We start from the raw sequence: 57671 nt of genomic DNA on the forward strand, positions 1-57671 counted from the left end.
GCCGGCACCGCGTCACCAACGTCCGTTCCTCCTACAGCTAGGCGCGTTGCTCGTTGCGCTTGTCGTTGCAATTCTCATTGCGCTGGGTATCACCACTGGCGCATTCGTGCTGTCCTTCGCGGTGCAACGCGACCTCGCGCGGCAGGCGCTGATACCTGAGCATCTGACATGGATCTTCCCCGCGATCGTGGACAGCGCAATCTTCGGCGCAACGATCGCAATCGTCATCCTGAGCAAGCTCAAGGTGAACCGGTGGGACAAGCGGTTCTACATCGCGCTCGCTGTCGGCGTCGTCGCAATCAGCATCCTCGGCAACGCCTATCACGCATTTCACGCCGCCGTGGCGGCGCAAGCAACAGTCGACAGCGGGGGAGTGCTCGGTTTCGTTCCGCTGGCCCCGACCGTCGCAGCAACCATCGCGATCATCCCGCCCATCCTGGTCCTCGCCTTCACCCACGGCGTCGGGATACTCATCAAGGCAATCGGCGCAGCACACGCGCAATACTCCGAACTCGTTCAAACAGATGACTACACGCTCCCTGTGCACAAGCACCTCGATACTGCGGCGTACGTGAGTGCTGCCGCCGAGGCTGCGCCGATCGAGACCGCCGTCGACGTTGCTCCTACCGAAGGCGTTGCATCCGATCCCCTCGACATCGCCGAGAAACCCGCTGTTGCACCGGCCGTTGCTGCTGCGTCAACAGACGCAACGCCGACCGCGCCCGAACCCGCCGCTCCGGAATTCCTCAGCGAACTGGCGCAGGCAGAACCTCAGACAGTTGCGCAACTCCTTGCATTCATCGACCACTCCGACCTCGATCCGATGGTGAAAAAGACAGCGAAACTCAAGATCAACAAGCCCCACCTGACCTTCGCCGAACTAGCCGAAGCCACCAATGTTCGAGCTGCAAGCACCGCAATGCGCCGATACAACCGGGCACAAGACGCCGCAATCGCAGCCGGTTTCACCATCCCGCCGCTGCCGACTCTCGACGACATCGCCCGCGAGTCGTTGGAAACCGAGCGCAACGACAACGAACGTAAAGAGGGCGACCAACAAGACGAGCTCGAAGCCCAGTTCGTTTACAGCCGATGAGGCGGAAAGACGAGTCCCCAGCAGGAAGCGCGGAACAGACCGCGCTCTTCGACCTCGCCGCCAGCCGCTCTGGCGGGCGTCGATCATTGCGCATTGCCGCTTGCGTGGTCGCGGGGTCGCGATGGGCATTGCGCGTGAAACCAGTCGGTGGCCGGTGCGTACGGTGACGGACTCCTGGGTCTACCTGCTCGCCGACGGTGAAGACGTCGCAGATGACAGTGACGCGCTCGGCAAGATGTCCGTGGAGAAACGTACTGTCCTCACCGAAGCATTGATCGAGGCGTTCACCAGCGCTGACGACACACACGAGATGAATCTCGTCATCAAGGGCGCATTCGCACCAGGCGAGGAAGGGGAGTAGCGATGGCGTTGCATCTCCCGAAACCTCGATCGAAGAAGCCCGTGCAACAGGCAGTCGGCCTGGATGGGCTGAAAGTGTCCGTCTCCAACGCCGCGACCAGCGGAGTCGAGAAGTCCAAAACCGTGAAATCCGGGGGACTGGCGGGGCTCACGAGCAAAGTCTCCGTGCGGCAAGTGCGTAAAGAGATCGGCAACGAGGGTCTGCGTCAGGCAGCGATCGACGCCGGCCGTAAACCGCCCTCGGATCGCACGTTGCGCCGGTGGGCGCAACAGGGCCGCGTCCCTCACGCGGACGTTGCCGAGCGCGCGCAACGCCGCGCAGCGATCGAGCGTCTCGGCGGAATCGGGGAGGTGGCCAAGAAGATCGGCCGCTCACCGTCGGCTGTGTCCCGGTACCGGTCAGGGGAGACGAACGATCTGCGCGCTGATGCGAAGAAGAAACTCAAGAAGGTCAAAGCCGACGACGTCATGAAGCGCGCCGGCGTATTGCGCCCGGACGGCACCCCGAAGAAAGCGACGATCCGCGTCAAAGGTGGAGTCTCGGTGCGCAACGGGTCGGAAGAGGGCTACGACTACCGAGTCCGCACACTGGACTTCGCGAACTCAGATGTCCCGTTTACCGCGGAAGAGTCACGCGAACTCGCCGCGGCCCTCGCCAACGACGACCACGCACGGGTCGTCGCACTACTGGAGCGCCACGCAACATTGGACTACCCCGAGAACAAAGGATTCGACCAGTACAGCAACGATTTCGGATTCCACTTCGATTCCATCGAATCCGTCCACATCGACTGGACATGAACACCTGAGACTTGCTGGGGGAGTTATCATCGCTATGACACGATCGCACGAAAGGAACAGCACATGAGTGAATCTGCATACAGCACATTCCTGCAGTCTGTCGTGCGAGCAAAGCGCGCCGAAGTGGAAACCGTGTGTCGCCGCTACGGCGCCTCGGACGTGAAGATGTTCGGCTCGGTGGCACGCGGTGACGCAGGACCCGACAGCGACATCGATCTGATGGTCACCATCGAAGGCCCGGACTACGAACAACTGATGTCAATGCTCGGACTCGGCGAAGAGCTGACCAAACTACTCGGAACACATGTCGACGTCGTGGCCCGTGGAGTGGCAAAAGACGCAGTCACCGACACCGCCCGCGCCGATATGGTCGATGTGTGAGGCGGAGCGACCTCGATCGATGCCATGACATCGTAGGAGCAATCGCGAAGATTGAGCGGTACCAAGCCAAGTTGGCCGGGACAGACTCAGACATGGCATACGACGCGATCGTCCGGCAACTCGAAATCATCGGCGAAGCGGCAAACGGCATCGACACGGAATCGAAAGCGCTTGCTCCCGGCATCGAATGGCACAAAATCGTCGGTCTCCGAAACGTCGCTATTCACGAGTATTTTCGCTTGGACAGCTCGATCATTCGCGGCGTTATCGAAAACTACCTTCCGGATCTTCGGGGCGCTGTGGAACTCATTGCGAGCGCTATCGGGTAGCGCTCACTTGCTCGGGGAAGGCCCGGCCCCGACATACATGCTCATAGCCGGTCGGGGGGTTACTGAAAGGCGTTGCTTCCCAATAGGGTCCGACACCTGAGGCGATCACACCAGAATGACGAAACCAACCCGGACGATAGCCAACTCCGAATCCGGGAAGTGGAGATCCCCGCCCTCATCCCGGATCAAGCGCTCGAAGTGAGAGATCGGGGATAGCAGGAACCGGACGTGTGCCCAGGCCGGGGGTCATACGACAAGCACGCCCTTTCCACATATCATCACCACTCTCGAACAGACAGCGGTCAGTGAGTTTCGCAGCCTGCTCGAATTCACCGGACGGTGACTCGACGAACCAGCGTCCTGGAATCCATCCACTCGACAGCAGTGGCGGCATCTTCCTCCCTCGCTCACCGCTCTATCGACGCCGGACCGCCCGTGTAGAAGAACTGAACTCGTCTTAGCAACCACGGTGCACCGCCAACACGACGGCCACGACTGTGGACAGGAGGTTTTGTCAATCACTCCGCCTCTACTCAAGACTGACCACTGGCAGTGGGCCAGCGGCGCGGTAGGAGATTGCGGACATGACACACCCCCGAAACTGCGCGCGGTCGCGGTCCTGGCGCAACGACGTTGATCGCGGGTACTGCGTTCTCGGCAGCCCCCGCCCTCGCGTACGCGGACACAACCAGGTGCCTTCCACTTTCAGCATGTTCATCCCGGTACCTGGAAATCGACGAAACGCTGATCCCAACCAGCCGACAGCCATCCTCGCCTCCATGCCGAGGCAGTGGAGAAGCAAACGGTTCTAGTGTGCAGATATACGCGCTGCCGCACACGCCCCGCGCCCTCGACAACGGAAAGACCTACCCGAACAGCAAATCTGAGGGCTCGCAAACCACGGCAGGGCTCTCCGGAGATCGCCGCCAAATGCTCAAACACCAAATTCACCCTCACCGGGTACTCGCAAGGCGCTGAAATGCACGATCTCGCATCCTTGATCGGCAACGCCTCCGGACCCGTCACCCCGAACGAGTACTTGGTATCGCATTGCTCGCCGACCCCCGCCCACAAGGAACGGGAACCCTACGGCCGAGCTCGATCTGTGATCCCAAAGGCACGTGCTGCTCGATCAACCACGGCAACAACCCTCTTTGGCGCCATCGGGCGATCCTGAGCAAATACCCCAGCACCGACGGCAGAAGTAAGCGAGCGGAGATATTCGCGCCCGTCTTAAGCCACAAAAACTGACCCCGCGTCGCTCCACGGAACGAGGGACTCTTTGTGATGGGATATAGGGTGAATTCTATTAGAAAACAGTAAGGAGAACCTAAGTTACTAGCCGGTAACAAGGCCGCAATTACATATTCAGCACCAACTAAAGACAAACCCCCCTTCTAGATAAAGGGGGAATTTGTCGATCCGAAATTCGAAATCCACAGAACAAGCTGACCGGCTTCTTCTGTTCGCTTTTCGTTTTTTGGTGAAGCCGAAGTTGACGCTTCCGCTTCAGGTGCTGCTCTCCTCGAAGGGGCTTACCGTGGTAGGTACGTCTCAGGGTAACTCATACCCTGAAGTTGTTTCAAGCTATATCAGACCAAAAAACACCGATTTCACGTCAAAGTGCGTGATTTCGACAACAACTGACCCCGCAACGGTCACGTTCGACGCCGATCTGACCGCATCAACCGCCCGCGCCGAAGCACGCATCAACAAAATCACCAAACTCAACGCTGACAGCGCGCAACGCGGAAACTCTTGGCACCTGCCAGTCGATCACCAAGAACAAGCGCAAACACCCCTGTGGACCAGCCGAAACGAGTGGCAACACCAAGTCCGAGAACTTCTCAACAGCAGTACGGGCACCGGAATCTGCCGCACGCATCAAGTCGACCCCCAGCGCGTCTTCGCAGTCGCAGTCACTATGGCCGGCTTCGCTGAACAACGCACAGGACGACGTGTGACCGTATCCCGAACCGCACTCGCAGAAAAGACCGGCATCTCCGTATCAGTAGTCCAACGTGCCCGACGAGTTCTATCCGCACTCCACGTCGCCAAAGAAATGGTTCGAGGACGCTTTCTCCGCACAATCGAACTCTGGGCCGCCGAAGCACATCACGGAGGCCGACAAACTCGCGCAGCAAGCGTCTGGGCCCTTACCTCACCCAGATCCGTCCTTCGTTCCCTCACATCGACCAACTCTTCACCCGACGCCAAGCCGCACCCACAACAAAGCGCCGACAATGCCGCCAATACTTATCCACAATCAACCATCGCTGACCCCCTATCTGTTGCACTTGCTTTTAGCTCTTCTTCTTCCGTTAGGAAGAACTACACAAACGCGCGAGCGCGCACGTACCACCAAAAAGAATCCAAGAACCGCAAACCAAAATCCATCCGCCTCCAGCGAGCAGCAGCCGAACTTATTCAGCGCGCACCAGCGCTAATGCCACGGGGGCACATCGGAGCCATCAGCAACGCTCTCAGCCGCCATTCGATCGACACTGAACGTTGGTCGGGCAGAGACATCGCGCGAACACTCGACCAAGACACCAAATCACGAGGTTGGACATGGCCCAACGCCTCCGAACTCAATGACCCAGTGCGATTCCTCCATTGGCGCCTGGCTCGAATCGACTGGTCCGGTAACTCCCCTACGGAAGTCGCCATCGCTGCAAAGAAACAACGAGACGAAGAACGCCGAGCCGCGGCGCACAAAGCCGCCACGCAGAATCAGCACGTTGCCTCCGCCTCAGCCAGGGCAGCGGCCCGGACACTGTTTCAGGCGAGCGTCCTCGCGAAATCCAAGGCTTGAGAGATCTTCAGGTGCCTGCTAACGCGACGTGCAAGTGCGAAACATGTTCTTGGATAATAGAATACGATCTAGCTTTGTGGTCGTGTTCTGCACCGTAGAGGGCAATGTTGTTGGTAGTGGCCAGGATTCGAAAGAGATGGACGAAGTACCCGGAAGTCCATCACTCCGAAGATGGGTCATTGTCGTTGTCCCGTAAAGGTATTGGTGATTGGCTGACCGATCATGAAGGAAGGCCCCACAGCGAGATTTGGCATGTTAGCAACTAACTAAGGGGACGCAAGATTTCGATGCCCTGCGCGTAAGGCTCTTTCACGCAACGGCCGTAGCGGTGAATCTGGACGGTTTATGGCGCCTGTCATGATGACTATGGCAATCTGTGCGGGTGACTGGTGGTCGAGGTCTATATCCGCCCAAATGAACCGCAGGTAGCCCCGAGAATGAGATTTCGAGAGCAGGGCTGGATTTGAACCAGCCGGCTGGCATCAATTTCGCCCAAGTTTAATCTCGCAGCTCACCGCGAGTTTACCGCGGTAAACCCGGGGAGTTCACTTCTCCCACGGCAGTTGAGGACGTTTACCGTGGTAAACCAGACGTCGAGGCAACCAGGCTCCCGTTTCGAATGGCCACGCCGAGTGACCCACTCGCAGCTCGCCGCGAGTTTACCGCGGTAAACCCGGGGAGTTCACGTCTCCCACGGCAGTTGAGGACGTTTACCGTGGTAAACCAGACGTCGAGGCAACCAGGCTCCCGTTTCGAATGGCCAGTCGGCCGTCACGCCGAGTGACCCACTCGCAGCTCGCCGCGAGTTTACCGCGGTAAACCCGGGGAGTTCACGTCTCCCACGGCAGTTGAGGACGTTTACCGTGGTAAACCAGACGTCGAGGCAACCAGGCTCCAGTTTCGAATGGCCAGTCGGCCGTCACGCCGAGTGACCCACTCGCAGCTCGCCGCGAGTTTACCGCGGTAAACCCGGGGAGTTCACGTCTCCCACGGCAGTTGAGGACGTTTACCGTGGTAAACCAGACGTCGAGGCAACCAGGCTCCCGTTTCGAATGGCCAGTCGGCCGTCACGCCGAGTGACCCACTCGCAGCTCGCCGCGAGTTTACCGCGGTAAACCCGGGGAGTTCACGTCTCCCACGGCAGTTGAGGACGTTTACCGTGGTAAACCAGACGTCGAGGCAACCAGGCTCCCGTTTCGAATGGCCAGTCGGCCGTCACGCCGAGTGACCCACTCGCAGCTCGCCGCGAGTTTACCGCGGTAAACCCGGGGAGTTCACGTCTCCCACGGCAGTTGAGGACGTTTACCGTGGTAAACCAGACGTCGAGGCAACCAGGCTCCCGTTTCGAATGGCCAGTCGGCCGTCACGCCGAGTGACCCACTCGCAGCTCGCCGCGAGTTTACCGCGGTAAACCCGGGGAGTTCACGTCTCCCACGGCAGTTGAGGACGTTTACCGTGGTAAACCAGACGTCGAGGCAACCAGGCTCCCGTTTCGAATGGCCAGTCGGCCGTCACGCCGAGTGACCCACTCGCAGCTCGCCGCGAGTTTACCGCGGTAAACCCGGGGAGTTCACGTCTCCCACGGCAGTTGAGGACGTTTACCGTGGTAAACCAGACGTCGAGGCAACCAGGCTCCCGTTTCGAATGGCCAGTCGGCCGTCACGCCGAGTGACCCACTCGCAGCTCGCCGCGAGTTTACCGCGGTAAACCCGGGGAGTTCACGTCTCCCACGGCAGTTGAGGACGTTTACCGTGGTAAACCAGACGTCGAGGCAACCAGGCTCCCGTTTCGAATGGCCAGTCGGCCGTCACGCCGAGTGACCCACTCGCAGCTCGCCGCGAGTTTACCGCGGTAAACCCGGGGAGTTCACGTCTCCCACGGCAGTTGAGGACGTTTACCGTGGTAAACCAGACGTCGAGGCAACCAGGCTCCCGTTTCGAATGGCCAGTCGGCCGTCACGCCGAGTGACCCACTCGCAGCTCGCCGCGAGTTTACCGCGGTAAACCCGGGGAGTTCACGTCTCCCACGGCAGTTGAGGACGTTTACCGTGGTAAACCAGACGTCGAGGCAACCAGGCTCCCGTTTCGAATGGCCAGTCGGCCGTCACGCCGAGTGACCCACTCGCAGCTCGCCGCGAGTTTACCGCGGTAAACCCGGGGAGTTCACGTCTCCCACGGCAGTTGAGGACGTTTACCGTGGTAAACCAGACGTCGAGGCAACCAGGCTCCCGTTTCGAATGGCCAGTCGGCCGTCACGCCGAGTGACCCACTCGCAGCTCGCCGCGAGTTTACCGCGGTAAACCCGGGGAGTTCACGTCTCCCACGGCAGTTGAGGACGTTTACCGTGGTAAACCAGACGTCGAGGCAACCAGGCTCCCGTTTCGAATGGCCAGTCGGCCGTCACGCCGAGTGACCCACTCGCAGCTCGCCGCGAGTTTACCGCGGTAAACCCGGGGAGTTCACGTCTCCCACGGCAGTTGAGGACGTTTACCGTGGTAAACCAGACGTCGAGGCAACCAGGCTCCCGTTTCGAATGGCCAGTCGGCCGTCATTTCCGACTGCGCGTGACACGCGCAGTCGAGTATTGCTTCGCGAGCGTGAAGAGCCCGCCGATGATTGGTAGCAACTATTCGCCAGAGGAGGGTGTGACTGTATATGTCTGCGTTTCCAACACGCACCCGGGATGTACATAACGTCACAGTGACGAAAGACGTGCGACGTCGGGTGTGCGCCAATGGTCGAATCGGGGGCGCAAGGGTTATAGCGTAAAGCGTTTGGTTCATACCGAGCAGTCACGGGCTGAATGTCATTGTGGTACAAACGGTTTGATCTCATGTAGGTGCCGGAATGGCTGCGCAAGTGCAGGCTTCATCATGTCGCTCCCGCATCTCTACGTGGGCGCGCGCCTCGGAGTGGTCGTTGAACAGAGTCGAACATTGTCCTGAACGCGTTTCTCGGCGAGTTCCCTTGTAGCGGAGACGCTTTAGAGGGTTAGTACGAGCAATTCTGGTGGCGAGCTTTTGAATTGCCAGGCGGCGGATCTCGTTTCAGGACTGATGCGACATCTGTTGCGTCATGGGAACTTATGGGGCTAGTCTCATCCATACGTGTCGGTTGCTGGATTCCCGCCAGGACACCGTACAGTGAAATAGACACACGCTCGCCGCTTCGAAACGGTTGCGGCGGCATAAGTCCGAAGTAGCCCCCGCTGAGGGGGCGAAGTATACGGAGGTTGTATATGGCAGTGCACGTAGTTTTGAACCAGAAAGGCGGGGTGGGAAAGTCCACCCTGACAATGAATCTCGCGGCAGTGAAAGCTCATGCGCTCACCGGTGACGCAGACATTGAATCGCCCGTCGCAGCGATCTCCGTCGATCCTCAGGGTTCCGCAGTATGGTGGGCCGACCGCGTCGAAGGTTCCGGCAACGAACTTCCCTTCAAAATCGCTCAGGCACACGACAATCCCAAGATCCTAAGTCAACTCCACAAACTCCCCGGGATCAGCCACGTATACGTCGACACACCCGGCTGGATCGACTTCTCCGGCAACAGCGACGGTACCGACTCTCTTGGAAATGGCGCTTCTGGTGACGCTTTGCGCGCAGTCCTCTCAATCGCTGATCTGGTCATCGTTCCGATCGAACCTGAGCCGCTCTGCTTCGATCCCACGGCCCGCACGATCAAGAAGGTCATCGAGCCTCTCGGTAAGAAGTTCGTAGTCGTCATCAACAACTGGGACCCGCGCGACGGCAAGGTCGACCTCGAGCAAACTCGCGCTTTCGTCGACGCCCACGGCTGGCCACTCGCACGAACCGTAGTGCGCCACTACAAAGTCCATACCCGCGCAGCCGCCGACGGCCGCGTAGTGACCGAATACGATGCCAATCGCGTTTCCCTTCAGGCCCGCGAAGACTTCTACAAGCTGAGCCTCGAACTGGAAGCCGGTGCCCACTAATGGCACGCAGGGGCGGCCGAATCGACCTCGCATCACTCGCCGGTTCCGTCGGCGACAATTCGTCCGTCGACAGCACGCCGGCACCTCCCTCCGCGAATAGTCGCGCCAACGGTGACGGATACATCGACGGCCAACTCATCCCCGATGTCCCATTAGACGAGTTGATCGGAAACCCGCGCAACCCGCGCCGTCGGATCGGAGACTTATCCGATCTATTGACCATCGTCGAACGCCAACTCCAACCTGGCGTCGCCGTCACCAAGACAACGTGGCTGAAGATCTTTCCCGCCGACGAAAAGCTCATCGGCACAGCCCGTTACATCATCGTCAACGGAAACCGGCGGCTTGCAGCATCGAAAGAGTTCGGCCGCAAAGGCATGGATGTCGTCGTCCGCGACAGCATCGCAACAAGCTCGGAATCCATTCTCGAAGCAGCGATCATCGAGAACATCGGTCGCCGCGACTTCGACGTCCTTGAAGAAGCGGAAGCCGTCCAGGCGCTCGTCGCCGAGTGCGGAAGCGCCGATGCTGCAGCCGAACGACTCGGCCGCTCCAAGGGCTGGGTATCTCAACGGCGCGCCTTGCTCAAGCTCACCCCCGAACTTCAGGAGAAGCTCCGCGGGGGAGAACTCGCAATCCGGCTGGCGCGTTCTCTCGCTCAGGTTCCGTTCGAAGCTCAGGTCAAGGCGTGGCGGGCCGCCCAAGAACGGGCCGAAAAGCAGTCTGTCGACGAGAAACCCGAAAAATCGGATCCTGTCCCAAAACCGACAGACGACAACACAGCTGTCACAGTCAAGGCTGTTCGTTCATTGCGTTCACTCCGAAAGGGCGGCGTGAATCCGGAAGTTCTGGCGAGCGCACTGCGTCAGATCTACTCACCCGAGGAGCGGCGCTTCCTGCGTGACGCACTTGAGCAATAGCGTCTGCCGATCTCGGTAGGACGCGACCTACGATCAGGCATTCTCATCGAGTATGCCAAGAGCAGGTCCGCAGTCAATGGACTCGGCGACCGGCGATGACAGTTGCGAGTACTGACGGTGGCTGCGTGGGGGAGACCAGAACCAGGTCGCCCGCTGCGCCGACTTCTACTCGGCGCGGCGGGCCGCCGGGATCCTCGGGGCTGCCGAGATAGGCGTCCAGTGCGGTGTTGTAGTCGGTTGTCTCCGCGTCTCCCAGAACGGTGCCAGCGGGCGTAACACGCGTTTGCGCAGCTGCGATAACTTCCCATGGGTCGAGTGGGCCGTATGGTGAGTCACTGGAAAAGGCCACCGGCACAGACGCTTCTAATAATGATCGGCACCGGTACAGATCCCGGTGGTCGATCGCAGAAACATGTTCGAGGTAATCGTCGCCGCGATCCACAATAAATCCGGGCTGCGTTACGACAGCCAAACCGAGGCGATTGATATCGGAGATGGATTCGAGCGGTATCAATGCGCCGTGTTCGATTCGATCACCAGGGATAGTGCCGATTTCGCCGAGTACCGACAGTAGAATCAGCAACGCTTCGCGACTGACACTGTGTGCCGCAATCGCTCGTCCAATCGAGTGTGCGGACTCGATAACAGTCGCGAGCTGTTCGAGATCGGGAAGTCCGGAATCGGCAAGCACGATCTTGTAGGGACCGATAGTTGCTTCCGTCGACGGCACCGGGGCTCCTAATGGCGCACCAAGGAGATGGACGCGTTGTGGCAAAGCTCCTGAAGACATTGCCGTACAGATGGATTCGATGCTTTCCGGGGTGATGTCGGGCGTCGCGTCGGTTACTGCAGTGATGCCGAGCCGCGATAGTTCGGTACCGACATCACGCAACGACGGTGGGGCATTGCCCGGAATCTGTTCTCGGAGCCAGGAATCAGCGCGCCACACTCGACCGGTGGGTTTGCCTGCCGCATCACGTTCGATACCGGCGTGGGTAGCCGGTTCCAGTCCGGCCGCAACGACGCCGGCAGTATTGAGTATCCACATGGCGCCACTGCGATGTTGAATGCGAACAGGTCGCGATGCGTGCAGTTGATCGAGCGAGTTACGATCGATCTCGCCCGCCACCGACTCGAAGTATCCGACACCTCGCACCCAGCCGTCCGAACCTGGTGAATGCTGCAGGGCAGCAGCCAGTTCGCCGACCGTGTGCACGTTGGGCGGACCGCACTCCACAGAACTGCGCCTGGCAGCCAAGGCGTGCAGGTGGATATGGTGATCGCACAAACCGGAAATGACCTGATTTCCATCGGCGTCGAGGACGTCTTCGCCCCAGCGAATCAGTCCGCGGCCGACTTCGGTGATCACACCGTCCGAGATGCGAATGTCAAGGCCTTGTCGTTTACCGACAGAGCAATCGGTGATCAGCAGGTGATTCACGGGGCCACGATTCCAAGGCTGCGGAGTACAGCGTGTGTGTCAGAGCCCGAGGTGGGTGCCGTCCCGGCATGCCGACGTTTTTCCGGAACAACTACAGATGACTCACATGACTGGGGCAACGGGATATCGGTTCCGTCTGTAAGCGTCGACGCGACGAGATCGGCCATCGACAGGTCCCAGAGATATCCTGCGCCGGTGGGCGGTTCGGACATAGCCAGGGCCGACGCCATGAGTCCGGTCAGGGGATCGGCTATCGCATCGCCGACGAACACTGGGGCACCGAGTTCGTCGTGTGCGACCAGGCCGCTCGATGCTGCGATGTCGTCACCGAACCCTGTTCGAGTGGACCTCCGTCCGGCGGCCGTGATGGAAATCCACGTGGTACCGGATGCGGCCGCGGCTTCCGCATCGAGCCCGAAACCCGCGAGTGCGCGTGGCCTCGACGCTTCGATCACGATGTCTGCGCGCGCCACGAGCTGTGCAAGTGCCGATCTGCCGGGCACGGTACTCGGGTCAAGGACGACGGATTGGTGCCCGGCATGTAGTAGTGCGTAGAACTCACTGTTGCCGCGGCGTGCTCCGTCCGGCCTCGTGGGGGTCTCTACCTTTACGACTCGCGCGCCCGCGGCTCCGAGCAGGTGTGAGCACAACGGACCTGCCCATAGCGCGCTGAAGTCGACAACAAGTAGATCCTTGACCGATCGCCGGTTGGCAGGCATGGGAACCGACTCATTCGACTGTGCGACCGGGGCGGCCGCCAACCCGAGGAGGGCTGCCCGCTCGGCCAGCTCGGAACCGGGATGTGCGGCTAACCAGGCACTTACCTGGGGCCAGGGATCCGCGTCGATTTCCGCGGAGATCAGTGCACCGAGCAGAATCGGGTCGTCGGGTCGCGCACAGGACACAGCGGCCCAGCCATCCCGTGTCGGTAGGATGCGACAGCTGCCTCCGAGTGAGACGGATCCATTTCGGATGAACCCGGTGAATGCCGCGCGTTCGGAAAGGAAGCGGGCTCCGTCTTGGCGGCCGTTGATGAAGTCGCCGAGATGCCGCGCCAGGGTGGCAGCGTTTCCTGGGGGAATTCTGGGAGATTCGTTTGGGGAGCCGGTAAGTGGCACTATCCCGCTGCCGAGCCAGTCGAGGATGCGGCGGTCCTCGTCAGTGTCATCGGGCCAGGAAAACATTCTTCAATGTTACACTCCGAAAAGTATTACCGGAAAAGGTATCCCGCGTGCAAGGCTGCCATCGGGTGCCGGAATCCGAGCGTTGATTCCGCGCTCGTGAAGGGTGAAGATGGTCAACCGGATGCAGGCACTGTCGCCGCAAGACATTCTCGACGGCAGGATCGATCTGCCACTTCTTGCAGGCGGTGGCGCGCTGGATGTTCCAGTGGTCCTGGTCGACCTGGACGAAAAATTCTCAGATGACGAAGCCCGTGCGGTATCGGCGAAAGTCCTCGAATCCGACCGGGTCGTTCTCGGTCGATACACCGGCAGCACACCGGACACCGCAACAAGAAACTTGGCGCGGATCCTCGACTCGACGGTGTCGACGGCATTGCCCGAGAACATCCAAGAGTTCGTGTGCGTCGAGGATCCCGACGCTGAACTGGCGAATGTCTTTGACCGGTTTTACGAGAATCCGTACGCGTCGCTTGTCGCGTCGCAGGTGTTGAGGTTGGGTGAGAACCTGTCCATCCCAGCCGCTCTCGACGTAGAATCTCTAGCTTACTCGACACTGCTGGGCGCTCCGGACTTTCGGCGGTGGCTTACGGGACGAGGAGCGCGGCCGCTGCCACCCCCGTCGCCACAGGAACCGGTCCTGGTCGACCGGCGAGATACGTTGTTACACATCACCCTCAACCGCCCGGAACGTCGGAATGCCTACGGCGCGCAGGTCCGCGATGGTCTGGTGGCCGCACTACAGATCGCTGCGGCGGATCCCGGCATCGAGAAGATTCTGCTCGATGGCGCGGGTCCTTCGTTTTCCGCGGGCGGTGATCTCGATGAGTTCGGGACCACTCCGGATTTGGCTATCGCGCATCTGATTCGAACTCGATCAGGGGCCGCGCGGCTGATGGCGCGCCTGTCCGATCGAATCGAGGTACAGGTTCACGGAAGTTGTGTGGGCGCGGGAATCGAGGTTCCGGCCTTTGCTGCCCACGTGCGTGCGCATCCGGGAACGGCTTTCCGCCTCCCCGAGATTTCGATGGGCTTGATTCCCGGAGCGGGTGGCACTGTGTCTATCCCACGCCGAATCGGGCGTTGGCGCTCGTACCACCTGTTCCTGTCCGGTGCTGCAATCAATGCGGAGCGTGCGCTCGACTGGGGCCTTGTCGATTCAGTCTATGGGGCCTGACCTGTTCATCGGGATCCTCTCGCGGACGGGTGTTACGTAGCTCGTCTGTTGAGTTTGAACGCGGAAACAAGGGTTCCGCAGTAAACAATCGTGATTTTTTCGCGAAATGCGCGCCTATAAGATACACCCGCAAGATCTTTCGGGTCGGACTCACCGCGGCGCGGAGTGCACGCAGCATTGCGGATCATGTTGCTGCGCTCGAAACGAACGCGCCGCTAGATGGTTTTTGCCGAGGGACTCATGTCGTGAATCCATCCGTTGATCGTCCGTCTGGGGGCATCGCGCACGAGCTCGCCCGGACTTGCAATCGCGATATGGGACCTTTCTCTACGTCCGCAGTCGGGCAGGCTCGATCCAACCGCCGACTCGATGATCTCTGCTGGGGGGGTATCTGCGGAAGGTGCGCGGACAGCCGGTCGAGTGTTTTGCGTGATCGATGATCGTCGATGCCTCGACGCTGATCACGATCTGCGCGTTAGTTGTGCAACTGAAAGAGGCTTATGACAGCGGGTCTCGTGCTTTTTGCTTGAGGCGTTCGTAGGGCGTTTGGCCCGAGAGAGCGCCGTGTGGTCGATCGTAGTTGTAGTGGTCTTCCCATTGTTGGAGACGTTCGGCGAAGAGTTTCGCATCGTCGATGAACTTCACCTTCGAGCAGTCGGTAGAACTCGTCGGAATCGATGCGATGCGAGCGCTCGATGCTCCTATATTTGTCAAGTTGCCGTCTGGGGTAGGTGTGCGTAGATCTCTCGGGCGATGTAACGCTTTAGGCAGCGGATGATTTCGCGTTTGCTGAGTCCTTCGGCGGTGCGTCGTTCGACGTAAGCGTGTGTGGGTTCGTGACGACGCATTCGGACAATAGTGATGATGTAAAGCGCACTGTTCGCGGCACGGTCACCGTTCCGGGAGAGTCGGTGTCGCCCGGTGGTTCGTCCGCTGCTCGCCGGTTGCGGTGCGACTCCGCATAGCTTGGCGAATGCAGCCTCGTTGCGGATTCCGGCCAGTCGTGCGAACAGGCGGAGACGTGCAGCGCCCTCGACGACATCGACCCGGCCCGTGCCCCAGGCCCCCGCACCCCTGACCTGACCTCGGCCAGGTTGCTGATCCCGCATCGACCGCATGCCACCCGCGGTGACAAGGAATTGTGCGGCAACTTCGGTGCTGACGCCGTGGAGCTTGAGGAGGCCGGGGGCGGTGCTGGCGACCAGCGATTCGATATGTGCGCTGAGCTTTTTGATTTCGTCGTCCAGCGCTTTCCAGCGCCGAGCGAGGTCGCGCAGCGAGAGCATCGTGCCGGTAAGGTGCATTCGCTCGGGTGTAGACGCCAACGACAGGAGATCTTCCGTGGCGGGACTGAGCCGCAAGCATGTGTTCACGAGGGTGCGCTTGGTCAGGTCAACCAGTTCGTCCCGCAGCTGGGACGGAGCACTGATCATGATCCCGAACAAGGCATTGAATGCTTGCGTTCGTGCTTTGACCGCGCTGGATCGGGTCACGCGCAGGATTCGGATGACTTCGACCGTGCCTGACTTGCTTTTCGGGACGGCTGTGGATGTCTCCGCGAGGACTGCCCGTGCGATGTGCTCAGCGTCAAGGCGATCGGACTTTCCATCCATCCGACGGGCAGTCCGGCTGGGACGGTTCACCTCGACCACAATCTCGCCGCGGTGGGTCAGTTCACGGGCCAGCGTGGCGCCGTATGACCCCGTGCCCTCTACACCAATTGACAGGACGTTGCCGTGGCCGCGTATCCACGACCTCAGTGCTTCATATCCGGCGGAGGTGGCCGGAAACTGTTGGTGCCCAAGCAGACGGCCGCGGTCATCGATCGCAGCGGCATAGTGCGTGTGCTTGTGTGTTGCGTGCTGTCTTGGCTGAGAGCTTGGCACCACGTGCGTTAGCCAAGCTGTCAGATGAAAGGTGCGAGCTGCTGAACTCGTCGATTCTCTAGTGGATCGCGGTACCTTCGACGCAGTCACCGATCTTGCGCGAGTATTTCCACTCGGAGTGGTCGCCGACCTGATAGGGCTATCAGCCTCCGTCCGAAGTGAAGTTTTGTCGTTCGGGACTGCACCCGGTTTGGTTGACATCTGACCTGTGGGGATGAGTCTTCACGGTGAAAGGATGCTGCTATGCCGAAGCCGTTCCCCGAGGAGTTCCGCCGCGACGTGGTCGCGGTTGCCCGCAAACGTGAAGCCCCGCTGACCCAGATCGCGAAAGACTTCGGGATCTCCGAGCCGACCCTGCACAACTGGCTCAAGAAAGCTGACATCGAAGACGGCAACCGGCCAGGAATGACCAAGGACGAATCCGCCGAACTCCGCGAAGCGAAGAAACGAATTCGTTTGCTCGAGCAGGAAGCGGAAGTGATGCGACGAGCTGTCGCCTACCTGTCTCGGGACGTCAACCCAAAATGATATTCCCGCTGGTCCGCGACCTCGCTGGCGACGGAATTCCCGTCACGGTGACCTGCCGGGTGCTCGGTTTCTCCACTCAAGCGTTCTACAAATGGCGTGCTAACCCTGTGACACAAAGGGATTGGGACAACGCGCATCTGATCAACGCCGCTTACGACATTCACGCCGACGACCCGGCTTTCGGATACCGATTCATCGCCGACGAATTACCTGGGCGAGGCATCATCTCCGGCGAGAACCGCGTCGCCCGGTTGTGCTCGCAGGAACATATCTGGTCGGTGTTCGCGAAGAAGAAAGGACTGAACAGGAAGTCGGGCCCACCGGTTCACGACGATCTCGTGGCACGCAGGTTCACCGCAGAGAAGCCGAACCAGTTGTGGCTCACCGACATCACAGAACACCAGACCGACACCGGCAAGTTGTACCTGTGCGCGATCAAAGACGTGCATTCGAACAAGATCGTCGGCTACTCGATCGATCCGCGGATGAAAGCGTCGCTGGCCGTCCGCGCACTGACCAATGCCGTCGCTCTCCGGAATCCGACCGGAACCATCGTACATAGCGACAGGGGCAGTCAATTTCGATCAAGAAAATTCGTACAAACATTGTCCAACAACGGTTTACAAGGTTCCATGGGCAGGGTCGGAGCATGCGGTGACAATGCTGCCATGGAATCTTTCTTCTCACTGCTGCAAAAGAACGTCCTCGACCGGCAACGCTGGTCGACACAGGAACAGTTGCGGATTGCGATCGTGACGTGGATCGAGAGGACTTACCATCGCAAGCGCCGGCAACGGCGCCTAGGAAAGCTCACGCCGATCGAGTTTGAGACAATCAACCAGGCCATATCCGCGGCCTGAAACTATCAACCCCACAAGTCAACCGAAGTGGGGGCAGTCCCTTCGCCGATGCATTCTTCAACACGTTCGGTCCTTACAATGAACGTACGAACGCCTCGCTGCCAGTGGTGGACGCCGCAATCGACAAACTCATTTCTGCAATGAGCAGGGACAGTCTTACACCCGGCGGTTGGGGCGAGGCAATCTACGCGGCGGCCGATAGAGGGGTGATCGCCAAAGACCAAGTGGGCAGACTTTTGCGCGCGTACCTGGTTGCGAGCATGGACACAACCATCAATGCGATCGGCAGCGCGGCGTGGTTGCTCGCCGAACATCCCAGCGAGTGGTCCACGCTCCGTGCTGACAGAACACTGATCCGTTCAGCAGTCGAAGAGGTGGTTCGGTTCGAATCCCCGGTGCAACTGTTCTTCCGCCGCACGACCGCGCCTGTTGACCTCGGCGGTAGCGTGATTCCTCAGGGGGCACGAGTTGCGCTACTTTTCGGATCCGCAAACCGCGATCCCCGTAAATGGTCGGATGCAGACCGGTTCGACGTTCGACGATCCCCAAAAGACCACGTCGGATTTGGTTACGGCGTTCACAGTTGCGCTGGTCAGGGTCTAGCAAGAATCGAAGCTCACGCGATCTATTCGGCTCTGTTGAGTAGGGTCGAGCAGATCGAGCTTGCCGGTGTTCCTCGCAGACATCTCAACAACGTCATCCGCGGCCTTGAAAGTCTCCCAATCAGGGTGACCAAGTCGCGATAGATCACTCTGATCTACGCAACGCGACCGCGGCCGCCCTCGTCTTTTTCATCATCGTGATGCCGTCAGTTCCGGCTGCCGCCGTTGGCGGCCTCAGTGCCCTGCTCGCAGCGCTTCGCTCGCGGGTGATGATCGTCGAGCTGATCGGCCTTGCACTGATCGTCGCCGGACACTTCGGCAGCTATATCTTCATCGCCGTCTTTGACATCGGCGGCATACTCCGGAGTCTTCGTCGATTGCCGCTGGTCGCCGCCATGGTCGCACTACCCATCTGTTTATGACAGCTTGAGTCGAGACCACGGGCATTGACCCCGGAAGTTGGACTCTTTGATCCGTGCCGGTCAAAGTGAACCATCTATATGAGAGATGGGACAGAGTGATCCATAGGAGGTCACAGCTGCCCAAGTCGTATCCAAACTCAGTCCGGCGACAGTTCTCGCACCGTCTGCGAAGCGGTGACACAGTCGCCGATATCGCTACGGAATCCGGCATATGGCCGGCGACGTTGTTCCGGTGGAAAGACCAAGCCCTGATCGATGCGGGGTGCGGGACGGAGTATCGAGTATCGAGTCCGACGAGCTCGCATCGGCCCGCGCCCGCATCGCTGCACTCGAAGCCGAACTCGCATTGACCCGCGATGCGTGCGCCTTGTTCGACGACCAGTCGGTGGTGCCCCCAAAAGGAAGATCGCGATCGTCGAAGGACTGATCACACGAGGACATTCCAGCAGATCAGCATGTCGCATCACGGGTTTGAGCAGAGAGACGGGGGCACGAAATCATACCGAACATGGCGACCGTGGCCCCCGTCGTTCAGGACCACCTAAACGGTAACGGGCAGTCAGGATCAGCGAGGCACTTCTCCGTTCTCAGTTAGTTAGTCGACGAGGAGTTCGTCAGCCCATTCGGCGGTGGGCTGCTGGTGCAGTCCGAGATACAGGGCGGCGAGAACTTCGGGGGTGAAGCGGTCTTCGCCGCCACCAATGTTGCTGGCGATGGTGACACTGGTCACGTGCACGTTGGTGCCCTCCTGCTGGCTGTGCAGTGCTGTGGCGTAGGCACGCAGCGCGGCCTTCGCGACGGAGAGGGATGCGTATTCGGGTGAGGGTGCCAGCGCCAAGCCCACCGCCGGTGAACAGCAGGCTGCCGCGTCCTTCGTCGAGAGCAGGCAGCACGGTTTCTGCGTGCAACTTTGGCCCCCGAGCACACCCACGCCGAGAGCATTGGCCCACTCGTCGTCGTCGCCGTCGGTCGGTGTGTCCGTCGTAGGACGACGATCGTGGAAATTGCCCAGATGCACCCGGTCACCAGAAGGAGCAGTCCCGCCACCGCGGTCGTGAAGTACCTGAGTCAGAGGTTGTCGGATTTTCAGTAGACGTCCTGGCTGTAGCGACGCTGTCGCTTGAGGTTGGCAATGTAGTCCCACGCCGCGTCCTCGGGCATTTTTCCGTGCTTTGCGATGACCTCCACGAGGGCGGCCTCCACTGAGTGGGACATGGTGACGCCGTCACCACAGATGTAGAAGTGCGCGCCGTCCTGCAGCCAGGCGAACACCTCGGCGCCCCGCTCGCGCAGCTTGTCCTGCACGTAGACCTTGTGCTCCTGGTCGCGGGAGAACGCGGTGCTCAACTCGGTGAGCAGTCCGTCATGCTGCCATGTCGTGACCTCTTCTCGGTAGTGGAAGTCGCAACTCTCATGTTGATCGCCGAAGAAAAGCCAGTTCTTGCCGATTGCGCCGCAGGAGCGACGTTCGATCAGGAAGGACCGGAACGGGGCGACGCCGACGCCGGGACCGACCATGATGACGGGTGCATCGTCGGCCGGGAGGCGGAAACTGGGGTTGGGAGCGAGAAACACGGCGACCTGGGAGTCGGCGGGGAGGCCACCTGACTCGATGGCCGTCATGGTGCCGGAGCCGGCGCCGACGCGGTCGCGGCCGGCGCGGTGGTAGCTCACGCAGGAGACGAGGAGGTCGGTCTTCTTCGGGGAGTCGGTCGGGCTGGAGCTGATCGAGTACGACCGGTGTTGGAGCGATCCGAGGAGGTCGGCGATGCGGGTGGCGTCGCGGCGATCGAGGGGCACCATCTCCACGAGGTCGAGCGCGTCGCGGCCCCAGAGCCACGCGTCTATTGCCTCGCGGTCACGGGTACCGAGCAGGTGTTGCAGCTCCTCGTCGCCGGACTGCTCCGCAACCCACTCCACGAGATCACGGGACGGGAGGCGAAGTTCGAGGCGGTGGGAGAGCATCTCGCCCCAGGTCGCGCCCTGCCGGGGTGAGTTGTCGTCGGCGCTCACGCCGAGGGCGGCGATCAGCCCGTCCACGAGGTCGGCGGGGTTCACGGGGACCAGTCCGAGGGAGTCGCCGGGGAGGTACGCGATCCCGCTGTCGGCGAGGTCGACCTCGACGTGATGTACCGACTTGAGCGAGGCAGACCCGGAGAGCTTCGTCGACTGGGTGATGGTGGCGATGAACGGGTCCTGACGTGTCCATCGAGCGGCCGGGGCTTCCGGCGGCGAAACTTCGACGGTTGTGGGGACGACAGGGCTGCCGTCGCCGGCGGCGAAGGACGAGGTGACCGCGCTGATCCACTGCTTTGACGGACGTTCGTAGTCGAGGTCGCAGTCGAGACGGTCGAGCACCCGCTGGGCGCCCAGTTCGGCGAACTTCTCGTCGATCATTCGGCCGGCGGCACAGAAGAACTCGTACGAGGAGTCACCGAGCGCCAGCACCGCGTAGCGGATGGCCGAGAGGTTGGGGGCATCGCTCTCGATCTCGTCCCACAGGTCCTGAGCGCTGTCGGGCATATTGCCGTCGTCGTAGGTCGACGAGACGATCACGACGTGCGTCATGTCGGCGAGCTCGGCAACGCCGAACTCGTCCATCGACAGCAGCTTCGTCGCGTATCCGGCCGCGCTGAGAGCGTCCGACGCGTCCATCGCGATGATCTCGGCATTTCCTGTCTGTGAGCCGAACAGCACGTGAATGAAGGGACGATCGCTGCTGGATGACATGTGCACTCCTTGCCTGGTCAGGCATGTACTCGACGAACTTGTGACGGGTGTCACGTATGAATATCATGAGGAATTCCGGAATCGTTGTCAAGCGACAGCCACATAAACCTCATGAGGAAAATTCATCCGGAGGATTGACTTTCTCGTCGTACGCAGTTGTAATTGCGATCACATTACTTGTGGCCGACGTCTCATGGCCGCCGCCGGCGGTTTCGTGTTCGGCCCTTGGTCTCCAGTGTGATGAAAGGTGAAGCGAGATGAGCGACGTGACAACTGACTCGGCAACAAACCAGGCGCTCCGGATCCAGCGAGCCGGCCAGGTTCTCGGCAGATACGCCGTTGCCTGCGACGAGGCTGACGAGGCCGCGCTGGCGGCGCTTTTCCACCGCGAAGCGACGGCCGTGTACGACAAGGACGCGGATCTGGCCGGTGGCGCGGAGATCGCGGCGTGGGTCATCGGAGCCACGGCCCATCTCGTCTGGCAGCAACACGGACTCGTTGTCATGAAGGTCGACGTCGACGGAGATCGGGCCACCGTCGTCGCTTACCTCACCTCGCACCAGGTCTCGGCCCAGACGCCGGACACCGTGATGATGATGAACAGTCGGTACGACGCCGAACTGGAGCTCGTCGAGGACTCCTGGCTCATCCGTAAGCTCCATCTCTTGGTCGGCACTGTCGAGCATCGTCCGATCCAGCTCGGCACACTCATCAACCGGGCCAGTTCGGAGGCCCAGAATGCCTGAATCGTCGGCGATCGAAGTGCTCGAGGGACAGCAGAAGGGTGGCTGCCCGGTCGTCAACTTCGACTTCAACCAGCCGCTGCCGATCCACTCGTACTTCGAGGAGATGGACAGGCTCCGTGCATTGTCACCGATCGTGTGGAATACCTACGGTGGTGGCTTCTGGATGCTGCTCAACGACGAGACCGTCCGCGACGCGTTTCATAACCATGAGGTCTTCAGCAGCGATTCCACCATCCCGACGGTTCCCGAGCCGGACTGGCACTGGATCCCGACGATGGAGAACCCGCCGAAGCACAAGCTCTACCGACGCGTGCTCAACGCGCCGTTCTCGCCGCGTGCCATCCGCGACCGTGAGGACCAGATCCGCCAACATGCGATCAACTTCATCGATCCGTTGGTGGCTCAGGGCCGCGTGAACTTCATCGAAGCGTTCGCCAAGGAGTATCCCACCAAGGTGTTCCTGGAGATCCTCGGTCTCCCGCACGAGGACTCGGCGCAGTTCGTGCCGTGGGTCGAGACTGTGTTCGGCGGTCTGGGCTCGGCGTCCGACGTGGCGGCGACAGCGATGGCCGATGCTCAGGCCAGCATTCGCAACTACTTTGTCGACCTGTTGGCCGACCGCAAGGCCAATCCTCGTGAGGAGGACTTCTTCACCGACCTCTCGCACGCGAAGATCGGCGACGAGCCGATCACGGACGAGGAGTTCTACAACATCTGTGGCGTCCTTGTCCTGGCGGGCCTCGACACGGTCAAGAGCCAGCTCGGCTACATCATGCTGCACTTGGCGCAAACTCCCGACGACCGCCAGCGCATCCTGGATGAGCCCGAGCTGATCCCGGTGGCTGTCGAGGAGATGATCCGCGTCTACTCGATCGTCATGGACGGCCGCAAGATCGTCCAGGACACCGAGTTTCACGGGTGCCCGATGAAGGCCGGTGAGATGGCCATGCTCACGGTACCGTCGGCCACGCGCGACGAGACCAAGTACGCCAACCCTGCCAAGGTCGACTTCGACCGCACCGACTCCACGGGTCACTTGGCTTTTGCCGCCGGTCCGCACAAGTGCCTCGGCACGCACCTGGCCCGGCGCGAGCTGAACATCGCAATCGAGGAGTGGCACAAGCGCATTCCGCATTATCGCGCCGTTGACATCGACCAGCTCCGAGAGACCGGGCCGCAGCTGGGCCTCGAGGACTTGTGGCTCGAGTGGGACGTCACCGAATGACAGCCGTGCGTAGTCGCGAGGTCCATCTGGTCCGGCGCCCCACGAGCGGTGCGCCGAGTCCGGACGACGTCGCGATCGTGACCGTCGAGGTCGAAGCCTCCGCCGGCCAGGTGCTGGTTCGGAATACGGCCATGTCCGTCGAGCCCTACATGCGGGGTCGGATGTCCGAGGGGAGGACGTACGTTGAGCCTTACGCGCTCGGCGCGGCGATGGAGGGTCACGCCATGGGCGTCGTCGAGTGGTCCGACATCTGTGAGGTTCCGGTCGGCTCGGTCGTCGTCCACCAGTTCGGTTGGCGCGAGTATGTGGTGCTCGACGCGTCGCATGTCGAGGTCGTCGACGTCGACGGACTCGAGCCTACGGATCACCTGGGCGCTCTCGGGCAGACCGGAATGACGGCTTGGGTCGGCATGAATGTCATCGCCCGGGTACAGCCGGGGGACACGGTCTTCGTGTCGTCGGCCGCCGGCGGTGTCGGCGCGATCGCTGGACAACTCGCCAAAGCGAAGGGCTGCAAGGTAATCGGCAGCTGTGGTTCGCCCGACAAGGTCGCGTCGGTTGTGAAGAACTTCGGCTTCGACGTGGCCTTCGACTACCACGACGGCCGAGTGCGTGACCTCCTACGCGACGCAATCGAGAAGGTCGCCGAGCCCGGCCTCGACGTGTACTTCGACAACGTCGGATCGGAACATCTCGAGGCGGCAATTCGTGAGATGAACGACAACGGGCGTATCGCCCTGTGCGGGGCGATCGCGGTCTACAACGCCACTGGGCCGGTCCCGGGCCCACGTAACCTGCTGCAGATGATCTGGAGTCGCCTGCGTATGGAGGGTTTCATCGTGGGTGACCACGAGAATGTCCGCTCCGAGTTCCTGGCCGAGATGACCGATCTGGTCCGCCGCGGTGAGGTCACGAGTCCCGAGACCTACGTAGGTCACGGGATCGAGGAGGCCTTCTCCGGTTTCCTGACCTTGCTCGAAGGCGGTGCCGTCATCGGCAAGGCACTCGTGAGCCTGGGAGGGTCGAGTCGATGACCACTACCACGGTCGAGTCGATCCAAGACTTCGCGGAGCGTGCGTCGTCCTGGTACGCGGGCCAAGGCGTCACGCGAGCCGACCCCGACCAAGGTGCCGTCGGCGTCAGCAAGGCAGTCTTCCACGACCTCACGTACGACGACGAACTCGCCCTGATTCATGAGCTCACGGCGTGGGTGCGTACGCGCCACGACGCTGGGTTCGGTGCAGTGGCCTGGCCGGAATCGTTCGGGGGTGCCGGTCTCACGCCGGCCCACGACGCCGCACTGGCTCGGATCGAGAGCGACTACGACGTCCCGCGTCCCCATGAGTTGGTGTCGGTCACCCGCCACCTGATCGCCCCGACGCTGCGGGTCTACGACCGCACGCGGGAGATGCGCGAGCTCATCACCCCGATGCTCAGAGGCGACCTACTGGCTTGCCAGCTGTTCTCCGAGCCCGGAGCCGGCAGCGACCTGGCGAGCCTCGCTACCCGAGCCCGCCGCGACGGGGACGACTGGGTCATCACCGGCCAGAAGGTGTGGACCTCGGGGGCGCAGTTCGCCCAGTGGGGCGAGCTTCTGGCCCGAACCGACCCGGACGTTCCGAAACATCGTGGTATCACAGCATTCATGGTGCCGTTGGACGCGGAGGGGCTCGAAGTGCGCCCCCTGCGCCAGATGTCGGGCGGGTCCAGCTTCAACGAAGTGTTCCTGACCGAGGTACGCATCCCGGACGCTTACCGGATCGGTGAGGTCGGCGAGGGCTGGAAGGTCGCTCTCACGACACTTGGCTTCGAGCGCAACTCCAGCGGCGAGAACACCGATGTCGGTGGCTCGCTGGAACAGGTCATCGAGCTGGCCCGAGCCACGGGCGCCACGCAGGATCCGGTCCTGCGCCAGCAACTGGCCGACGTCGTTATCGCACACCGCCTCGCCGAAATCGCTTCTGCCCGTGACGCTGCCACTCCCGACACGACGGGAGTGGGCGGTTCGATGCGCAAGCTGCAGTGGACCGGTCGTCTCACCCGGATATCTGAATTTGTCGGTGAGGCGCTCGAGGGTGACCTGGTGGTCGACAACGGCGAGCCTGGATCCTTTGCCTGGACCGAGCACGTGCTCGGTGCACCGGGTTACCGCATTGCCGGTGGTAGCGACGAGGTGCAGCGCAACCTCATCGCGGAGCGGTACCTCGGCCTACCGGCTGAACCTCGCGGCGACAAGATGACGTCGTGGCGAGACATTCCCCGCTGACTATAAACACGAAGGACACTGACATGGGATCTCTAGACGGCAAGGTCGCACTGGTCACCGCCGGTACACGCGGTATCGGCCGGGGAATCGTGGAAGCCTTTCTCGCGGAAGGTGCATCGGTCGTGATGACGGGTCGATCCGCTGAGAAGGGGTCGCAAGCGTTAGCGGAGATCGGGCTGCCCGATCGAACGGCGTTCCTGGCCGGTGATGCGCGTGCCAAGGATGACGTAGCCGGTTGGGTGGCGTCGACGGTCGAGCAATTCGGCCGGATCGACGTGCTGGTCAACAACGCTGGTGGCAGTGACGGCTTCGCGCTGGTGCACGAACTGTCGGACGAGGCGTGGGACAACGCGTTCACATTTATCGTGGACTCGGCATTCTGGGCGACGCGTGCGGCGCTGGCGGTGATGCTCGAACACGGTGGTGGCCGGGTCATCAACATCTCCTCCGTCGAGGGAAAGATGGGAAACAAAGCTGCGGTCGCGCACTACATCTCGGCCAAGCACGCGATGAACGGCTTCACCAAGGCAGTTGCATTCGAGTACGGACACAAGGGAATTACGTCCAACGCGATCTGCCCCGGAGCCATTGAAACCGAGCGGACCAAGGAAGTCGGGCCCAAGTTCGCCGCCGAGAACGGCCTCACCTACGAGGAGTATCTCGCCAACTACGCCAAGGATGCCGCGACGGGTCGCCTCAACACCGTTGAGGAGATCGGGGCAATGGCAGTGCTACTCGCCGGTCCCGCCGGCGCCGGCATCACGGGTGCGCTGCTCAACGTTGACGGTGGCACCTCGCCCTACTGACGGTGGCACCCCGCCTCACAGACTGGCAAGTAAAGGCACAAAAGTATGGGCCTGAATCCGGTATTGCACTGGATTCAGGCCCATACTCTTGTGTGGAAAAGCGATCTGCATTGTGTGCCAGCGGTTTTCGTCGCCCAGTGAAGTGGCCGGCACCTCGATGCGTGGCGAATGCTTCCGGGCGTAAGCATCAGCTTCGGCGAGGGCAATTCTGATTCCCCTGGCGAGCCCTCATGTCTCGCCAGGGGAAAGTGTTGCAGCGGAGTGAAACTCGTGCACGGCGACGCGGTCAGGTCTTGGTCGTGGTCGAGTCGGCTGCTGTAGCTGTAGCTGTTGCCTCCCGCTGGAGCTTGCGACTTTTCTTCGTCTGCCCGACCACGCGGCTTGCCAGCGCCACCGCGATCAGTAGGGCAGCGCCCTGGAAGAGCGGCTGGATCCAGAAGGTGCCGGGTCCGAAGGTGAGCTGTAGCCCCTTCACGCCGAAGGCCAAGGCGAAGTACGCGATCAGCGTTCCCCACACATTGGGACGGCCTGCGAACTGCGAGGCGCCGAAGAAGACGGCAGCCAGGGCCGGGAAGAGCAGGCCAGGCCCGACGCTGGAGTTGAAGGTGCCGACCTTCATCGAGAATACGATGCCGGCGAAGCCGCCGATGACCGCCGAGGTCATGAGCGAGCCGTAGGTCAGGCGCTCGACGTTGACTCCGGCCAGGCGTGCAGCCTCCGGGTTGCTGCCGACGGCGAACAGTCGGCGGCCGACGGGGGTGTGCTCGAGGACGAACCACATGATGACAGCGAGCGCGAGCAGGTAGAGGGCGACGACCGGAATGCCGAAGATCTGGCCGTTACCGAGGTCGAGCCACGCGCGGCCGAAGGCACCGGTCATCTGTCGGTTGTTGGCCACGAAGAGCTGGAAAGCCAGAAGAACCTGGCTGACACCCAGCGTCGCGATGAGCGACTGCACCCGAAATTTCACGATGACCACGGCCGAGCAGAATCCGATCAGTGCACAGAACATCAGGACGCCGAATGTGACCTGCCACAACGGGATTCCGGGGTGGTTGATGCCGAACCAGTTCATGAGGACGAGGGCCGTGCCCATCGTGGCGCCGACCGACAAATCGTAGACCCCGGCCACCAGAGGCACCAGGAAGGCCAGGGCGACGATCGCCGTGACGACGCCCTCGCTGAAAGTCAGCCGCCACGTGACCGACGACAGGAAGGTGTCGGGGCGCAGGATGCCGAACAGGATCGTGAATCCGGCCCACAGGATGATGGCGCTGTAACGGCCGAGCGTCACGCTCAGTGGGGTCCTGGTCTTGCCGGAAGCCGATTTGAGACTGGGAGTCGTCGGGGTGGGCGAACCGGAGGTCGGGGTCTCGATGTTCATGTGGATGCTCCTGCGACTTGCGCATGGTCGATGGAAGGGGCGTCCAGGTCGACACCCCGGTGCAACTCGGCGACGACGTATCCGCGGGAGAGGACGAGCACGCGGTCGCACAGGCGAGCGAGTTCCTCACTGTCGGTCGAGGTGATGAGGACGGACATGGATGCGTCGGCGTAGTCGGTGATGATGCCGTGTACCTGCTCGCGGGCGCCGACGTCGATGCCTGCCGTGGGGTCGTCCAGCACAAGAAACTTCGGCTCGAGTCGCAGGGCACGGGCCACAAGGACTTTCTGCTGGTTGCCTCCGGACAGGGTGGTCATGGCGGCGTCGGGGCCCGCGGCGACGATGCCGAGGTCGTCGATCCACCGGGCGACCTCGGCTCGTTCCCGCGAGCGGTCCAAGCGTCCCGACACGGTGTGGCGGCCCAGGTCGCTGATCGTCACGTTGGTGCTCAGGCTCATGGTGCTGAAGACGCCGTACCGCGCCCGCTCACCGCAGATCCAGGCCATACCGGTCGAGAGTGCGTCGATCGGGTCGCCGGAGCTGACGGAGATGCCGTCGATCGTGACGGTGCCCTCGCTGCGGTGCTCGCGTCCGATCGTCAGGGCGGCGACTTCCTCGCGGCCCGAACCGGTGAGTCCGGCGACACCGACGATTTCGCCGGGCCGCACCTCGGCGCTGAAATCCAGGAGCGCGGTGCCTTGCAGACCGGTGATGCGGACGTTCGCGGGGGCTTCGGCGTGGGCTGTGCGCGGCCGCTCGACGTTTCTGACCAGCGAGGTACCGATGATCAGGTTCGTCAGCATTTCGTGGTTGACGTCGGTGGTCGCCACCGACGCCACCTTGACGCCGTCGCGGAGCACCGTGATGGAGTCCGAGACACCGAGGATCTCGTCGAGGTGATGCGAGACGAGGATGACGGAGTTGCCGGCAGCGGTCAGGCCGCGGATCGTGTCGAAGAGCGCTTCGACGTCGCGTGCCGGCAGGGCTGCCGTCGGCTCGTCGAGCACGATGAGAGCGGGATCGTCGTTGTCGGGGAGAGCTCGGGCGATCGCGATCCGTGTGCGTTCGGCAATGCCGAACTCGCCCACCGACCTGTTGACGTCGATCATCGGCCCGGTACGGGCCAGGCAATCGCGCGCGATTCCGCGGGCTTTGCCCCAGTTGATCTTCACGCCGAACTGCTTCGGGTAGACGCGTCCGAGCATGATGTTCTCGGTGATGCTCAGGTCGTTGACGAGGCCGAGGTCCTGGTGGACGAAGCGCACGTTGAGACGATCGGCGGCGGCGGCGGAGCCGAGTTCGAGCTCACGGCCCAGGACCGTGGCGCTCGCGCCTCGATCGGGCGAGTGGTAGCCGGCGAGGATCTTGATGAGTGTCGACTTGCCTGATCCGTTCTGGCCTACCAGCGCGTGAACCTCACCTGCCTTCACCGTGAGGTCCACGCCGTGGAGAACCACATGACCAGAGAACGTCTTCGAAAGTCCTCGGATGTCAAGGGCATTCATGATCAGTTGACACCCCAGAGCGTCTTGTACTGGTCTTTGAAGCCGTCCGGTCCGGGCCAGCCGTCCTTGAGGTCGGCGACAGCTTCGGCCTCTTCGACGGTGTCGATGATGTAGATCGGCGGGATGGCTGCGGTGCGTTCCTGATCCTTGTCCCACTCGTTGTTGGACACCCGAGCCATCTGATCGGCGAGCGTCCACATCGCGTTCTCCTGGGGGGTTGCGATCCAGGCATGAGACTCACCGTTGATGAGCGACTGGATCTGCGGTTGCTGCGGCTGGACGCCGACGACCTTGACGTTCTCCAAGCCGGCGCTGCGCAGGGCCTGGCCGAGGCCGGTCTCGAAGTTGCCGAAGGCGAGGTAGAGGTAGTTCACGTCCGGGTTCGACTGCAGGAACGAGATGATCGCGTTGGTGGATCCGCCGCTGCCGAAGACGTCGAGGGAGATGTCGACGGGCTGGCTTTTGCACGTGTCGCAAAATTCGTCGAGGGTGGCTTCGACGCCGGAGACTGCGCTGGACAGCGTCGGGAACTCCGGGATGTTGACGACGCCGATGGAGGCGTCCGCTCCGCTGTCCTCGATGACCCAGGAGGTCAGGACGCGTGAGTAGGTGTCGACAGCCGACAGGTCGTAGCAGTTGGCGAACAGGTTGTTGGCCTCGCCCGCGGGGATATCGCTCGAGTAGCAGCTGAAGTAGGGGATCCCGGCGGCGGCGGCGGAGTCGAACGCGTTCTGGAACGTCGCGATGTCGCTGCCGGTGCCGGCTATGTAATCGACCTTGAGGTCGACGGCCTGCTGGACTGCGGAACCGAAATCGGTTGCGGGGGCGTTGATCCCGGTGTAGCCCCACCCTAGGTTCGTGACGGCCTCCTTGAAGGCGTCGCCGAGGACCGTGCAGGTCGGGTCGGCGCAGACTATGAAGGCGACCGACTTCTTCGCCGGAGGGGCGCTGAGCGGCTTGGTCTGCTTGATCGCGGTGGGTGCGTCTTGGTATTGCGAGACAAGGCTCGTAACCTCTTGCGAGACTTCGCCCCCACCGGAGCGTTCGGCGTCGCTCGACGAGCTGCAAGCAGCCAGGGCGAGCGAGGCGATAACTGCTCCCGCGATGAGTGGGCCGAACCTGCGGTGCCGATTGAAATTCATAGTTCCTCCAACGGGGGTGTGCCAGTCAGTCGTCACATCGAAGGCAGGGCCTCGACGTCGATGTGATGTGGGACACGTTTGGATGTGCAGGAACAGTTTCAGTGCACGGGAGCGTCTTTGTCAATAGAACATCATGAGAAATTTTCTGAAAGATGATGATGAATTTTAAGTGGACTCGTGCTCTGCGATCAGTCAACTCACTGAATCGGCCCACGGTCGACAGCCCCGCCCGTCACGTGGTCGGGCAGGGCTGCCACTGCGAACCTCGCAGTGGGCGTGAGGCTTGGGCCTCAGAGACGCCAGTCGATGCGGCGCGAGCCGCCGTTCGGGTCGCGCTCGAGGTAGGTAGCAGTGACCTCGAGGATGTGCTCGGTCATGAGCTTGCGGGCTTTGGACGGGCGTCCGTCGAGGATGGCCTGGGCCAGGTCGGCGTGCGAGTGCGAGAGCATCTCGCGTTCGGCGATGGGGTCGACCGACTGCAGCACCTGCTCGGCGACGATGTGGGTCACGGCCTGTGTAACCAGGGTCAGCACGCGATTGCCCGACAGTGCTGCGATCAGCGCGTGGAAGTTGTTGAAGTCGTCGAACATCGCGATCTCGACCTGGGACTCGGTGTCGTACTGCAGGAATGGCGTGAACATCTCGCGCTTGGTCTTGCTCGAGGGGAGCTTCGCGGCGCGCTCGGCGAGCGTCGGCTCGAGCGCCGCCCAGGTATCGAGCAGTTCGGAGTACGTGGCGCCGCTCAGGTGGAAGTACAACGAGGTGGTGCGGGCCAGGTAGCCGGAGTTGAGGGGCGCGACGAACGGGCCGCCGCCGGGCCCACGCTTGATGTCGACGACGCCCTGGATCTCGAGGAGGCGGAGTGCCTCGCGGAGCGATTCGCGGCTGACTTCGTATCGCTCGAGCATCTCCGGCTCGGTCGGGAGCTTCTCGCCGACGCGCACGCTGCCCCCGACTATGTCGTCGACGATGCGCGACGCCGTGATCTCGGCGGCCTTCGGGGCGCGTTGGTGTGGGTTCTGGGTGTCGGCTGCGGAGAAGCCACGGGGTGCGTAGACGATCGGGAGCCCGTGAGTGGCGACGTCCGTCGCGTCGGCGGTCGACTCGCCGTCGTCGTCGGTGCGGCATGCGCTCATGAATAGTCCTTGCTCCAGATGTGTTGGTCCCGGAGCTCTGGGCTCGGGCGTGCCCAGTCTGACACCGTCCTCTGGAGGATTCACGGATATCGGTATCGAAATCGTGCTGGTGTGTCGCCGGATACGGCATTAATGGTCATGATGTTTCGGGTTCGACTGTCGGGGTTCAGCCGGTCTGCGCTACGGGTCTGTTGGCGACCTCTTGACTTAGTTCATCATGATGAATACCCTGCAGGAGTGACGCAGAACACGTGGACCAACGCAGTGCCCGATCGGTCGGTCGAGGCTGATGGCGACCCATCCCGAAGCCCCCGGCCTCGAACGGGACCGCTGGCGGGAGTCAAGATCGCCGACTTCTGTTGGATGGGTGTCGGTGCGGTCGCGACCCGGCTCCTGGCCGACTTCGGCGCCGACGTCATCAAGATCGAGAACCGCAAGCGACTCGACACCCCCCGCCGCCTCCCGATCTACAAGGGCGAGGTCCGGTCGTACGGTGACGAGGACCCGAACCCGGACCCGAACAAGGGCGGCCTGTTCAACAACTACTCCCGCAACAAGCTCGGGATCACGGTCGACATGTCGGACCCGCGCGGACGCGAACTCGTGCTCGACCTGATCGACCACTGCGGCATCGTTACCGAGAACTTCGCACCGGGCGTCATGGAGCGCTGGAACCTCACTTACCCTGCACTCCGGTCCATCCGCGACGACGTCATCTTCGCTCGCATGAGCGGTTACGGACACTCTGGTCCCCAGGCTCACTACCGCAGCTACGGTCCCGTCGTGCAAGCCGTGAGCGGGTTGTCGTTCAACAGCGGCCTGCCGGGACGTGAACCGTCCGGCTGGGGTCTGTCGTACATGGACAACCAGGCTGCCTACTACAACTCAGCAGGTCTCCTGTTTGCGATCTACCAGCGCATGCTGACCGGTCAAGGGACCGAGGTCGACGTCTCGGCCGTCGAGGCCGGCATCGGGCTACTCGGCTCCGACCTGCTCGACACCCTCGTGAACGACCGACCGAGTCGCCGGCCAGACTATCCACGCGGCAACCGCCTGGAGCATCCGTCGGCCGCGCCGCACGGTGTCTACCCGGCCGCCGGCAACGACCAGTGGATCGCGATCACGGTCTTTTCCGACGACCACTGGAAGTCTCTCCGGGGCGCGATGGGGGATCCGGATTGGGCTGCCGACGCGCGATTCGCGACCGCGACCGGCCGCGTCACTCACCACGACGAACTCGACAAGCACGTATCCGTCTGGACTCGCGAGCACGACAAGCACGACCTCATGGCGAGGCTCCAGGCTGCGGGTATTGCCGCCGGCGCGGTGCAGAACTCCCAGGACCTGGCCGAGCGCGATCCTCAGATCGCGGCCCGGGGCACCTTCTTCGAGATGGACCACCCGGTCATCGGCCCCGCTCTGTTCGAGGGGTTCCCGGGCCAACTGTCCACATCCCAGCCCGATCACTGGCGTTCGGCCCCGCTGCTCGGCGAGGACAACGACTTCGTATTCGGCCAGCTGTTGGGGCGCGATCCCGACGCCCTGGCGCAGCTATCAGCAGAAGGAGTCATCTGATGGCGACAGCAGACGTGCTCAACGGATCCAGCCCGGTCCGCAACCTCACCGTCGTCGAGCTCGCGCAGAGTCCGGCAGGTGAGCAGACCGGAAAGTTCATCGCCGACTTGGGCGCCCACGTCGTCAAGGTCGAGCCGCCCGGTGGCGTCGCCAGCCGCCACATCGGCCCGTACGCCCACGGCCAGGTCGATCCCGACCACAGCCTGGAGTTCTGGGCTTACAACTCCAGCAAGTCCAGCCGCGTCCTCGCCGCGGACTCCGACCAGGACCGCGAGCGGTTCGACGCGCTGCTGACCGAGGCCCAGATCCTCATCCTCGAGGACCGCGCCTGGTTGCTCGCGCTCGGGATCGACCTCGACGACCTGCTCGAACAGCGACCCGACCTCATCGTCGTCTCGGTGACCCCGTTCGGTCTGACCGGACCCTGGCAGGACTACCGGACGAGCGACCTCGTCGCACTGGCCGCAGGCGGCCTGCTCAACAGCTGCGGCTACGACGACCACTCCATCCCGCCGATCCGCCCCGGCGGCAACCAGGGGTTCCAGCTCGGAGCCAGCTTCAGCTGGTGCGCACTGCTGCTCGCGCTGATCGAACGTCAAACCACGGGCCGGGGTCAGCTGGTTGACGTGTCGGTCCACGAGTCCAACGCCGTCAGCGGCGAGCTTGCCAACCCGTACTGGTTCTACCCGAAGGCCGTCGTCCAACGGCAGACATGTCGCCATGCCCAACCCGAGCCCACCCAGCCTGCCCTCTTCGAGTGCGGCGACGGGAACTACGTCTACTTCGCCCTAATCCTCGCCGAGCAGAAGGCTTGGTCGAGCCTGCTGACGTGGATGGCCGACCTCGGTATGGCCGCAGACCTGACCGATCCCGACTACCAGGACATCGCCTTTCGGCAGCAGGAGTTCAGCCACGTCCAGGAACTCATCGAGGTCTTCTTCCTCGTCCAGGACGCCGACACCGTGTACCACGAGGGTCAGCGTCGAGGCCTGCCCATCGGTCGGCTCAATGCCTTCGAGGACCTGCCGCACGACGTGCATCTGCAGGAGCGTGGATTCTTCGTGGACCTACCCACCACGGAAGGTGAGTCCGTCCTCTATCCCGGTCTGCCGTATCGCTTTTCGTCGTTCGAGACCGCGCCGGGTCGCCCCCCACGGTTGGGTGAGCACGACGAGACGGCCACGGTCGGAGCCGATCATGGCTGACAGGTCCTGGAAGCCCGGGGCCTGCTCGATCGTCGGCATCGGCACCACCGACTACTCGAAGACCTCCGGCCGATCTCCCCTGACCCTCGCGGCGCAGGCGAGCCGGTCCGCCTTGGCCGACGCCGGCATCGACCCGCGTGAGGTCGACGGCATCGTGCGGTGCGATATGGACTTGGTCTCGGCGCCGGCGCTGGCCGACTCCCTCGGCGTCGCCGACCTGACTTACTGGGGCGAGGCCGGGCCGGGTGGCTCGGGACCCGCGGCCATGGTTGGTCAGGCAATCGCCGCGGTCAGCACGGGACTGGCGAAAACTGTTGTCGTCTTCCGCTCGCTCAACGGTCGCTCCGGAAACCGGTACGGGCTGGTCGGCGAGCGCGGCGCGACCGGTGGCGACGGCAGTTACGACGAGTTCTTCCTGCCCTACGGCATGCAGACCCCGGGCCAGTTCTTCGCGGTCGTCGCCCGCCGGTACGCCCATGAGAATGGCCTCTCGATCGACGAACTCGCGTATGGGCTCGGTTCGATCGCGCTGGCCTGCCGCGCCCACGCCAACCGGAACCCGGACGCTCAGTTCCACTCCCGCCCGATGACGCGCGACGACTACCTCGCCTCGCGGATGCTCTCGGATCCGTTGCGGCTGTTCGACTTCTGCCTCGAGACCGATGGCGCGGCCGCCGTGGTCGTCACCTCGACCGAGCGCGCCCGCGACCTGGCTGGCACCGCCGTGCCGGTTCTCGCGGTCGCCCAGGGCACCGGTCGTGGCGTGCAGCCCGGCCAGATGTTCCCGGCCCTGCTGCGTCCGTCGATCACCTCCTGGCCCTCGGCGGCCACAGCGCCGACCGTCTTCGGGCGTGCCGGCATCTCGCCGGGCGACATCGATGTCGCGCAGATCTACGACTGCTTCAGCATCACCGCACTCATCCAGCTCGAAGACTATGGCTTCGTGGATCGCGGCCGGGCTGCCCATCTCTCGCAGGCCGACCTCTCGGTCGGGGGAGTCCTGCCGCTCAACACCAGCGGCGGCCACCTGTCCGAGGGCTACATCCACGGCATGAACCACGTCGTGGAAGGTGTGCGGCAGATCCGCGGCACCTCGACGAACCAGGTCGAGGGTGCCGAGCTCAGCTTCGTCACGTCCGCGCCGCCCCCCGGCGCCAGCGCACTCGTCCTGGGAGCCGACCGATGATCGATCCGAACGTATCGCCGCTGATCCCGGTGACCGACGACGTCGATACCGGTGGCTTCTTCGCCGCCGCGGCTCGCGGCGAGCTGGCGATCCGCGTGTGTAGCGAGTGCCGCGCGGACCTGCATCTGCCGCGGGAGAACTGTCCGAGGTGCGGGGCCTTCTCGCGCGAGTGGCGCACGGTGGCGACCACCGGGACGCTGCACAGCTGGACCGTCGTCGAGCACCAGGTCCACCCGGCCTACCCCGTTCCGTACACCGTCGTCCTCGTCGATGTCGACGAGACCGACGGCGTGCGTCTGCTCAGCCGGATCGACGGTCGGCCGGGTCTCGAGATCGGCCAGCCGATGGAGGCGTGGTTCGAGCGGATCGGCGGTGTGACCTTGCCGCAGTGGCGTCCTGTCACCTTGTCGCAGTGGCGTCCTGTCACTGGCCAGGAAGAGAAGGGGAAAGCATGACCGAGACCATTACGTGGGTCGATCCGGCGCTGGTCACAGACCCGGCTGCGGGTGACGCGGTTCAACTCGCCGGTGCCCGGTGCCCGGAGTGTGCGACGACGACGTTCCCCTATCAGAGCGGATGCCCACGCTGCGGCGGCGAGGCGATGGAACGTATTGCGTTGCCGACCACCGGGACATTGTGGTCGTACACCGTGCAGTACTTCGAGCCCAAGCCCCCGTTCCGGTGCGTGCAGCCCTTCGAACCGTACGGCGTCGGTTACGTCGACCTCGGCGACGTGTGCGTCGAGTCGCGACTGACCGTCAACGACCCGGACGCTCTGTCACTCGGCATGGCTGTGCGGCTCGTGACCATCACTGCATTCATGAACGACGACCAGCCGGTCCTGACGTTTGCCTTCGCCCCCCGAGAGGATGCTTCATGAGCAGCGACGTGGCCATTATCGGCATCGGCATACATCCGTTCGGCCGGACCGAAGGAGTGAGCGGGCGCGCCCAGGGAGCCTTCGCCGCGCGCCAGGCCCTCGCCGACGCCGGAGTGCAGTGGTCGGACATCCAGTTCGCCTACGGCGGAAGCCATTCCGCCGGCGATGCCGACTCCCTCGTCTCGGACCTGGGTCTGACGGGTGCCCCGTTCATCAATGTGCACAACGGCTGCGGTACCGGCGGTTCGGCGCTCATCTCCGCGCGCAGTGCCCTGCTGACGGGTCAGTACGACCTCGGCATGGTCGTCGGGTTCGACAAGCACCCGCGGGGCGCTTTCGCGACCAAGCCGTCGAGTCTCGGCATCGGTGACTGGTACGGCGAGACCGGAATGATGGTCACGACGCAGTTCTTCGCCCAGAAAATCGTGCGCTACATGGAGCAGTACGACATCGGAAGCGAGACTCTGGCCGCAGTGGCGGAGAAGTCGTTCGCCCTTGGTGCGCAGAACTCGAACGCCTGGCGCCGCAAGCCGATGGCGCGGCAGGAGATCCTGGACGCGCCGATGGTCAACCATCCATTGACGCAGTACATGTTCTGCTCTCCCGGTGAGGGCGGCGTCGCGCTGGTACTGGCGCGCGGTGAGGTCGCCCACCAGTACACGGCGAATCCCATTTACCTACGGTCAGCAGAATTTCGCTCGCGTCGATTCGGCTCGTTCGAGGTGTTCAGCCCGTGGACGACCCCCCAGACGCTGTCCGGCCCGACGGCCGACGCCTCCGCGGCCGCGTTTGCCTCCGCCGGCATCGGACCGGAGGACATCGACGTCGCGCAGATCCAGGACACCGAGTCCGGCGCGGAGATTATGCACATGGCCGAAACCGGCCTCTGTGCGCACGGCGAGCAGGAGAAGCTCATCCTCACCGGCCAGACGCGCCCCGACGGCTCGCTACCGATCAACACCGACGGCGGAGTGATCGCCAACGGCGAACCGATCGGGGCTACAGGGCTCCGGCAGGTCTTCGAGTCGGTCCTGCAACTGCGCGGCGCGGCTGGTGACCGCCAGGTCCCTGGCAGCCCGAAGACCGGATTCACCCATGTGTACGGCGCGCCGGGTATCAGTGCTTGCACTGTGCTGAGCCGTTGATGACTTCACCGACTACTACAACCAGGAGAACGACATGACGTGGGGATTCGAGACCGATCCGGAATACCAGAAAGACCTGGACTGGGCCGAGGAGCTTGTGCGGAACGAGATCGAGCCCGTCGACCAACTCGTCGAGCACGCGTGGGACGTCAACGACCCGGTGCGCAACGCCCTCATCCGGCCACTGCAGGAGAAGGTGCGAGAGCGTGAGTTGTGGGCCTGCCACCTCGGACCCGAGCTGGGTGGACCCGGCTACGGCCAGCTCAAGCTCGCGCTGCTGAATGAGGTTCTCGGACACACGCACTCCGGTCCCGTCGTCTTCGGCAACCAGGCGCCGGACTCGGGTAATGGCGAGATCCTCGCTCACTACGGAACTCCCGAGCTCAAGGAGCGCTACCTCGAGCCTCTCATCGAGAACGAGATCGCTTCCTGCTACTCGATGACCGAGCCGCAGGGCGGTTCCGACCCGACGGCATTCGTTACCCGTGCGATCGACGCTGGTGACAGCTGGGTCCTCTCGGGCGAGAAGTGGTTTTCGTCGCACGCGCGGTTCTCGAGCTTCTTCATCGTCATGGCGGTCACCGACCCCGACAACGAGCGTCATCGCCGCGCCTCGATGTTCGTTGTCCCGGCCGACACCCCGGGCATCGAGATCGTCCGCAACGTCGGGGTCTATGGGCACGACGAGATCGAGGGCACACACGCCTACATTCGGTACAACGACGTGCGGATCCCCAAGGATCACATCCTCGGCAACCGTGGTGAGGGCTTCGCCGTCGCGCAGACCCGCCTCGGTGGCGGCCGCATCCACCATGCGATGCGCACCGTCGGCCTCGTGCGTGAGTCGATCGACATGATGCTCGAGCGCGCGGTGTCGCGAAAGAGCGGCGACGGAACACTCGCCGATCGTCAGCTCGTCAAGACCATGATCGCCGACTCCTGGATTCAGTACCAGCAGTTCCGCCTACTGGTACTGCAGACCGCGTGGAAGATCGACCGGTACCAGGACTACCGCAAGGTCATCACCGACATCTCGGCCGTCAAGGCGGCGATGCCGAAGGTGCTCGGGGACGTCGTGAGTCGCGCGATCCAGCTTCACGGCTCGCTCGGCATCTCGACCGAACTGCCCCTGGGCACATGGTCGGCGGAGGTCCACCACATGGCCCTCGCCGACGGTGCGACGGAGCTACATCAGCTGCAGGTCGCCAAGCAACTTCTGCGCGGGGTCCAGCCGGCACCGGGCTTGTTCCCTACGCGTCACAAGATCGCCTTGCGGGAGGCCGCTGAGCTCAAGCTCGCCGACCGTCTCGCCTCGGTGGACGACATGGTCGGTGCCGAATGAGTGCCAGTGCCAGTGCCAGTGGCAGTCCCAGTGGTGAGGCCACGAGCGAGACCGCTCCGGTCCGGGCTGGTGAGGCCACGAGCGAGACCGCTCCGGTCCGGGCTGGTGAGGAGCTCGACTGGCCACGGTTGGAGGCGTACCTGCGCGAGCACGTCGAGGGACTGGACGGTGACTTCTCGGTCCTGCAGTTCCCGCGTGGCTCGGCCAATCTGACCTACCAGGTCACGATCGGCCAGACCCGCCTCGTGGTGCGTCGTCCTCCGCTCGGTCAGGTTGCCCCCGGCGCTCATGACATGGTGCGCGAGTACCGCGTGCTCTCGAAGCTCCACGCGCAGTACGACCGCGCACCCCGCGCGCTCGCTCTGTGCGAGGACGTCGACGTGATCGGCGCGCCGTTCCTGGTCTCTGAGTACCGCAGCGGCGTGGTGGTCTGGAACGAGATCCCGGCAACGATGGCCGATCACTCCGACGCCGGCCGGGCCATCGGCTTCGCCGTCGCGGAGGCGCTGGCCGACCTCCACGATGTCGACCCCGAGATGGTCGGGCTCGGCGACCTCGGACGCCCGGAGGGCTATCTCGAGCGTCAGGTCGGCGGATGGCTGAAGCGATGGTCAGCTGTGGCCGAGGACGGCAAGGAGGTTGTCACCGAGGTGGGGGCCCGGCTGAGCGAGCTGCTGCCGGACCGTGTTTCGGGTGCGATCATCCACAATGATTTCAAGATCGACAACTGCCAGTTCGTCGCCGACGACCCCGATCGGGTCGCCTCGGTCTTCGACTGGGACATGGCTACGCTGGGCGATCCGCTGGCCGATGTCGGAACTCTGCTCAACTACTGGCCCGAGGACGGCGCCGACGCCGCGATCGCGGTCCCGGGACTCGATCAACTCGGGCTTCCGACCAAAGCGGAGATCGTCGAGCGCTACGCGCAGCGACGCGGCTTGGATCTGGGGCGTGACGACCTGCTCTGGTACGAGGCTCTGGGTTGCTGGAAAACCGCGATCATCATGCAGCAGCTCTATATGCGCTGGTTACGCGGTGAGTCGACTGATCCGCGCATGGCCGAGCGCGGCGGTCCCGTCGTGTCCTTGGCCGAACGTGCTCTCAACTTACTGGACGGCGTCCAGTCTTATGAAAGGAACCTGTCATGAAGGTCGGTCAGCGACTCAGGAGTGCCGTCTGCACGACCACCGTGGTCATAGTTCGCGCGGCAGATGTCACGCTCTCGTGCGGCGGTGCGCCGGTGGTCGAGAAGCTCGAGGGCGAGCCGAGCGGCGGCGTCGCGGCCGGTCTCGACGGTGGCACTCTGTTGGGCAAGCGGTACACCCATGCCGGATCCGGTCTCGAGGTCATGTGCGTCGGCGCGGGCTCCGGGGCGTTGTCGGTCGACGGTGAGCTCCTCGAGCTGAAGTCGGCCAAGTCGCTACCCGCATCGGACTGAGGCGCCATGAGCATCATGATGCTGCTGACGATGGCGGTCGAGTTCGGTCCGGAGCGCGTTGCGGTCACCTCGGGCGATGAGCACCTCACCTACGGGGAGTTGCTCGAACGTTCGCTCGCAGTAGGCGAGCTCCTCGATCGTGACGGTGCCGAGCACCTGGCGCTGCTCGATCTCAACACGGCGGCGTTCCCGGTCGCACTCTTCGGCGCCGCGGCCGCCGGGATTCCTTTCGCACCACTGAATTACCGGTTGTCCGATGATCGCCTGACCGAAGCCGTCGGCCGGTTGAATCCGGTCGCCGTGTTCCAAGGTGACGGTGTCGCGAGCGTGGTGGGCCTCGGTCCGGGCGACGTGGCGCGCTCCACGGGCGAGCTGCTCGCTGCGGTGCGGGAGCCGGGCTCGGCGGGCGACGCTGATCTTGCGGACAGTGAGTCCCCGGCCGTGCTGCTGTTCACGAGCGGTACCACCGGCACGCCGAAGATCGCGATCCTGCGCCACCGCCACCTGTTCTCGTACGTGATGTCGACCGTCGAGTTCGGCCATGCCGGACCCGAGGAAGCCATCATGGTTTCGGTCCCGAATTACCACATCGCCGGTATCAGTTCGGTTCTCGGTTCCATCTTCGGTGGCCGTCGCATCGTCCAGTTGCCGAGTTTCACGCCCGAGTCCTGGGTGGCGACCGCGCGCAAGGAGTCCGTTACCCACGCGATGGTCGTACCGACGATGCTCGGTCGCATCCTTGATGTTCTCCAGGACACCGGTGAGACTCTGCCCGCACTGCGTCACCTCTCGTACGGCGGCGGCCGGATGCCGGTGGAGGTTGTCGAGCGTGCAGTGCGGATGCTGCCGCACGTCGACTTCGTCAATGCCTATGGACTCACCGAGACCAGCTCGACCGTGACGATCCTCGCTCCCGACGATCACCGCGAGGCGATGGCGAGCGAAGACCCGGCAGTCCGCCGACGTCTGGGCTCGGTGGGTCGCCCGGTTCCCAGCATCGAGCTGGAGATCCGTGGCGAGGACGGGACCGTGGTCGCCGCCGGCGAGATCGGCGAAGTCTACGTCCGCGGCGAGCAGGTGTCCGGCGAGTACACGTCGCACTCCGTCGTCGACGACGAGGGCTGGTACGCCACCCGTGATCAGGGTCATTTGGACGCCGACGGGTTCCTTTACCTGCGAGGTCGCGCCGACGACATCATCGTGCGAGGCGGCGAGAACATCTCGCCCGAGGAGGTCGAGGATGTGTTGACGAGCCACCCCCACGTTCAAGCAGCCGCAGTTGTCGGTGTGCCGGACGTCGAGTGGGGCGAGCGCGTCGAGGCCGTCATCGTGCTTGCTGACGGGGTCACCGACCTCGCCCCCGAACTGGGTGCCGAGCTGATGGTGTGGGTGCGCGAGCGTTTGCGCTCGACCCGAGTGCCGGCAGCCTTCCACGTGCGTGGCGAGCTCCCGTTCAACGAGACCGGCAAGATGCTGCGGCGGTCGCTGCGGGCCGAGCTGTCGCAGAATGTCGGTGTCGCATGATCAGCATCGCAGACTCGGACGTCGGTGACGTGCAGGCCGTGGCGGCTGACTTCTTCGATCGGAACCGCGTTGTCCTCGACGACGACGATGCCCCCCGTTACGACCGCGCGGTGTGGGTTCGGGCCTGCCACGATCTCGGGATAAGTGCCATCCTCGAGCCTGAGGAGGACGGCGGGCTCGGTGCCGGCGCGGCGATGATGTCGGCGGTGCTGGTCGAGGCTGGGCGCACGCTCAGCCCGCTGCCTCTGTTAAGTTCGGCTGTACGTGCGCAGCGGGCGATCCGGTTGCTCGCGACGCCCCCAGCGCGCGGCGAACTTCTGCCGGGTCTGCTGTCGGGTGACGTAATCGCCACGGTTGTCCCGTGGGGGGAGTCGCTGCTGTCCGTCACCGCTACGGAGACCGGCCCCGATGGCGCGTGGACGATGTCGGGCTCGGTGGCTCGTGTGCTCGACGGTCTGACCGCCGATCTGTTGCTCGTCGTCGCGCCGGTCGGCGAGAACGTCGGACTCTTCGCGGTCGAGGGTGACCTTTCTCGCGAAGCGCAGGAGAGTATCGACGTCACCCGTCAGTTCGCGGCGGTCACGTTCGACTCGACGCCGGTCCGGCTGCTCGGCTCGGCAGAATCGTCCGTGCTGGCTACTCTCGATCAATGGACCACGCTGGCTCTGGCCGCTGACCAGGTGGGCGGCGCCCAGGCGTGTCTGGATATGACTGTCGAGTATCTGAAGAGTCGTGTCCAGTTCGGGCGGGTCATCGGCTCGTTCCAGTCACTCAAGCATCAGTGTGCCGACCTCGCCTTGCGGGTCGACGAGGCACAGTCGGCGCTTGCTCATCTGGTGTGGGCGCTCGACGAGTCACCGGACCATGCTCCAGAGGCATCTGCCATTGCCGCAGTCACCGCCTCGGCGGCCTATGTGGACTGCGCCGACAAGAGCGTGCACCTGCACGGCGGAATCGGCTTCACCTGGGAGCACGATGCGCATCGACACGTTCGACGTGCCCTTACCGACCGATCGGCGTTCCACTCCGTGCGCGCCGCACGCGAAGCCGTCCTGACGGCCCGTGGAATCTGACCGAATCCTGTACCTGATGACCCTTCGAGAGGAATTCTGATGACCACCGCAGTCTCCCCGTCCCTGTCTTACGTCGCGCCGCAGACCGCGGCCTACCTCAAGGACAAGTTTTTCGGCCATGTGATCGACGGCGTCGTCGTCGAGTCGGTCGAGGGCGGCACCATGCCGGTCATCGACCCTTCGACGGGGATCGCGATCTCCACGGCTGCGAGCGGTAATTCTGCCGATGTGGATCGTGCCGTCGCCAGCTCGCGCCGTGCCTTCGGCGACGGTTCGTGGCGCAACCTCGCTCCGCTCGAGAAGGAGCGTCGGCTTCACCGCTTCGCCCAGTTGATCGACGAGAACCGAACGATCTTCGGCGATCTGGACGCTCTCGACGCCGGCTTGCTGCGCTCGTACACGGCTTTCCTCGAGGATTTCGGGGTCAACGCGACCTCCTACTTTGCCGGCTGGCCGACGAAGCTCCACGGCTCGATCCCGCCCGTGCCCGCCGGTATGAATGTGCAACACCGGCGGGTCCCGCGCGGTGTGGTGGTACTCATCGTCCCGTGGAACGGTCCGACCGCCGTCGTGGCCCTCGCCGCGGCAGTCCTCGCTGCGGGTAATTCCGTGATCCTCAAGGCCGCCGAGAACACGCCGATGAGCGCGGTGCTCATGGCGGAGTTGGCTTTCGAGGCCGGTATCCCCGCCGGGGCTTTCAACGTGGTTCAGGGCGCCGGCCGGGCCGTGGGTGCGGCTCTGGTCGAGCATCCGGGCACCGATTTCATCAGTTTCACGGGATCGGCGGACACGGGTCGGGCGATCCAGACTGCGGCTGCCAAGACGTTGACTCCGGTCGGGTTGGAGCTCGGCGGCAAGAGTCCGTTCATCGTGTTCGAGGACGCCGACATCGCCGCGACCGCAGTTGCCGCGACGGCGGCGGTCTGGAGTGGCCAGGGTCAGATCTGCACTGCCGGTTCGCGAGTGCTCGTACAGCGTTCGATCCACGATGAGTTCGTGGCCGCCATAGTCGAGGCGAGTCGATCCATCAAGGTCGGCAACGTCTTCGATCCCACGTCCACACTCGGCCCTCTCGTCTCGAAGGCGCAGCTCGATCGCGTCGCCGGGTATGTCGACCTCGCCAAGTCCGAGGGCGTCGAGGTGGCGTTGGACGGCGGCCGGACCGGTGACGGTGGTTTCTTCCACGAGCCCGTCATCTTCACTCAGGTCCGCAACGAGATGCGTATCGCCCAGGAAGAGGTGTTCGGCCCCGTCATGTCGGTCATTCCCTTCGACGACGAGGCCGATGCGCTGCGGATCGGCAATGACGTGGAGTACGGACTGGCCGCCGGGGTCTTCACCAACGACCTGGGACGTAGCCAGCGCATGATCGACCAACTTGACGTCGGAACGGTCTGGATCAACACCTACCAGGCGGGTTACCCCACGGTTTCCTACGGCGGCGTCAAGCAGTCCGGCTACGGTCGGACCCTCGGCGAGGAGATGGTCCACGAGCTCACGCACATCAAGAGCGTGTGGATCGCCAGCTGACAGTCGCTTCCGAACCCACCCACCAAACTTGAGGAGATCCACCATGTCGAACGTTCTCGAGGGCAAGATCGCCCTCGTCACCGGAGCCACTCGAGGTCTGGGCCGTGCGATCGCCCAGGCGCTGGCCGAGGCGGGCGCGACCGTTGTCGTGTCGAGCCGTAAGGCAGAGGCCTGCGAAGCGACGGCTCGCGAGATCACGGAGGCGACCGGAGCGCGGACGTTGGCACTGCCGCTCCACGTGGGCGAGTGGGATGCCATCGGACCGGCGCTGGCTCGTATCGAGGCCGAACTCGGACTGCTCGACGTCGTCGTCAACAACGCGGGTATCGCACCCGTCTCGCCGTCGCTGATCGAGCAGAGTGAGGCGTTGTACGACAAAACTATGGACGTCAATCTCAAGGGGCCGTTTCGTCTCATGGCGGTGGCCGGCGAGCAGATGGTCCGCGGCGGCGGCGGTTCGATCATCAATATCTCCAGCATCGGGTCCCAGCGCCCGAGTGCAGCCGAGGCCACCTACTCGGCGGCAAAGTCCGGCCTCAATGTGCTGACGCAGGCGTTCGCGCAGGAGTATGCGCCCACGGTGCGGGTCAATTGCCTCATGCCGGGCGCGTTTGCCACCGATATGGCCGAGAACTGGGACGAAGGCTTTGTCAGCGCCGTTGTCGGCGGCCTGCCGGCCGGGCGGCTCGGTAAGCCGGCCGAGCTCACGGGGATGGTCGTGCACCTGGCCAGTGATGCCAGTAGCTACACCACCGGCGCCGTGATCCCGATCGACGGTGGGCGGCTCGCGGTCTACTAGAACAGCACTGTTGCGGGACGGGCCGAGCATGCTGCGGCGGCAGAACACCTATTTGCCCGTGATCGAGCCCATGAACAACCCGTGCGCTCGACGCCGCTGATCTGTTTGATCCCGAAGTCGACATTGAACTGCCGGGAGAGAAGTCGCTCCTCGCCCTGGCCGCGCTGACGACCAATCCCCGGATTCATTCATCGCGCGACGGTGACGAGGACCTCGACGTCTTCGGCCGCCAGGATGTGGCCACACGTAGGAATTGTCCTTTTCCTGATCCCCGTTCCACCTCGCCGGCTGACCTCCGGTGTCGCCCCGTCAATCCCCACGCCACCCGGGGTCGTCGCTTTCTCCGCCGCAATCGCCATCGCAGGCCCTCCCCGCCACTGCGGCCGGCGACCCTGCACTCTTTTCCGGCCGCACCCAAGGACGTCATGACCAAAAGGAATCCCTGTGAGTGAACAAGCATTTATCTACGAGGCCATTCGCACGCCGAGAGGCAAGCTGCGAAAAGGCTCATTGAACAGTGTCAAGCCCGTCGACCTTGTGGTCGGGCTGATCCAGGAACTCGGAACCCGTTTTACTGCAATGGATCCCGCAGAAATCGACGACGTAATACTGGGCGTCGTCTCCCCGGTGGGCGAGCAGGGTGCAGTCATCGCGCGCACCGCGGCCCTGCTCGCGGGATTGCCGGATTCGGTGCCAGGCACGCAGGTCAACCGCTTCTGTGCGTCAGGTCTCGAGGCCACAAACCTGGCGGCGCAGAAAGTTGCATCCGGCTGGGACGACCTGGTGATCGCCGGCGGCGTCGAGTCGATGTCGCGCGTCCCGATGGGCAGCGACGGCGGCGCCATCTTCACCGACCCGGCGACCGCATACGACCTGTACATCGCCCCGCAGGGAATCGGCGCCGACCTCATCGCCACCGTCGAAGGTTTCACCCGCGAGGACATCGACGGTTACGCCGCGCAGTCACAAGAGCGCGCGGAAAATGCTTGGAACGCAGGCTATTTCTCCAAATCCGTGGTTCCGGTCCGGGACTTCAACGGGGTCGTCCTGCTCGATCACGACGAGCATCGCCGTCCGGGAAGTACCGTCGAGAGTCTGGGAATGCTCACGCCGGCGTTCGAAAAACTCGCGGCTACAACCGGTTTCGACGAGGTTGCGCTGCAGAAGTACGTCAACATAGAAAAGATCGACCACATCCACACCGGCGGTAACTCTTCGGGCATCGTCGACGGTGCCGCACTGGTGCTCGTCGGCAGCGAAGCCGCGGGTAAGCGCGGCGGCCTGACGCCACGCGGCCGCGTCGTGGCCACCGCCCAAACCGGTAGTGAACCGACGATCATGCTGACCGGACCGACCTCGGCCACCGAACTCGCTCTGAAGCGGGCCGGACTGACGGTGGCCGACATCGATGTCTTCGAACTCAACGAGGCCTTCGCCTCCGTAGTCATGAAGTGGATGAAGGATCTGAAGATCCCGCACGAGAAGACCAACGTCAACGGCGGGGCCATCGCGATGGGCCACCCACTCGGCGCTACCGGAGCCATGCTGGTCGGCACCGTGCTCGACGAACTCGAACGTACCGGCGGACGCTACGGCTTGATCACGCTGTGCATCGGCGGCGGCATGGGTATAGCCACCGTCATCGAACGAGTCTGAGTCTGCAACTCCCTCGGTCCGCTCCTCCCTCTGTTGAAGAGAAAGAACATACAGAATCAATGACTGACAACATGATCGGCTGGACGCTCGATACCGATGGCGTCCTCGTGCTCACGATGGACGACCCGAATCAGGGCGCCAACACGATGAATGCCCTGTACACGTCGTCAATGGCCGCGACAGTCGACCGACTCGAAGCCGAGAAGGACAGTTTCGTCGGCGTCGTGCTCACCTCGGCAAAGCGAACGTTCTTTGCCGGTGGTGACCTCAAGGACATGCAGGCTTGGGGACCGCAGGCGAAGAACCCGGTTTCGGCCACCGAGGTCACCACCCACCTCAACGAACTCAAGAAGGTGCTGCGGCGACTCGAGGTGCTCGGCAAGCCGGTGGTGTCCGCCATCAATGGCGCCGCACTCGGTGGCGGTCTGGAAATCGTGTTGCACACCCACCACCGCATCGCGGCCGACGTCAAGGGCAATCAACTCGGCTTACCCGAGGTCACACTGGGTCTGTTGCCCGGCGGTGGCGGAATCTCGCGTGTCGTACGGCTGCTCGGCATCCAGGCGGCGCTGGCAAACGTCCTGCTGCAGGGGCCGCGTCTGAGCCCGACGCGTGCGCTGGAGTTGGGTCTGATCGACCAGGTCGTTGGTTCGGTGGCGGAATTGCTACCGGCGGCCAAGGCCTGGATTCACGACCATGCCGATGCAGTACAGCCTTGGGACACCAAAGGATTCAAGATTCCCGGCGGCGGACCGGCGGATGCGAAGATGGCCCAGGTCCTACCGGTTATCCCGAGTCTCCTCCGTAAGCAACTCAAGGGTGCACCGATGCCGGCGCCACGCGCGATCATGGCTGCCGCGATCGAAGGCGCGCACGTCGACATCGACACTGCCGACGGGATCGAGACCCGCTACTTCGTCTCGTTGGTGACCGGCCAAGTGGCCCAGAACATGATCAACGCCTTCTTCTTCGACCTGCAGGCGATCAACGGTGGAGCGTCAAGGCCTGACGGTTACGACACGTTCACCGCAAAGAAGGTGGGCGTCATCGGAGCCGGAATGATGGGTGCCGCAATCGCGTACGTCTCCGCCCAAGCCGGAATCGACGTGGTACTCAAGGACATCTCGCTCGACGCTGCGGCGAAAGGCAAGCAGTACGCGGTAGCGCTGGAGGCCAAAGCGCTCGCCCGCGGCAAGACCACGGCGGAGAAGTCCGAACAACTCCTCGCCCGAATCACACCGACCACCTACGCCGCCGATTTCGCGGGCGTCGACCTGGTAATCGAAGCCGCATTCGAATCGGTCGAAGTCAAACACCAGGTATTCCAAGAAATCGAGAACATCGTCGAACCCGACGCGGTGCTCGGATCCAACACCTCCACCCTGCCGATCACCATCCTGGCCGAAGGAGTTGCGCGCTCGGAAGACTTCATCGGAATCCACTTCTTCTCCCCAGTGGACAAGATGCCGCTGGTCGAGATCATCAAAGGCGCCAAGACGTCGGATGCGGTGTTGGCCAAAGTCATCGACTACATCCTGCAGATCCGCAAGACCCCCATCGTGGTCAATGACAGCCGTGGGTTCTTCACCTCCCGCGTCATCGGCAAGTTCCTCGACGAGGCGATGGCCGCCGTCGGCGAGGGCGTGAACCCCACGTTCATCGAGCAAGCAGGCGCACAGGCCGGATACCCGGCACCGCCACTGCTGTTAATGGACGAACTGACACTCACACTGCCGCAGAAGATCCGCAAAGAAACCGAGCGGGCACTGCTCGCCGCAGGCGAGACCGTTCCATTCCACGGTTCCAACGCCGTCATGGATCGGATGGTCGGTGAACTCGAGCGCCCCGGGCGATCCGGCGGCGGCGGTTTCTACTCGTACGACAAGAGTGGCAAGCGGGTCGGCATCTGGCCCGGTCTGCGTGAAGCGTTCGAGTCCGGGTCCACGGAAATTCCGTTCGAGGACATGAAGGAGCGAATGCTGTTCGCCGAAGCGCTCGAGACCGTGCGATGCTTCGACGAAGGTGTTCTGGAGACGGTCGCGGACGCCAACATCGGCTCGATCTACGGCATCGGGTTCCCCGCCTGGACCGGCGGCGTGATCCAGTACATCAACCAATACAACGGTGGCCTGCCTGGCTTCGTCGACCGCGCGCGTGATCTGGCGTCGAAGTACGGCAGTCACTTCGAGCCGCCGCAATCCCTGGTCGACAAGGCCGCTGCCGGCCACAAGTACTGATAGTTCGGAGCTGACGTGGCCTGCCTCGGCTCGAGGAGAACCCCGGCCACGCGCGCCTGCAACGACTGGTGGCCGTCGCCGAAGCCGCTTATCGCGAGACTCGCGATCTCTACGACTCCACTCCCGGCGGCCAGAAGGAACTCCGCACGGCAATAGCCGCTGAACCCGATCCGGAGCGCGTCGCCGAGCTGAGGGGACCGCTGGCCGCCGGAGAGCAGCTGCGCGCCGAACAAACCGAGGCACTGCGCCGCGTGCAAGGTGGCGTGGACAATGACAACGCGAGAGACGAGAGAGGGGAACACGATGGACGAACCGATGATGCAGGAACGCCGCGAGAGGTTTTGGAGGAAGTACGGCTGGAGTCCGGAACTGCCGGAGGACGAGAGGAAGGCGATCGAAGCATGCTTTCCGGACTGGGGGATCGAGGAAGCCGAAGCCTTCGGCTTCTGATAAGTGGGTACCAGATCCAACCGGTCACCGACCACACACTCTCCGCTGACGAACGCGCACGTTTCGCCGCGCGCGGATTATCCGCTCCCACGCTCTACGAACTCGCCTGCTGACGCCAGCGTCAACCGCGAGTAGATGCTCGACCTCACCCACGAGAATCCTCACGCCGCGTCGGTCCACGTCTACAACGAAGGGCAGGGTCAGCCAGTTGCGGACTGCTGCGTAGTCGGTATCGAGGCCTCGACGAAGCGATGCAAGTGCGGGGTGATCATCTGCCGAGACGGTAGAAAGCCGCGAGTTCAATTGTCTACCAAGGCGTTTAGTGGGCATCTCCGCGAACGAAGTGACCTGCCCTGCAGTTGCTTCAAGATGTGGGCAGCTGGCAAGGAACTGCTTGAGTCCGATCTGTTCGTCGTCGGTGAGGTTGTCTTCAGTGTCGTAGCATCCAGGAGGTGATCCGTCGGACCGTCGGTATCTGCTTTCTGGCTGGCGCAGCGCCGATGGTGCGCAGCGCCGATGGTGCGCAGCGGACGAAGGTAGTCGCGGACGGAGCTGTCACTGTCGATGGCAGGTGAAAACTGATCAAGGTACGGGCACTTCAATATTGACCCCTGACCGCCGATCCTGGCTTTAGTCGAGCCAGGAGGGACGAAGGGATGCTGTCCGTGGAAGATTGGGCCGAAATCTGGCGTCTGCATCGAAGCGAAAGACTGCCGATCAAGGCAATCGCTCGCCTGATAGGCGTTTCTCGCAACACGGTCCGCTCGGCGTTAGCCGCCGACGGGCCACCGAAATACCAACGCGCCAAATCTGGTTAGGTCGTCGACGTCGTCGAACCTCGCATCCGGGAATTGCTCCACGAGTTCCCGACGATGCCAGCAACGGTGATCGCCGAACGCATCGGAAGGGAGCACTCAATCCGCACCCTGAGCACCAGGGTCGCCGAACTCCGACCGGCGTATCTGCCACCGGATCCGGCTTCCCGAACCACGGTAGATCACCGGCTGAGCGCCTTAGAAATCAACGTGCACTTAGGCGCGTTGAGCAGGTGGCGGGACTGGCCATTCACCCAGAACACCAGTCCCGCCATCAGTTATCCAATCACACGCTGCCGCGCACTATTGCGCGCGTGCTGGCCTTGTGTGTCGAATCTGCGACACCGATGATATCGCGCAGTAACGCCATGTGTTGGGCGAGCATGGAGACCCACGACTCTTCGACGACATCCACGACCAATGGCCACTCGTGCGCCTCAGCGGCGTACCGGAGTGCGAGATGCGGTGTCTGCGTTCGGCGATGATGGTGCGCCAGCGCGATCATGCGCTCACTGCGTGCGGTGTCTTGCACAGGGGGGTGTCGACTCAACAGTGCTCGCAGAGGTGCCGTCATCGTCCACGTCCGAGGCATGTCTTCCGAAGGTTCTACTGCGAGAAGAATTCCCGACTGTTCGAACGCCAGGAGGTCTTCGGTGGTCGTTGCGTTGTCGGTGAGCACTGCCGCGACATCGGAATCGATCAGATGCGCAATGGACAACGCCTCGAGGAGAATCCCGGGACGGCTACTACGCCCGCCGGGTGTGAGGGTCGCGAGGTAGCGGCCGACACATCGCTCCGCGGCGGCACGCCACTGCTCGGGCGACCCTGACGCGGCAACGGGGCGGAGTGCCAGCTCGGTGATCGTATCCATCGCGACGCTTGGTATTCCGGCCGTGCTGTGGTGAATCTTCTCGGCGACCGATGCGGGGAGACCGACGCTGGAGGCGAGGGCGTGGACGTCGTCCTCGGTGAAGACGAGGTCGTCCGCACTTATGGCGTGGACCGTCAGGCCGTATTTCTGGGCAGCACATTCCAGACGACGGTGTGTTGTGGGAACGATCAGATCGACATGGTCGTACTGGGCGAGAAGATCGAGAAGGTAGGAGTCGGCACTGGGATCCACGGTCGGGCCTGAATGCAGGAAGGTCAGAACGAGCCGTCTCGTGGCCGGCTCTGTGCTGTCGATGAGGTTGTGGATGTCGTCGGTCGCTTCGCGGATCGGACGGCTTATCGTTGCTGCGGAGGCAGCTCGGGGGGACCCCGATGTCGCCCACGCTCGTAGCAAGGCATCAGCGGGGGATCCAAGGAGGCAATGGACTGTGGTGAGGCGGGCTGGAGTGTCGAGGCTAGCCATTGCCCTGTGCCGCACTGGCACTGATTCGAGGGCGGTGAGGGTTTCAGTTGCCCACGCCTGAGTCTGTGTCGAGAACACCAACAGTCCTTTCCTTTTTTGTGCTTGAGAAGGAGCCGGCTCGAGAAAATCGCGCAAGTTCCTCCGTATGTGTATCGGGATCCACGACGATGTGCAGTCTCACCCGCGCTTCATCCATGAATTCACCCGCACGTTCACCCTCGAACCTCGCACCAGTAGACAAGGGAGGAGTGGGTCGAAGCAGAGGCGACCCCTATCGAGCTGATTGCCGGCAGATCCGAATTGGGTGTGCAAGCTATTTGCTGCCTGATAGTTGCCTTGGCGACTATTGCCGTCACGAAGCGTTGACGGAGACGTCGTGGTCATCACTCGTACGAAGTCCCCATCGTCAGAGGCCGTCGCGAGGGTGGCCTGGTCGACTACCAGGGGCTGGTCAGCCGATGTTGATTCGTTCTGTGTCGCCCTCGTAGTAGTCCAACAATCTCTGATCCATCACCCGGCGCCACAGTGGTGGAATCCACGCGATCACGATCATCACTGCGTAGCCGGCCGGAAGTTGCGGCGCTTCGGCCGCGCTACGCAGACTTTGGTACCGCAGCTTCGGGTTGGCGTGGTGATCGCTGTGCCGCTGGAGTTGGTAGAGAAACAGATTGCTCACGACGTGATCGCTGTTCCAACTGTCAGCGGGGCTGGCGCGAACGTACGAGCCGTCGGCACGCTTGCCACGCAGCAGGCCGTAATGCTCGAGGTAGTTCGCGGCTTCGAGGAAGGTGAATCCGGCAACTGCCTGCAGCAGGAGCCAGGGCGCGACCTCCCAACCGAAGATACCGATCAGCGTCGCGAAGAGGACAACACTCATCGCCCAAGCGTTGAGAATATTGTTCTCGAAGCTCCAGGTTCGTTTGCCTTTCCTCTGGAGTCGAGCGCTCTCGATGCGCCATGCCGAACGCAGCCCGCCGAACACACTTCGTGGCAAGAACCTCCAGAAGCTCTCACCGAACCGTGAGCTGGCCGGGTCCTGCGGAGTAGCTACACGCACATGGTGGCCGAAATTGTGTTCCACGTAGAAGTGCCCGTAGAGAGATTGCGCAAGCGCCACTTTCGCGAGCCACTGTTCGATCTTCTCGCTCTTGTGGCCGAGCTCGTGGGCCGCGTTGATACCGACGCCGGCGACGACGCCCACCGTGAACGACATCGCGATCTTCTCCGCGATTCCCATCGGAGCGTTGATCCAGCACCAGCAGGCGAAGACCAGACCGGCGTATTGCAAGGGGAGGAACGCGTAAGTGCACCAGCGGTAGTAGCGGTCCTTCTGCAGTCGTGGGATCGCATCGTCCGGCGGACTTTCGCCGTCTTCACCGGCCAGCATGTCGATGATCGGGATGACGATGACCAGCAGCCACGCGCCGGTCGCCCAGAACAATCCGAGACGAAGGTTGTCGACGAGAAACCAGGAGATGAACGGGCTGAGTGGAATCAGCAATCCGAGCGGCCACAGGTACCTTTTGCGGTCGCGCCACAATGGCGTTTCGACTGCCCTCGCAACATTCCCGCGGTGTGTACTACTAGGGAATGTCATCGGTAGTGTGGCCTTTCGAATTCTGCCAGAGGGATCTCGCTCAGACCCGAGGACCGACCAGTATCCGCGAGCTAGGGATCATGGACACCTGTCAAAGTCCTATCGATTTCACATTCGCATCCGTTAGCGGATAGAAGGTTCGACGCTGAGCCCACTGACTGAGGCTGACGAACGGCTAGGTCAAGAGCTTTGTCATTCACCGAACTCTGCGGCTGCGAGATGGCTCGTCGAGGCACGCGGTCTCCGATGACTCCTCTGTATCCCCGGTGAGTACGGGTGGTCACTGGCGACGATATGGGCAGCGAGAAATCGATCAGGCGGACTTGATGCGCTTACACGCATCGCTGCCGTGGAGAACGCTGCAGCCAAGATCCGGGTCAATTCAATTGCGCCAGGCTTAGTAGACACACCGATGTTCCGAAGGGATAGCTCCCCGGAACTCGAGAAGGCCGTCCTGTCCAGGATCCCAATGGGACGTATGGGTCTACCCGAGGACATTGCTTCGGCCGCAGTCTTTCTCGCATCCGACGAATCCTCGTTCGTTACAGGTATCGACATGCCTGTGGACGGCGGGTATCTTATCCTTTAACCGATCGCCGAACTTGGCATGCAGAAGTTGACTGCAGCGACAGCAGCAGAATCTCCCCCGGCGTTGTATCGTCGGACGGCCAGGTGAGCGAGCTTAAACAGGTGTTCGACCTGTCCGAGGGTTGGGCGCCGAGATTGTCTTCTCCTGATCTGCCGAGCAGCAACGAGCGTCTCCGTGAATTCCCACCTACTTGTCTGCGACCGATGAGCCGTGGAAGCCTCGTTTGGTCGAGAAGTAGTGGTAGAGAAGTGCCGGCGACGCACCTGCTTCGGTTGCGATCTCTTCGACAGATTTGCGCAAACTCCTTCTCGGCTGTGGTTTGAACACCGAGGAAGAGACTGCGATCTCTGCCATTCGATGCCAATCGCAGTCGACGCAACTTCTTGCCGTACGTTTCGCGACGGGACGATCGCTACCGTCGTGTGGGCGAGAACTCTCGTATCGGCACGGAAAACGTGCAGCCGAGGTGACGTCAGCGAGTAGCGGCACTGTTTCCCCGGCGGCACGAATGAGGTAGGAGTGCGGTCAGGTGGTCACTGCGGCGAGGAGCCTGTCGGTGATCGCTGTGGGTGTTACTGCTACGGCGAGCTTTTGGATGCGGCTGGCGGTGTCGAGGATGTAGCGGCGTTTGGGGTGCGGTGAGGTCAGGGCGTGGTGGACGGCTGTGGTGACGCGCTTGGGGGGAGCTGCGATCTGTTGCATTCGCCCCAAGAGGGTGCGGCTGCCGGCGAGGTGCGCTGCGTAGAGTTCCCTGTTTTCCGGGCTCAGCTGTGCGGTCATGGCGTCGTAGTCGTCGAGCATTCCCTCCCACATGTCGGTTCGGATCGGCCCGGGTTCGATCAGTGAGACGGGGATTTTCCAGGGACGCAGTTCCATTCGTAGTGCGTCGGCGAGGGATTCGATTGCATACTTCGATGCGCTGTACGCGCCGGTGCCGGGGGTGGTGATCAGGCCGCTGACCGAGGACATGAACGCGATGCGGCCCTGTGCTGCTCGGATCGCGGGTAGCACGGCTTGGATGACGGCGATCTGTGAGACGACGTTGACATCGAGTTGGTGGGTGAGGTCGTCGATCGAGAGGGCCTCGATCGGGCCACTGACGATGATGCCTGCGTTGTTGACCACCGCATCCAGTTCGGCAGGAAGATGTGTCGGCAGTGCTGCGATCGCTGTTCTGTCGGTGATGTCGAGGGGGACGGCGTGGACGTTGTGCAGCTGGCCGAGGCGGGTGAGCGCCGTTTCGGAGCGGGCGGTGGCGTAGACGGTCCACCCGGCCTCGCTCATGCGCTGGGTGATGGCGAGGCCGATTCCTCGGCCTGCTCCTGTGACGAGTACTGAGGGCATATGTCCTTTTCCGATCCGGGGTGGGTGTGCCGAGAGGTGGTCAGTGGCCGAGGAATTCGACTGCGACGTGAGCGAATCGGTCGTGGTGTTGGAAGATCCCGCCGTGGCCGGAGTCGGGATAGATGATGAGTTCGGATCCGGCGATGCGGCGGTGCAGGTCTTGCGAGAGTGGGGTGGGGACCATGCGGTCGTTGTCCCCGTTGGCGATGAGGGTGGCGGCGGTGATGCGGGAAAGGTCCGATGGGGCGGAGCGTCCATATTCTTTGATGGCAGCGAGTTGGGTCCGCAGCACTGATATTTTGACGGCGGTGTCACGGTCGGTGCTGCGTTCGTTCAAACGCCGGATGAATGCCTTGGCTGCGGTCTTGCCGGCGGGGTTGCGGTTGAAGAACAAAAATTCCTTGGGGTCCGCCCGTACGAGTGTTGCGCGCAGAATATCGAAGTATGTTGTCCGAGCGACCTTGTCGATGTCCTTGCCGCCGCGAGGTCCGGTGCCGGTGAGGACGAGTTTGCGGACCAGGTGTGGGTGTTCGAGGATCAGGTCTTGGGCTATGAAGCCGCCCATGGAGAAGGTGAACAGGTCGATCGTGTCGAAGCCGAGCGCGGTGATGAAGGTGTAGGCGTCGGCGGCCATTGCTTCGATGGTGTCGGGGACTTTTCCGGTGGATGCGCCGACGCCGACGTTGTCGAAGGTGACGACGTGACGGTTCTGTGCGATGGCGTCGACGATGCGGGGGTCCCAGTTGTCCAGGTTGGCGGTGAGGTGGACGAGGAAGACGACGGGGAGACCGCCTGTGGGCCCCAGTTCGCGGTAGGCGTAGGTGTTTCCGCCCGCGGTGATGGTCTTGGTCGGTGCGGATGCGTAGGCGCCCTGGTTGTTCGAGGTGTTCATGTGGGGTTCTCCGAGGTGGTTCGGGCGGTGGGCAGGGTGATGACGGCTTTGCCTCGGATACGTCCCGATGCAAGAGCTGTGAGTGCGTCTGGTGTTTCGCCGAAGGGGTAAGTCCTCCCGACGATCGTCCGGATGGCGCCGTCGTCGACGAGTTCGGTGATGCGACGTAGTTGTTCGCCGCTGGCGCGCATGAAGAGAAATTCGTAACTCACGCCCGCTTTCGCGGCATGTCTGCGTATCTTGCGGCTCAGGGCGGTGATCGCGAGTCGAACGATCGGATTGAGCCCGGCGCTGCTTGCGAAGGCAGGGTCGGGTGGGCCCGCGATTCCTATTGCCGTTCCGCCCGGGCGAAGTATGTGTAGTGACCGTTCGAGGTTGTCTCCGCCGAGGCTGTCGAGGACCACGTCGTAGCCGGTCAGGGCTTTCTCGAAGTCCTCGGTGCGGTAGTCGATGACGACGTCGGCGCCGAGGTCGCGGACGAAGTCGGCGTTGGCGGCGCTGGCGGTGGTGGCGACGGTTGCTCCGAGGTGTTTGGCGAGCTGGATCGCGATCGATCCGACTCCGCCTGCTCCGGTATGGATCAACACTTTTTGTCCGGGCTGCACATTCGCTCGCTCGACGAGCGCCTGCCAGGCGGTGAGCGCGACGAGGGGCAGTGAGGCGGCCTCGACAGCACTGATCGATGTAGGTGCCAGCGCGAGATCATCTTCGTGAACGGCGATGCGTTCGGCGAAGGTGCCGATGCGGCCGTCGCGGGGGCGCGCATAGACCTCGTCGCCGACGGAGAACCCTCGGACGCGCGCACCGACTCCGATGACGCTGCCTGCCAGGTCGTGCCCGAGGGTCAATGGCGTGCGATAGTGCAGTAATTGTTTGAACTCGCCGGTGCGGATCTTTTCGTCGAGTTGGTTGAGGCCCGCTGCTTGGATCTCGACGAGCACATCGTGGTCACCGACGATCGGTTCCGGTGCCACCGTTTCCCGGAGCGGTTGCTTGTACCCGGTGAAGGCGAACGCTCTCACGACTGACCACCTGTCTTTATCTCGTTGGCCGAGGAACCTGCTGTGGCGGAATGAGTTTCGCCGAGGAAAGCCAGTACTGCCGGTACGAATTCGCGGTGGTACTGGAATATGCCGCCGTGTCCTGATCTCGGGTAGATCGTCAGCTGCGAATTCGGGAGACGCCGTGCGAGGTCGGCGGAGTGCGAACGGCGACCATCAGGTCGTTGTCGCCGTTCGCGACGAACACGGGCACAGTGATCCGAGATAGGTTGTCGGGTGCTGCTTTCCCTCCTCCGATGATCGCTTGGAGTTGAGCGAGGCGCGCCTGCATCGAGATGGGCTTGTC

General features: G+C 62.8%; 49 protein-coding genes and 4 pseudogenes (2 of these 53 only partly in view). 36 read left to right on the forward strand and 17 right to left on the reverse strand.

What is annotated here, in order from left to right:
- The 9 genes and pseudogenes from ACVZUB_RS32760 to ACVZUB_RS32800 all read left to right on the forward strand — a co-directional run.
- Nucleotides 1-41, forward strand: the final stretch of a protein-coding gene (locus ACVZUB_RS32760; RefSeq protein ID WP_482627798.1) for an IS481 family transposase. 967 nt of this gene lie to the left of the window's left edge; only the last 41 of its 1008 coding nucleotides appear in the window; its start codon lies off the left edge, out of view; the stop codon is at nucleotides 39-41.
- Nucleotides 42-46: 5 nt separating this feature from the next.
- Nucleotides 47-1096: a DUF2637 domain-containing protein gene (locus tag ACVZUB_RS32765; RefSeq protein ID WP_482628676.1), complete on the forward strand. Its 1050-nt coding sequence runs from the start codon at nucleotides 47-49 to the stop codon at nucleotides 1094-1096.
- 58 nt (nucleotides 1097-1154) lie between these two features.
- Nucleotides 1155-1457: pseudogene (locus ACVZUB_RS32770) on the forward strand (hypothetical protein); the annotation flags it as partial.
- Nucleotides 1458-1459: 2 nt separating this feature from the next.
- Nucleotides 1460-2257 carry a hypothetical protein gene (locus tag ACVZUB_RS32775; protein WP_161121864.1) on the forward strand — a complete coding sequence of 266 codons (798 nt, stop codon included), beginning with the start codon at nucleotides 1460-1462 and terminating at the stop codon, nucleotides 2255-2257.
- 63 nt (nucleotides 2258-2320) lie between these two features.
- Nucleotides 2321-2638, forward strand: a complete 318-nt coding sequence (locus ACVZUB_RS32780) for a nucleotidyltransferase family protein (protein WP_482628677.1) — start codon at nucleotides 2321-2323, stop codon at nucleotides 2636-2638.
- Entirely contained in the window at nucleotides 2635-2967 is a 333-nt protein-coding gene (locus tag ACVZUB_RS32785; RefSeq protein ID WP_482628678.1) for a HepT-like ribonuclease domain-containing protein, read from the forward strand. The genes ACVZUB_RS32780 and ACVZUB_RS32785 overlap by 4 nt, the downstream gene beginning before the upstream one ends.
- 1414 nt (nucleotides 2968-4381) lie before the next feature.
- Nucleotides 4382-5782, forward strand: a complete 1401-nt coding sequence (locus tag ACVZUB_RS32790) for a replication protein (RefSeq protein ID WP_482628679.1) — start codon at nucleotides 4382-4384, stop codon at nucleotides 5780-5782.
- A gap of 3237 nt (nucleotides 5783-9019) precedes the next feature.
- A complete protein-coding gene (locus tag ACVZUB_RS32795; protein WP_482628680.1) occupies nucleotides 9020-9736 on the forward strand; it encodes a ParA family protein in 717 nt (238 codons plus the stop codon).
- Nucleotides 9736-10656 carry a ParB/RepB/Spo0J family partition protein gene (locus ACVZUB_RS32800; RefSeq protein ID WP_482628681.1) on the forward strand — a complete coding sequence of 307 codons (921 nt, stop codon included), beginning with the start codon at nucleotides 9736-9738 and terminating at the stop codon, nucleotides 10654-10656. The genes ACVZUB_RS32795 and ACVZUB_RS32800 overlap by 1 nt, the downstream gene beginning before the upstream one ends.
- A gap of 73 nt (nucleotides 10657-10729) precedes the next feature.
- On the opposite strand, the gene ACVZUB_RS32805 is transcribed toward ACVZUB_RS32800, so the two are convergent.
- Together ACVZUB_RS32805 and ACVZUB_RS32810 are read right to left on the reverse strand one after the other, a co-directional pair.
- Complete coding sequence (locus ACVZUB_RS32805) at nucleotides 10730-12097, reverse strand: amidohydrolase family protein (RefSeq protein WP_482628682.1); 1368 nt, start codon at nucleotides 12095-12097, stop codon at nucleotides 10730-10732.
- Complete coding sequence (locus ACVZUB_RS32810) at nucleotides 12094-13281, reverse strand: CoA transferase (RefSeq protein ID WP_482628683.1); 1188 nt, start codon at nucleotides 13279-13281, stop codon at nucleotides 12094-12096. Before ACVZUB_RS32810 ends, ACVZUB_RS32805 begins: the two co-directional genes overlap by 4 nt.
- A 121-nt stretch (nucleotides 13282-13402) precedes the next feature.
- Between ACVZUB_RS32810 and ACVZUB_RS32815 the strand changes: the two genes are divergently transcribed.
- Complete coding sequence (locus tag ACVZUB_RS32815) at nucleotides 13403-14455, forward strand: enoyl-CoA hydratase/isomerase family protein (RefSeq protein WP_482628684.1); 1053 nt, start codon at nucleotides 13403-13405, stop codon at nucleotides 14453-14455.
- Between the two features lie 498 nt (nucleotides 14456-14953).
- Here the strand turns inward: ACVZUB_RS32815 and ACVZUB_RS32820 are convergent.
- Together ACVZUB_RS32820 and ACVZUB_RS32825 are read right to left on the reverse strand one after the other, a co-directional pair.
- A pseudogene (locus tag ACVZUB_RS32820) lies at nucleotides 14954-15152 on the reverse strand (integrase core domain-containing protein); the annotation flags it as partial.
- A gap of 13 nt (nucleotides 15153-15165) precedes the next feature.
- Nucleotides 15166-16344 (reverse strand): IS110 family transposase, encoded by a 1179-nt coding sequence (locus tag ACVZUB_RS32825; protein ID WP_482628685.1) that lies wholly within the window; start codon nucleotides 16342-16344, stop codon nucleotides 15166-15168.
- 240 nt (nucleotides 16345-16584) lie between these two features.
- Here ACVZUB_RS32825 and ACVZUB_RS32830 point away from each other — a divergent pair.
- The 3 genes from ACVZUB_RS32830 to ACVZUB_RS32840 all read left to right on the forward strand — a co-directional run bounded on the left by ACVZUB_RS32830 (nucleotide 16585) and on the right by ACVZUB_RS32840 (nucleotide 18753).
- Nucleotides 16585-17729, forward strand: a protein-coding gene (locus tag ACVZUB_RS32830) for an IS3 family transposase (protein WP_482628686.1) whose coding sequence is annotated in 2 segments (ribosomal slippage) — nucleotides 16585-16864 and nucleotides 16864-17729 — 1146 coding nt in all. Because the reading frame shifts where the segments join, the coding sequence is not laid out codon by codon here.
- A 140-nt stretch (nucleotides 17730-17869) separates the two neighbouring features.
- On the forward strand, nucleotides 17870-18475 hold the full coding sequence (locus ACVZUB_RS32835) for a cytochrome P450 (RefSeq protein WP_482628687.1): 606 nt from the start codon (nucleotides 17870-17872) through the stop codon (nucleotides 18473-18475).
- Between the two features lie 56 nt (nucleotides 18476-18531).
- Nucleotides 18532-18753 (forward strand): hypothetical protein, encoded by a 222-nt coding sequence (locus tag ACVZUB_RS32840; protein WP_482628688.1) that lies wholly within the window; start codon nucleotides 18532-18534, stop codon nucleotides 18751-18753.
- A gap of 595 nt (nucleotides 18754-19348) precedes the next feature.
- On the opposite strand, the gene ACVZUB_RS32845 is transcribed toward ACVZUB_RS32840, so the two are convergent.
- Both ACVZUB_RS32845 and ACVZUB_RS32850 read right to left on the reverse strand, forming a co-directional pair.
- Complete coding sequence (locus ACVZUB_RS32845) at nucleotides 19349-19771, reverse strand: hypothetical protein (RefSeq protein WP_482628689.1); 423 nt, start codon at nucleotides 19769-19771, stop codon at nucleotides 19349-19351.
- Between the two features lie 68 nt (nucleotides 19772-19839).
- Nucleotides 19840-21483, reverse strand: a complete 1644-nt coding sequence (locus ACVZUB_RS32850) for a diflavin oxidoreductase (protein ID WP_482628690.1) — start codon at nucleotides 21481-21483, stop codon at nucleotides 19840-19842.
- Nucleotides 21484-21740: 257 nt separating this feature from the next.
- On the opposite strand from ACVZUB_RS32850, the gene ACVZUB_RS32855 reads away from it, so the two are divergent.
- The 5 genes from ACVZUB_RS32855 to ACVZUB_RS32875 are packed head-to-tail and all read left to right on the forward strand — an operon-like array spanning nucleotide 21741 to nucleotide 26526.
- A complete protein-coding gene (locus ACVZUB_RS32855; protein WP_482628691.1) occupies nucleotides 21741-22229 on the forward strand; it encodes a nuclear transport factor 2 family protein in 489 nt (162 codons plus the stop codon).
- Nucleotides 22222-23454, forward strand: a complete 1233-nt coding sequence (locus ACVZUB_RS32860; protein ID WP_482628692.1) for a cytochrome P450 — start codon at nucleotides 22222-22224, stop codon at nucleotides 23452-23454. Before ACVZUB_RS32855 ends, ACVZUB_RS32860 begins: the two co-directional genes overlap by 8 nt.
- Nucleotides 23451-24488 carry an NADP-dependent oxidoreductase gene (locus tag ACVZUB_RS32865; protein WP_482628693.1) on the forward strand — a complete coding sequence of 346 codons (1038 nt, stop codon included), beginning with the start codon at nucleotides 23451-23453 and terminating at the stop codon, nucleotides 24486-24488. The genes ACVZUB_RS32860 and ACVZUB_RS32865 overlap by 4 nt, the downstream gene beginning before the upstream one ends.
- Nucleotides 24485-25720 (forward strand): acyl-CoA dehydrogenase family protein, encoded by a 1236-nt coding sequence (locus tag ACVZUB_RS32870; protein WP_482628694.1) that lies wholly within the window; start codon nucleotides 24485-24487, stop codon nucleotides 25718-25720. Before ACVZUB_RS32865 ends, ACVZUB_RS32870 begins: the two co-directional genes overlap by 4 nt.
- Before the next feature lie 23 nt (nucleotides 25721-25743).
- Nucleotides 25744-26526, forward strand: a complete 783-nt coding sequence (locus ACVZUB_RS32875; RefSeq protein WP_482628695.1) for an SDR family NAD(P)-dependent oxidoreductase — start codon at nucleotides 25744-25746, stop codon at nucleotides 26524-26526.
- A 286-nt stretch (nucleotides 26527-26812) separates the two neighbouring features.
- On the opposite strand, the gene ACVZUB_RS32880 is transcribed toward ACVZUB_RS32875, so the two are convergent.
- The 4 genes from ACVZUB_RS32880 to ACVZUB_RS32895 form a co-directional block, all read right to left on the reverse strand.
- Nucleotides 26813-27910 (reverse strand): ABC transporter permease, encoded by a 1098-nt coding sequence (locus tag ACVZUB_RS32880; protein WP_482628696.1) that lies wholly within the window; start codon nucleotides 27908-27910, stop codon nucleotides 26813-26815.
- On the reverse strand, nucleotides 27907-29415 hold the full coding sequence (locus ACVZUB_RS32885) for a sugar ABC transporter ATP-binding protein (protein WP_482628697.1): 1509 nt from the start codon (nucleotides 29413-29415) through the stop codon (nucleotides 27907-27909). Before ACVZUB_RS32885 ends, ACVZUB_RS32880 begins: the two co-directional genes overlap by 4 nt.
- 2 nt (nucleotides 29416-29417) lie before the next feature.
- Complete coding sequence (locus tag ACVZUB_RS32890; RefSeq protein WP_482628698.1) at nucleotides 29418-30557, reverse strand: sugar ABC transporter substrate-binding protein; 1140 nt, start codon at nucleotides 30555-30557, stop codon at nucleotides 29418-29420.
- Between the two features lie 290 nt (nucleotides 30558-30847).
- Nucleotides 30848-31693 (reverse strand): FadR/GntR family transcriptional regulator, encoded by an 846-nt coding sequence (locus ACVZUB_RS32895; protein ID WP_482628699.1) that lies wholly within the window; start codon nucleotides 31691-31693, stop codon nucleotides 30848-30850.
- A 237-nt stretch (nucleotides 31694-31930) separates the two neighbouring features.
- On the opposite strand from ACVZUB_RS32895, the gene ACVZUB_RS32900 reads away from it, so the two are divergent.
- From ACVZUB_RS32900 to ACVZUB_RS32980, 17 genes and pseudogenes are all read left to right on the forward strand, one after another.
- Nucleotides 31931-33268, forward strand: coding sequence for a CaiB/BaiF CoA transferase family protein (locus tag ACVZUB_RS32900; RefSeq protein ID WP_482628700.1), 1338 nt, complete (start codon nucleotides 31931-31933; stop codon nucleotides 33266-33268).
- Complete coding sequence (locus ACVZUB_RS32905; RefSeq protein ID WP_482628701.1) at nucleotides 33268-34473, forward strand: CaiB/BaiF CoA transferase family protein; 1206 nt, start codon at nucleotides 33268-33270, stop codon at nucleotides 34471-34473. Before ACVZUB_RS32900 ends, ACVZUB_RS32905 begins: the two co-directional genes overlap by 1 nt.
- The gene (locus ACVZUB_RS32910; RefSeq protein WP_482628702.1) at nucleotides 34466-35659 is read left to right on the forward strand and encodes a thiolase C-terminal domain-containing protein; all 1194 of its coding nucleotides are present in this window, start codon (nucleotides 34466-34468) and stop codon (nucleotides 35657-35659) included. The genes ACVZUB_RS32905 and ACVZUB_RS32910 overlap by 8 nt, the downstream gene beginning before the upstream one ends.
- Nucleotides 35656-36114: a Zn-ribbon domain-containing OB-fold protein gene (locus tag ACVZUB_RS32915; RefSeq protein ID WP_482628703.1), complete on the forward strand. Its 459-nt coding sequence runs from the start codon at nucleotides 35656-35658 to the stop codon at nucleotides 36112-36114. The genes ACVZUB_RS32910 and ACVZUB_RS32915 overlap by 4 nt, the downstream gene beginning before the upstream one ends.
- A complete protein-coding gene (locus ACVZUB_RS32920; RefSeq protein ID WP_482628704.1) occupies nucleotides 36111-36539 on the forward strand; it encodes a Zn-ribbon domain-containing OB-fold protein in 429 nt (142 codons plus the stop codon). Before ACVZUB_RS32915 ends, ACVZUB_RS32920 begins: the two co-directional genes overlap by 4 nt.
- On the forward strand, nucleotides 36536-37684 hold the full coding sequence (locus tag ACVZUB_RS32925; RefSeq protein ID WP_482628705.1) for a thiolase family protein: 1149 nt from the start codon (nucleotides 36536-36538) through the stop codon (nucleotides 37682-37684). The genes ACVZUB_RS32920 and ACVZUB_RS32925 overlap by 4 nt, the downstream gene beginning before the upstream one ends.
- Before the next feature lie 34 nt (nucleotides 37685-37718).
- Nucleotides 37719-39026 carry an acyl-CoA dehydrogenase family protein gene (locus ACVZUB_RS32930; protein ID WP_482628706.1) on the forward strand — a complete coding sequence of 436 codons (1308 nt, stop codon included), beginning with the start codon at nucleotides 37719-37721 and terminating at the stop codon, nucleotides 39024-39026.
- Nucleotides 39023-40174 carry a phosphotransferase family protein gene (locus tag ACVZUB_RS32935; RefSeq protein WP_482628707.1) on the forward strand — a complete coding sequence of 384 codons (1152 nt, stop codon included), beginning with the start codon at nucleotides 39023-39025 and terminating at the stop codon, nucleotides 40172-40174. The genes ACVZUB_RS32930 and ACVZUB_RS32935 overlap by 4 nt, the downstream gene beginning before the upstream one ends.
- Nucleotides 40171-40464: a hypothetical protein gene (locus ACVZUB_RS32940; RefSeq protein ID WP_482628708.1), complete on the forward strand. Its 294-nt coding sequence runs from the start codon at nucleotides 40171-40173 to the stop codon at nucleotides 40462-40464. Before ACVZUB_RS32935 ends, ACVZUB_RS32940 begins: the two co-directional genes overlap by 4 nt.
- Nucleotides 40465-40470: 6 nt before the next feature.
- A complete protein-coding gene (locus tag ACVZUB_RS32945; RefSeq protein WP_482628709.1) occupies nucleotides 40471-41988 on the forward strand; it encodes a class I adenylate-forming enzyme family protein in 1518 nt (505 codons plus the stop codon).
- Nucleotides 41985-43061 carry an acyl-CoA dehydrogenase family protein gene (locus tag ACVZUB_RS32950; RefSeq protein ID WP_482628710.1) on the forward strand — a complete coding sequence of 359 codons (1077 nt, stop codon included), beginning with the start codon at nucleotides 41985-41987 and terminating at the stop codon, nucleotides 43059-43061. The genes ACVZUB_RS32945 and ACVZUB_RS32950 overlap by 4 nt, the downstream gene beginning before the upstream one ends.
- A gap of 39 nt (nucleotides 43062-43100) precedes the next feature.
- Nucleotides 43101-44591: an aldehyde dehydrogenase family protein gene (locus ACVZUB_RS32955; protein WP_482628711.1), complete on the forward strand. Its 1491-nt coding sequence runs from the start codon at nucleotides 43101-43103 to the stop codon at nucleotides 44589-44591.
- A gap of 43 nt (nucleotides 44592-44634) precedes the next feature.
- Complete coding sequence (locus tag ACVZUB_RS32960; protein ID WP_482628712.1) at nucleotides 44635-45390, forward strand: SDR family NAD(P)-dependent oxidoreductase; 756 nt, start codon at nucleotides 44635-44637, stop codon at nucleotides 45388-45390.
- 444 nt (nucleotides 45391-45834) lie between these two features.
- Nucleotides 45835-47046 (forward strand): acetyl-CoA C-acetyltransferase, encoded by a 1212-nt coding sequence (locus ACVZUB_RS32965; RefSeq protein ID WP_482628713.1) that lies wholly within the window; start codon nucleotides 45835-45837, stop codon nucleotides 47044-47046.
- A 59-nt stretch (nucleotides 47047-47105) separates the two neighbouring features.
- On the forward strand, nucleotides 47106-49283 hold the full coding sequence (locus ACVZUB_RS32970; RefSeq protein ID WP_482628714.1) for a 3-hydroxyacyl-CoA dehydrogenase NAD-binding domain-containing protein: 2178 nt from the start codon (nucleotides 47106-47108) through the stop codon (nucleotides 49281-49283).
- A gap of 68 nt (nucleotides 49284-49351) precedes the next feature.
- Entirely contained in the window at nucleotides 49352-49846 is a 495-nt protein-coding gene (locus tag ACVZUB_RS32975) for a hypothetical protein (RefSeq protein WP_482628715.1), read from the forward strand.
- A gap of 543 nt (nucleotides 49847-50389) precedes the next feature.
- A pseudogene (locus tag ACVZUB_RS32980) lies at nucleotides 50390-50725 on the forward strand (IS21 family transposase); the annotation flags it as partial.
- A gap of 109 nt (nucleotides 50726-50834) precedes the next feature.
- Here ACVZUB_RS32980 and ACVZUB_RS32985 read toward each other — a convergent pair.
- Nucleotides 50835-51902 carry a hypothetical protein gene (locus ACVZUB_RS32985; protein WP_482628716.1) on the reverse strand — a complete coding sequence of 356 codons (1068 nt, stop codon included), beginning with the start codon at nucleotides 51900-51902 and terminating at the stop codon, nucleotides 50835-50837.
- Nucleotides 51903-52353: 451 nt separating this feature from the next.
- The gene (locus ACVZUB_RS32990) at nucleotides 52354-53499 is read right to left on the reverse strand and encodes an alkane 1-monooxygenase (protein ID WP_482628717.1); all 1146 of its coding nucleotides are present in this window, start codon (nucleotides 53497-53499) and stop codon (nucleotides 52354-52356) included.
- A 292-nt stretch (nucleotides 53500-53791) separates the two neighbouring features.
- Between ACVZUB_RS32990 and ACVZUB_RS32995 the strand changes: the two genes are divergently transcribed.
- Nucleotides 53792-54088, forward strand: a complete 297-nt coding sequence (locus ACVZUB_RS32995; RefSeq protein WP_482628966.1) for an SDR family NAD(P)-dependent oxidoreductase — start codon at nucleotides 53792-53794, stop codon at nucleotides 54086-54088.
- 186 nt (nucleotides 54089-54274) lie between these two features.
- Here the strand turns inward: ACVZUB_RS32995 and ACVZUB_RS33000 are convergent, their stop codons facing one another.
- The 5 genes and pseudogenes from ACVZUB_RS33000 to ACVZUB_RS33020 form a co-directional block, all read right to left on the reverse strand.
- A complete protein-coding gene (locus ACVZUB_RS33000; RefSeq protein ID WP_482628718.1) occupies nucleotides 54275-54442 on the reverse strand; it encodes a TetR family transcriptional regulator in 168 nt (55 codons plus the stop codon).
- A 171-nt stretch (nucleotides 54443-54613) separates the two neighbouring features.
- Entirely contained in the window at nucleotides 54614-55432 is an 819-nt protein-coding gene (locus tag ACVZUB_RS33005; RefSeq protein WP_482628719.1) for an SDR family oxidoreductase, read from the reverse strand.
- A 40-nt stretch (nucleotides 55433-55472) separates the two neighbouring features.
- Nucleotides 55473-56324: an alpha/beta fold hydrolase gene (locus ACVZUB_RS33010; RefSeq protein WP_482628720.1), complete on the reverse strand. Its 852-nt coding sequence runs from the start codon at nucleotides 56322-56324 to the stop codon at nucleotides 55473-55475.
- Nucleotides 56321-57346 (reverse strand): NADP-dependent oxidoreductase, encoded by a 1026-nt coding sequence (locus ACVZUB_RS33015; RefSeq protein WP_482628721.1) that lies wholly within the window; start codon nucleotides 57344-57346, stop codon nucleotides 56321-56323. Before ACVZUB_RS33015 ends, ACVZUB_RS33010 begins: the two co-directional genes overlap by 4 nt.
- Nucleotides 57343-57671 (reverse strand): annotated as a pseudogene (locus ACVZUB_RS33020) (alpha/beta fold hydrolase); it runs 591 nt beyond the window's last position. Before ACVZUB_RS33020 ends, ACVZUB_RS33015 begins: the two are co-directional and overlap by 4 nt.

The organism is Rhodococcus sp. OS5 (assembly GCF_056837585.1).

Excerpts from the sequence above, each read along its gene's own strand:
- ACVZUB_RS32835 (WP_482628687.1), top strand. The coding sequence starts at position 17,870 with ATGAGCAGGGACAGTCTTACACCCGGCGGTTGGGGCGAGGCAATCTAC.
- ACVZUB_RS32970 (WP_482628714.1), top strand. The coding sequence starts at position 47,106 with ATGACTGACAACATGATCGGCTGGACGCTCGATACCGATGGCGTCCTC.
- ACVZUB_RS32915 (WP_482628703.1), top strand. The coding sequence starts at position 35,656 with ATGATCGATCCGAACGTATCGCCGCTGATCCCGGTGACCGACGACGTC.
- ACVZUB_RS32810 (WP_482628683.1), bottom strand. The coding sequence starts at position 13,281 with ATGTTTTCCTGGCCCGATGACACTGACGAGGACCGCCGCATCCTCGAC.
- ACVZUB_RS32910 (WP_482628702.1), top strand. The coding sequence starts at position 34,466 with ATGGCTGACAGGTCCTGGAAGCCCGGGGCCTGCTCGATCGTCGGCATC.
- ACVZUB_RS33005 (WP_482628719.1), bottom strand. The coding sequence starts at position 55,432 with ATGCCCTCAGTACTCGTCACAGGAGCAGGCCGAGGAATCGGCCTCGCC.
- ACVZUB_RS32945 (WP_482628709.1), top strand. The coding sequence starts at position 40,471 with ATGAGCATCATGATGCTGCTGACGATGGCGGTCGAGTTCGGTCCGGAG.
- ACVZUB_RS32990 (WP_482628717.1), bottom strand. The coding sequence starts at position 53,499 with ATGACATTCCCTAGTAGTACACACCGCGGGAATGTTGCGAGGGCAGTC.
- ACVZUB_RS32840 (WP_482628688.1), top strand. The coding sequence starts at position 18,532 with ATGCCGTCAGTTCCGGCTGCCGCCGTTGGCGGCCTCAGTGCCCTGCTC.
- ACVZUB_RS32925 (WP_482628705.1), top strand. The coding sequence starts at position 36,536 with ATGAGCAGCGACGTGGCCATTATCGGCATCGGCATACATCCGTTCGGC.
- ACVZUB_RS32920 (WP_482628704.1), top strand. The coding sequence starts at position 36,111 with ATGACCGAGACCATTACGTGGGTCGATCCGGCGCTGGTCACAGACCCG.
- ACVZUB_RS32940 (WP_482628708.1), top strand. The coding sequence starts at position 40,171 with ATGAAGGTCGGTCAGCGACTCAGGAGTGCCGTCTGCACGACCACCGTG.
- ACVZUB_RS32905 (WP_482628701.1), top strand. The coding sequence starts at position 33,268 with ATGGCGACAGCAGACGTGCTCAACGGATCCAGCCCGGTCCGCAACCTC.
- ACVZUB_RS32880 (WP_482628696.1), bottom strand. The coding sequence starts at position 27,910 with ATGAACATCGAGACCCCGACCTCCGGTTCGCCCACCCCGACGACTCCC.
- ACVZUB_RS32960 (WP_482628712.1), top strand. The coding sequence starts at position 44,635 with ATGTCGAACGTTCTCGAGGGCAAGATCGCCCTCGTCACCGGAGCCACT.
- ACVZUB_RS32950 (WP_482628710.1), top strand. The coding sequence starts at position 41,985 with ATGATCAGCATCGCAGACTCGGACGTCGGTGACGTGCAGGCCGTGGCG.
- ACVZUB_RS32935 (WP_482628707.1), top strand. The coding sequence starts at position 39,023 with ATGAGTGCCAGTGCCAGTGCCAGTGGCAGTCCCAGTGGTGAGGCCACG.
- ACVZUB_RS32955 (WP_482628711.1), top strand. The coding sequence starts at position 43,101 with ATGACCACCGCAGTCTCCCCGTCCCTGTCTTACGTCGCGCCGCAGACC.
- ACVZUB_RS33000 (WP_482628718.1), bottom strand. The coding sequence starts at position 54,442 with ATGGCAGAGATCGCAGTCTCTTCCTCGGTGTTCAAACCACAGCCGAGA.
- ACVZUB_RS32850 (WP_482628690.1), bottom strand. The coding sequence starts at position 21,483 with ATGTCATCCAGCAGCGATCGTCCCTTCATTCACGTGCTGTTCGGCTCA.
- ACVZUB_RS32815 (WP_482628684.1), top strand. The coding sequence starts at position 13,403 with ATGCAGGCACTGTCGCCGCAAGACATTCTCGACGGCAGGATCGATCTG.
- ACVZUB_RS32855 (WP_482628691.1), top strand. The coding sequence starts at position 21,741 with ATGAGCGACGTGACAACTGACTCGGCAACAAACCAGGCGCTCCGGATC.
- ACVZUB_RS32930 (WP_482628706.1), top strand. The coding sequence starts at position 37,719 with ATGACGTGGGGATTCGAGACCGATCCGGAATACCAGAAAGACCTGGAC.
- ACVZUB_RS32895 (WP_482628699.1), bottom strand. The coding sequence starts at position 31,693 with ATGAGCGCATGCCGCACCGACGACGACGGCGAGTCGACCGCCGACGCG.
- ACVZUB_RS32985 (WP_482628716.1), bottom strand. The coding sequence starts at position 51,902 with ATGGCTAGCCTCGACACTCCAGCCCGCCTCACCACAGTCCATTGCCTC.
- ACVZUB_RS33010 (WP_482628720.1), bottom strand. The coding sequence starts at position 56,324 with ATGAACACCTCGAACAACCAGGGCGCCTACGCATCCGCACCGACCAAG.
- ACVZUB_RS32795 (WP_482628680.1), top strand. The coding sequence starts at position 9,020 with ATGGCAGTGCACGTAGTTTTGAACCAGAAAGGCGGGGTGGGAAAGTCC.
- ACVZUB_RS32885 (WP_482628697.1), bottom strand. The coding sequence starts at position 29,415 with ATGAATGCCCTTGACATCCGAGGACTTTCGAAGACGTTCTCTGGTCAT.
- ACVZUB_RS32860 (WP_482628692.1), top strand. The coding sequence starts at position 22,222 with ATGCCTGAATCGTCGGCGATCGAAGTGCTCGAGGGACAGCAGAAGGGT.
- ACVZUB_RS32800 (WP_482628681.1), top strand. The coding sequence starts at position 9,736 with ATGGCACGCAGGGGCGGCCGAATCGACCTCGCATCACTCGCCGGTTCC.
- ACVZUB_RS32780 (WP_482628677.1), top strand. The coding sequence starts at position 2,321 with ATGAGTGAATCTGCATACAGCACATTCCTGCAGTCTGTCGTGCGAGCA.
- ACVZUB_RS32870 (WP_482628694.1), top strand. The coding sequence starts at position 24,485 with ATGACCACTACCACGGTCGAGTCGATCCAAGACTTCGCGGAGCGTGCG.
- ACVZUB_RS32890 (WP_482628698.1), bottom strand. The coding sequence starts at position 30,557 with ATGAATTTCAATCGGCACCGCAGGTTCGGCCCACTCATCGCGGGAGCA.
- ACVZUB_RS32865 (WP_482628693.1), top strand. The coding sequence starts at position 23,451 with ATGACAGCCGTGCGTAGTCGCGAGGTCCATCTGGTCCGGCGCCCCACG.
- ACVZUB_RS32875 (WP_482628695.1), top strand. The coding sequence starts at position 25,744 with ATGGGATCTCTAGACGGCAAGGTCGCACTGGTCACCGCCGGTACACGC.
- ACVZUB_RS32775 (WP_161121864.1), top strand. The coding sequence starts at position 1,460 with ATGGCGTTGCATCTCCCGAAACCTCGATCGAAGAAGCCCGTGCAACAG.